The sequence below is a fragment of the Mycoplasma pogonae genome (assembly GCF_054170725.1).
In genome coordinates this window covers 1-48944 of sequence record NZ_JBSWZS010000012.1, presented here as the reverse complement: position 1 = coordinate 48944, position 48944 = coordinate 1, and the positions used below count along the sequence as shown (strand labels likewise).

The 48944-nt window shown below is 27.9% G+C and carries 46 protein-coding genes; 8 read left to right on the top strand and 38 right to left on the bottom strand.

Annotated elements, in window-relative coordinates; genetic code table 4:
• From ACW95P_RS04250 to ACW95P_RS04145, 22 genes are all read right to left on the bottom strand, one after another.
• Nucleotides 1–336, bottom strand: a 336-nt coding sequence (locus tag ACW95P_RS04250) for a hypothetical protein (protein ID WP_457962008.1), incomplete at its 3' end; no start/stop codon positions are given.
• Between the two features lie 51 nt (nucleotides 337–387).
• Complete coding sequence (locus ACW95P_RS04245; RefSeq protein WP_457962007.1) at nucleotides 388–726, bottom strand: hypothetical protein; 339 nt, start codon at nucleotides 724–726, stop codon at nucleotides 388–390.
• A gap of 8 nt (nucleotides 727–734) precedes the next feature.
• On the bottom strand, nucleotides 735–1178 hold the full coding sequence (locus tag ACW95P_RS04240) for a hypothetical protein (protein ID WP_457962005.1): 444 nt from the start codon (nucleotides 1176–1178) through the stop codon (nucleotides 735–737).
• Nucleotides 1165–1764 (bottom strand): hypothetical protein, encoded by a 600-nt coding sequence (locus ACW95P_RS04235; protein WP_457962004.1) that lies wholly within the window; start codon nucleotides 1762–1764, stop codon nucleotides 1165–1167. Before ACW95P_RS04235 ends, ACW95P_RS04240 begins: the two co-directional genes overlap by 14 nt.
• Nucleotides 1765–1796: 32 nt before the next feature.
• Nucleotides 1797–2099: a hypothetical protein gene (locus ACW95P_RS04230; RefSeq protein WP_457962003.1), complete on the bottom strand. Its 303-nt coding sequence runs from the start codon at nucleotides 2097–2099 to the stop codon at nucleotides 1797–1799.
• A 12-nt stretch (nucleotides 2100–2111) separates the two neighbouring features.
• Nucleotides 2112–2810, bottom strand: a complete 699-nt coding sequence (locus ACW95P_RS04225) for a DNA adenine methylase (protein WP_457962002.1) — start codon at nucleotides 2808–2810, stop codon at nucleotides 2112–2114.
• Complete coding sequence (locus tag ACW95P_RS04220) at nucleotides 2804–3178, bottom strand: hypothetical protein (RefSeq protein ID WP_457962001.1); 375 nt, start codon at nucleotides 3176–3178, stop codon at nucleotides 2804–2806. Before ACW95P_RS04220 ends, ACW95P_RS04225 begins: the two co-directional genes overlap by 7 nt.
• Before the next feature lie 33 nt (nucleotides 3179–3211).
• Nucleotides 3212–3724: a hypothetical protein gene (locus ACW95P_RS04215; RefSeq protein ID WP_457962000.1), complete on the bottom strand. Its 513-nt coding sequence runs from the start codon at nucleotides 3722–3724 to the stop codon at nucleotides 3212–3214.
• Nucleotides 3725–4561 (bottom strand): hypothetical protein, encoded by an 837-nt coding sequence (locus ACW95P_RS04210; protein WP_457961999.1) that lies wholly within the window; start codon nucleotides 4559–4561, stop codon nucleotides 3725–3727.
• Between the two features lie 52 nt (nucleotides 4562–4613).
• Nucleotides 4614–5714 (bottom strand): DNA cytosine methyltransferase, encoded by a 1101-nt coding sequence (locus ACW95P_RS04205; RefSeq protein WP_457961998.1) that lies wholly within the window; start codon nucleotides 5712–5714, stop codon nucleotides 4614–4616.
• Nucleotides 5715–5719: 5 nt separating this feature from the next.
• The gene (locus tag ACW95P_RS04200; RefSeq protein ID WP_457961996.1) at nucleotides 5720–6247 is read right to left on the bottom strand and encodes a hypothetical protein; all 528 of its coding nucleotides are present in this window, start codon (nucleotides 6245–6247) and stop codon (nucleotides 5720–5722) included.
• A gap of 1110 nt (nucleotides 6248–7357) precedes the next feature.
• Nucleotides 7358–8179, bottom strand: coding sequence for a class II fructose-bisphosphate aldolase (locus tag ACW95P_RS04195; protein ID WP_457961995.1), 822 nt, complete (start codon nucleotides 8177–8179; stop codon nucleotides 7358–7360).
• Entirely contained in the window at nucleotides 8180–9217 is a 1038-nt protein-coding gene (locus tag ACW95P_RS04190) for a Gfo/Idh/MocA family oxidoreductase (protein WP_457961994.1), read from the bottom strand.
• A gap of 33 nt (nucleotides 9218–9250) precedes the next feature.
• On the bottom strand, nucleotides 9251–10516 hold the full coding sequence (locus ACW95P_RS04185) for a substrate-binding domain-containing protein (RefSeq protein ID WP_457961993.1): 1266 nt from the start codon (nucleotides 10514–10516) through the stop codon (nucleotides 9251–9253).
• 15 nt (nucleotides 10517–10531) lie between these two features.
• Nucleotides 10532–12367 carry an ABC transporter permease gene (locus ACW95P_RS04180; RefSeq protein ID WP_457961992.1) on the bottom strand — a complete coding sequence of 612 codons (1836 nt, stop codon included), beginning with the start codon at nucleotides 12365–12367 and terminating at the stop codon, nucleotides 10532–10534.
• The gene (locus ACW95P_RS04175) at nucleotides 12357–13919 is read right to left on the bottom strand and encodes a sugar ABC transporter ATP-binding protein (RefSeq protein WP_457961991.1); all 1563 of its coding nucleotides are present in this window, start codon (nucleotides 13917–13919) and stop codon (nucleotides 12357–12359) included. The genes ACW95P_RS04180 and ACW95P_RS04175 overlap by 11 nt, the downstream gene beginning before the upstream one ends.
• Before the next feature lie 3 nt (nucleotides 13920–13922).
• Entirely contained in the window at nucleotides 13923–14828 is a 906-nt protein-coding gene (gene iolE, locus ACW95P_RS04170) for a myo-inosose-2 dehydratase (protein ID WP_457961990.1), read from the bottom strand.
• Nucleotides 14829–14836: 8 nt separating this feature from the next.
• Nucleotides 14837–16804, bottom strand: coding sequence for a 3D-(3,5/4)-trihydroxycyclohexane-1,2-dione acylhydrolase (decyclizing) (iolD, locus tag ACW95P_RS04165; RefSeq protein WP_457961989.1), 1968 nt, complete (start codon nucleotides 16802–16804; stop codon nucleotides 14837–14839).
• A gap of 3 nt (nucleotides 16805–16807) precedes the next feature.
• Nucleotides 16808–17821, bottom strand: a complete 1014-nt coding sequence (gene iolG, locus ACW95P_RS04160; protein ID WP_457961988.1) for an inositol 2-dehydrogenase — start codon at nucleotides 17819–17821, stop codon at nucleotides 16808–16810.
• Complete coding sequence (locus ACW95P_RS04155) at nucleotides 17811–18611, bottom strand: 5-deoxy-glucuronate isomerase (protein ID WP_457961987.1); 801 nt, start codon at nucleotides 18609–18611, stop codon at nucleotides 17811–17813. Before ACW95P_RS04155 ends, iolG begins: the two co-directional genes overlap by 11 nt.
• Before the next feature lies 1 nt (nucleotide 18612).
• Complete coding sequence (iolC, locus tag ACW95P_RS04150; protein ID WP_457961986.1) at nucleotides 18613–19614, bottom strand: 5-dehydro-2-deoxygluconokinase; 1002 nt, start codon at nucleotides 19612–19614, stop codon at nucleotides 18613–18615.
• A gap of 13 nt (nucleotides 19615–19627) precedes the next feature.
• Nucleotides 19628–21097, bottom strand: a complete 1470-nt coding sequence (locus ACW95P_RS04145) for an aldehyde dehydrogenase family protein (protein ID WP_457961985.1) — start codon at nucleotides 21095–21097, stop codon at nucleotides 19628–19630.
• 479 nt (nucleotides 21098–21576) lie between these two features.
• Between ACW95P_RS04145 and ACW95P_RS04140 the strand changes: the two genes are divergently transcribed.
• The 4 genes from ACW95P_RS04140 (at nucleotide 21577) to ACW95P_RS04125 (ending at nucleotide 24881) form a co-directional block, all read left to right on the top strand.
• The gene (locus ACW95P_RS04140; protein WP_457961984.1) at nucleotides 21577–21858 is read left to right on the top strand and encodes a hypothetical protein; all 282 of its coding nucleotides are present in this window, start codon (nucleotides 21577–21579) and stop codon (nucleotides 21856–21858) included.
• A 253-nt stretch (nucleotides 21859–22111) separates the two neighbouring features.
• Nucleotides 22112–23005: a 30S ribosomal protein S2 gene (rpsB, locus tag ACW95P_RS04135; RefSeq protein WP_457961982.1), complete on the top strand. Its 894-nt coding sequence runs from the start codon at nucleotides 22112–22114 to the stop codon at nucleotides 23003–23005.
• Nucleotides 23006–23056: 51 nt separating this feature from the next.
• On the top strand, nucleotides 23057–23950 hold the full coding sequence (tsf, locus tag ACW95P_RS04130; protein WP_457961981.1) for a translation elongation factor Ts: 894 nt from the start codon (nucleotides 23057–23059) through the stop codon (nucleotides 23948–23950).
• Between the two features lie 100 nt (nucleotides 23951–24050).
• Nucleotides 24051–24881: a MurR/RpiR family transcriptional regulator gene (locus tag ACW95P_RS04125; RefSeq protein WP_457961980.1), complete on the top strand. Its 831-nt coding sequence runs from the start codon at nucleotides 24051–24053 to the stop codon at nucleotides 24879–24881.
• A gap of 227 nt (nucleotides 24882–25108) precedes the next feature.
• On the opposite strand, the gene ACW95P_RS04120 is transcribed toward ACW95P_RS04125, so the two are convergent.
• The 14 genes from ACW95P_RS04120 to rpsT form a co-directional block, all read right to left on the bottom strand.
• The gene (locus ACW95P_RS04120) at nucleotides 25109–25264 is read right to left on the bottom strand and encodes a hypothetical protein (RefSeq protein ID WP_457961979.1); all 156 of its coding nucleotides are present in this window, start codon (nucleotides 25262–25264) and stop codon (nucleotides 25109–25111) included.
• A gap of 243 nt (nucleotides 25265–25507) precedes the next feature.
• Complete coding sequence (locus ACW95P_RS04115; RefSeq protein ID WP_457961978.1) at nucleotides 25508–26092, bottom strand: SNF2-related protein; 585 nt, start codon at nucleotides 26090–26092, stop codon at nucleotides 25508–25510.
• A gap of 29 nt (nucleotides 26093–26121) precedes the next feature.
• Nucleotides 26122–26433 (bottom strand): hypothetical protein, encoded by a 312-nt coding sequence (locus ACW95P_RS04110; protein ID WP_457961977.1) that lies wholly within the window; start codon nucleotides 26431–26433, stop codon nucleotides 26122–26124.
• A 135-nt stretch (nucleotides 26434–26568) separates the two neighbouring features.
• The gene (locus tag ACW95P_RS04105; RefSeq protein ID WP_457961976.1) at nucleotides 26569–27321 is read right to left on the bottom strand and encodes an MBL fold metallo-hydrolase; all 753 of its coding nucleotides are present in this window, start codon (nucleotides 27319–27321) and stop codon (nucleotides 26569–26571) included.
• Nucleotides 27270–27596 carry a hypothetical protein gene (locus ACW95P_RS04100; RefSeq protein WP_457961975.1) on the bottom strand — a complete coding sequence of 109 codons (327 nt, stop codon included), beginning with the start codon at nucleotides 27594–27596 and terminating at the stop codon, nucleotides 27270–27272. Before ACW95P_RS04100 ends, ACW95P_RS04105 begins: the two co-directional genes overlap by 52 nt.
• 182 nt (nucleotides 27597–27778) lie before the next feature.
• Nucleotides 27779–27925, bottom strand: coding sequence for a hypothetical protein (locus ACW95P_RS04095; RefSeq protein ID WP_457961974.1), 147 nt, complete (start codon nucleotides 27923–27925; stop codon nucleotides 27779–27781).
• 461 nt (nucleotides 27926–28386) lie between these two features.
• Nucleotides 28387–28632: a hypothetical protein gene (locus ACW95P_RS04090; RefSeq protein ID WP_457961973.1), complete on the bottom strand. Its 246-nt coding sequence runs from the start codon at nucleotides 28630–28632 to the stop codon at nucleotides 28387–28389.
• Nucleotides 28633–28816: 184 nt separating this feature from the next.
• Nucleotides 28817–36616, bottom strand: a complete 7800-nt coding sequence (locus ACW95P_RS04085; RefSeq protein WP_457961972.1) for a hypothetical protein — start codon at nucleotides 36614–36616, stop codon at nucleotides 28817–28819.
• Nucleotides 36617–37076: 460 nt separating this feature from the next.
• Complete coding sequence (locus tag ACW95P_RS04080; RefSeq protein ID WP_457961971.1) at nucleotides 37077–37973, bottom strand: nucleotidyltransferase; 897 nt, start codon at nucleotides 37971–37973, stop codon at nucleotides 37077–37079.
• 4 nt (nucleotides 37974–37977) lie between these two features.
• Nucleotides 37978–38784 carry a glycerol-3-phosphate 1-O-acyltransferase PlsY gene (gene plsY / locus ACW95P_RS04075; RefSeq protein WP_457961970.1) on the bottom strand — a complete coding sequence of 269 codons (807 nt, stop codon included), beginning with the start codon at nucleotides 38782–38784 and terminating at the stop codon, nucleotides 37978–37980.
• A 73-nt stretch (nucleotides 38785–38857) separates the two neighbouring features.
• Nucleotides 38858–39796, bottom strand: a complete 939-nt coding sequence (locus ACW95P_RS04070; RefSeq protein WP_457961969.1) for a ZIP family metal transporter — start codon at nucleotides 39794–39796, stop codon at nucleotides 38858–38860.
• Between the two features lie 259 nt (nucleotides 39797–40055).
• Entirely contained in the window at nucleotides 40056–41852 is a 1797-nt protein-coding gene (gene dnaK / locus ACW95P_RS04065; protein ID WP_457961968.1) for a molecular chaperone DnaK, read from the bottom strand.
• Between the two features lie 396 nt (nucleotides 41853–42248).
• Nucleotides 42249–44000 (bottom strand): hypothetical protein, encoded by a 1752-nt coding sequence (locus ACW95P_RS04060; protein WP_457961967.1) that lies wholly within the window; start codon nucleotides 43998–44000, stop codon nucleotides 42249–42251.
• Between the two features lie 80 nt (nucleotides 44001–44080).
• Complete coding sequence (gene rpsT / locus ACW95P_RS04055; protein ID WP_457961966.1) at nucleotides 44081–44362, bottom strand: 30S ribosomal protein S20; 282 nt, start codon at nucleotides 44360–44362, stop codon at nucleotides 44081–44083.
• Nucleotides 44363–44706: 344 nt separating this feature from the next.
• Here rpsT and ACW95P_RS04050 point away from each other — a divergent pair, with 344 nt between their 5' ends.
• Genes ACW95P_RS04050 through metG form a run of 4 tightly spaced genes read left to right on the top strand, consistent with a single transcriptional unit; the run spans nucleotide 44707 to nucleotide 48322 of the window.
• Entirely contained in the window at nucleotides 44707–45240 is a 534-nt protein-coding gene (locus ACW95P_RS04050; RefSeq protein ID WP_457961965.1) for a hypothetical protein, read from the top strand.
• Complete coding sequence (locus ACW95P_RS04045) at nucleotides 45212–45970, top strand: YgjP-like metallopeptidase domain-containing protein (RefSeq protein ID WP_457961964.1); 759 nt, start codon at nucleotides 45212–45214, stop codon at nucleotides 45968–45970. The genes ACW95P_RS04050 and ACW95P_RS04045 overlap by 29 nt, the downstream gene beginning before the upstream one ends.
• A gap of 20 nt (nucleotides 45971–45990) precedes the next feature.
• Complete coding sequence (locus ACW95P_RS04040; RefSeq protein ID WP_457961963.1) at nucleotides 45991–46785, top strand: tRNA1(Val) (adenine(37)-N6)-methyltransferase; 795 nt, start codon at nucleotides 45991–45993, stop codon at nucleotides 46783–46785.
• Nucleotides 46775–48322 (top strand): methionine--tRNA ligase, encoded by a 1548-nt coding sequence (gene metG / locus ACW95P_RS04035; RefSeq protein WP_457961962.1) that lies wholly within the window; start codon nucleotides 46775–46777, stop codon nucleotides 48320–48322. Before ACW95P_RS04040 ends, metG begins: the two co-directional genes overlap by 11 nt.
• A 53-nt stretch (nucleotides 48323–48375) precedes the next feature.
• On the opposite strand, the gene ACW95P_RS04030 is transcribed toward metG, so the two are convergent.
• On the bottom strand, nucleotides 48376–48603 hold the full coding sequence (locus ACW95P_RS04030) for an IS3 family transposase (RefSeq protein ID WP_457962009.1): 228 nt from the start codon (nucleotides 48601–48603) through the stop codon (nucleotides 48376–48378).
• 24 nt (nucleotides 48604–48627) lie between these two features.
• Nucleotides 48628–48944 (bottom strand): transposase (locus ACW95P_RS04025; protein WP_457961961.1); only part of this gene is annotated, 317 nt, incomplete at its 5' end.

The following is a 48944-nucleotide window of genomic DNA, read 5'->3' as shown; positions in this document are numbered from 1 at the left end:
TTTGAACTTAGCAGTTGCTGCATCTAAAGCAGCTTTGTTATCATATTTAGCAATATCATCTAAATCAGTTGTGATATTAATTTTTGTGGTTTCTGATAAGTTGGTTAAATCTTTAATTATTGATTTATGACTAGCTTCTATTAATGTAGGTTCATTAACAAAAAAAATATCATCATTTATTTCAACATCATTTTTAGAATCATTCATTTTTCATGGTTGAATAAATAATAAACCTGTAGAAACGGTAAATAACCCTAATGCTCCACCAGTTAATAATCAGGCAGCTAGTGCTTTCTTGTTTTTTTTATTTTTATTATTTTCTTTTTTATTATTCAATTTACTTATAATGTCTCCTTTAATTTATTTTATAAATTTGTTATTAATACTTTAGGCTCTTAGACTATAAATAGTTAGTTTCTTAATAATTGGAAATTCAAAAGATTTATTATTTAATTTTTGAATCATTGCTTGTTCAATGTAATTTCTAAATGCTATTGCACTAAGTCTAATATCATTAAATTTAAAATAAACAGATGGATATAAATTTCAATGCGGGATATATCTTCGAAAAATTTTCATTGATATTTCAAAAGCTTTATCTAAATCTACATTTTCATGCTCTTCTAAAAAGTTTTCTTGATATAGCTCTGATGCTTTTTGACTACATGCAACTAATGCTATTGAAGTTATAGGAATAGACAAAATTGCTAAATGTTTTAGTTTCATTTTTATTATTAACCTATTTTGATTTTAGGTTTTACACTATTATTTAACTTATTAACAAATTCAATTTCTACTTCTTCTAGTTCTGAAAAAATTATTGTACTTCTACCTAATACTCTTACTTTTTTAAAAGTATCATCAAAAGGTTGATTCAATATTTTTGCTTGCTTTTGCATTGCTAAATTATCAGCAATAAAAGCATTAAATTGTTCCCAAGTTAAAATTATTCCATCTACTTGGAAAATCATGTTTTGAGGTTCAATTGCAGTGTCAAAATTTTCTTGGTTATATGTTAAATAAATTAATTGACTAACTTTTAAATTTTCATAATCACCTAAAACATAATATTTATAATTTTGATTACTGTTTGTACTATTACAACTTATAACGGTTGCAATTCCTAAAAAAGGCATTGCTGTTATTAAAGCTATTTTTAATTTATTATTTTTTATCATTATTTAACCCTTCCAAAAATTTTTTAACATCCTTATCAATTTTTACAGGTACAAAATAATTGTCAGGAATATCATCAACCTTTAAGTTAGCTCCTGTTAAATTTTTTGCATCTTTTATGGTGCTTTTTACATAAACAAAAACTTCTTTAAATGCAGCATTAAAATTTTTTAATACAAAACTTTTAGAAATATAATGATTAAATTGTCATCAATTCAAAAGCAATCCATCAATACTAAAAACAAAATCTTTTTTAGTTCATTTATCAGTTGTTAAATTATTTGTTAGTAATGCCAATTGTTGTAAATTTAAATTGGTGTGTTTTGATTTAATAAAAAGATACCTAATAGAATCGATTTTTCTTTGTAATTCTTTTTCTTGTTTTTCTTTTTCTTCCATAATGCGTCTAATAACATCAGTATTTTTTCTAATTTTATAAAGGTTATAACTTTTACTTGTACCTCAAAAATCAGTATGATATCCTCAATCATAGTTGTCTAGACCGACAAAACTAATGACATTTGTTGAAATTATTAAAGGGATTGATGTAATTACTGCACTCCATTTTAAAAATTTTCTTTTAGTCATATAAACTACCTTACTTTTTTGTTTTTTATAATTTAAATTTGTATTTTTTGAAAAAGCAATTTAATAGGAAATTGATTTTTCTTTTTCTTAGTAAAAAATCACTTTAATAATCACAAATTAGAAAAAATGAAAAGAGGTATTAATACATAAGCAATTCCTGAGAAAACAAAAGTGTTTATAAGCATTTCTTTTAAACTTGAAACATTTAAAATCTCATTAAATACTTTTGCTGCCACAACAATTGCATATATTAATGTTGCAAATGCTAATAAAAACATAAATATTCCAATTCATATCAAAAGCTTTGTATCTACTAATTTTTTATTTTTTTTCATTAAATTCCTTAGTTAATAATTACTAATTAACAATTCTTTAGTTTTTTTAATGTTGTGATTTGATGTTAATGTATATGTAAAAGCTAATTCTTGAATTTTTCAATTACGAAATGTCTCTCTTACATAAGGAACATCATTAATAGAAATAACTAAATAATTGTTTTTTGCTAATTGTTTTAGCATTTTAAATAATTCATTGTGATCAACTTTGTTAGGATATAACTTTTCATATTTATCACCATAATAAGGTGGATCAATATAAATATAAAAATCTTGAAGTTGATTATTTTTTAATAAATCTTTATAGTCTTCTTGTTTTATTTTTAATATTTGATTATCAATTTTGGTTTTAAATAAAATGTTTCATTCAGACAATATTTCAAAATAACCATTTTGAATACGTTTTTCAAACTGTGCAATCGCAGCTTTTGTTGGATTACCAAAACCAGAATATGATTGCTGTGTTTTTATGATTTTTTCTTGATTAAATTGGTGTTTTTTAGTGTTTCAAAACCCATCATAGTCATTAATAATGACATCAACGGCGTTGTTAAAATTATGTAGGACATTTACACCTACAATTAATGAACCGCCAAATAAATCCAAAAACTTGAATTTTTGATCTTTAGGTAAATTTAATTTTTCTAATATTATTTTTAGTTTCTTAAATTTACTTCCAGGAATTCTAATTATTGGTTTTAAAGTTATCAATAAAAACTCTTTTCTTTTTTTAAAAATATATTTAAAATATCCATATAGTTTTCATCTAAATTTCAAACTTTAATTCTTTTAAATAAAATTTTAGTTTTTTGTTGCTCATAATCCAATTTATTTTCGCTATCATAATATTTTTTTATAATTTTTTCTACATCATCAAGTTTTTCAACAAAAGAGCTTTCTGTTTTATCATTTTTTTCAAAAACAAAAATAATGTTTTTTCTCGAACTTTCATAAATGTATTCTTTGTCTATTTTTGCATAAAATGCTGCAAAATCTAATAAAGATAAATTTTCTTCAAAATCTACACCTTTTATACCTTTATACCTATTATTTTTTTCTTTTTTAAAAAATTTACACATCTTAACTCTCCATACTATTTATTATTATTTAAATTAACTTAACTTATCATTGCTTTTTATCTTATTTTGGTATTTTAAAAATAAGTTTTTCATTCTATTAATGTATTCCAATTTTTGTTCTAATTTTTGAATTAATAAATCTTTAAAATTTTTAAGTGCAGCTTCAAAAATTAATATTTCAGCAAAAACTAAATTTTCTTCTATGTCTATTTTTTTAATAGAAGCTTTTAGATCCATGGATTTATACCACGATCTTAAATATTTAATTTTTTCAATTTTGAATTCATATAAATTCATTAAATTATTTTTGTTCTGACTTATGCCTTCTTTGCCAATTATTTTTTCATCTATTTGATTTTTTAATTTTTTTAAATCAATGTTTTCTTCAAACTCAAAATTCCAAAATATAAGTGCTGTTCTTTTTGCTAATTTAAGGTTTTTTTGTATATTTTTACTAAAATTAGGGAATATATTTTGGTGCTTTTTTGAATCTAAATAAAACACTTCTTTAACAGTTTCCTTATAAATTTTGTGTGATACATTCATTTACATAACCTGACCTAGTTCTTCTTCTTGGATTTGTTTTTCTTTTTTCGAATTAGGAAATTCTTGTTTAAATTTTTCATTTAATTCTTGTAAATAATGTTCACTAATAGCTTTTCATTTAGGAGAACCTATTTCATGAATTTCTTGTCAATGTGGTTGTTCTATTTTAATTAAATCAATTGCTCATTTATTTTCAGGTTGTGAATAATGTTCATAAATTTTTTCTGTATAAAACACTTGATTTTCATGATCTCAATTTAAAAATAAATCTACTTTATCTTCTTTGTTCATAAATTTAATTTCATATGGTATACATTTATTAAACTCAGGAGAATATCTATACCACATATTTCTTTCGGAAATTGGAATTGAATTATCATGAGGTATTTCATTAAATTTTTTATAATTTTCTTTAAATACACTATTGGGTGAATAAAACATTTTTTCATACAATTCATTATTTTTTTGATAGTTATGCATACTAAGTTTAGGAATTGCATAATGAATATCGTATAAAAACTCTTCTTTGTGATTTTTATTATTTACATCTTCAATATAAATGGAAGAAATTTTATTTTCCAAATTTACAAATTCATAGTTAACTTTTACTTTAAAAGCATGTTTTTGAGTATCTAAATCAGAAATAAAAAATGTTTGTCCATCAACAATATCTCTTTCATTTTCATCATGATTTTGGATTCCTACAATAACTAAATTATTTCTAGTAAGCAAAGTATTTTTTTTATATTTATCATCGATATCTGGATATTGTGTATATTGATTAACATCAATACTACTTATAAGATATGGACTCAGTAAATCTAACAATTTTTTCATTTATTTTCCTTGTGTAGCAATATTTTATTATTTATGTTTAATTTATGTTTATTTATTTTGTTTTGAATAATTCCTTAAAAATTGCTTCTAATACTTGGACAACAATTGAATTACCAGCTAGTTTATATAAGGTACCTTTAGATAGGTGTTTTACTTTTTCATAATCAGCATTAGTAAAGCCCATTAATCTTCAAGCTTCTTTTTGTGTAATGATTCTTAAGTTATAGAAATCATCATCAATTTTAAAAATTACTGGTTCTTGTTTTGATGTTGCATTTGTATTTTCGGCTTTTACTACTATTTTTTGTCTTGAGTTTGCTCCAGTAGCAGTAATAGTTCTTATATAACTGTTGTTATTTTTAGGATTAGTTACATAATTTTCAGCATTGTAACTACTTAGCGGCATTTTGATAACACCAGAATTATTTCATCTTTCTTGTTTTGTTGTGATTGTATAAACAAAACCATTTTCATTATCATCAATAACTTTAATTTTTTGATCTTCAATTGCTTTGACCATTGATGGTGAACTATATTTAATAAAATAGCTTTGATCAATATTTTTAAAATTTTCTAAAAATTTAATTAATGGTTGCATTTTTTTAGTTTCTAAGTTATCAAAACTAAAATTTTGATTCAAATCTTTTCTAATACTTACAACAAAAACTCTTTCTCTATTTTGGGGGATTCCATAATTTAAAGAATTTAAAACTTTCCAATAATTTATGTAGCCTAGTTCAGACATCTTATTTAAATAATCATTAAAGTATTTAATGTTATTTTTAAAAGTTAATGCCTTAACATTTTCCCAAACTACATATTTAGGTCTAGGATTTAATTCTTTTTCAATAATTTCTAAAGTTCTTGTATATAAATTACTTCTTCCGGTAGATAAATCATTTTTCCCAGCAATTGAAAAATCTTGACAAGGTGAGCCATGCACCAATAAATCAATTTCTTTTCGGTCTTTATTTTTTCATTTTAAAACATCTTGTGGTTGATAGTTTTCTGCATACAATAGATTGTAAGCATTGCATGCTTGAGGTAATACTTCAACATAATCACTACTATTAATTTTAAAGTTTAAATTTTCTAATGCTTTTCTTGGAGCACCTATACCACCAAAAAGCTCTAATAAATTAATTGATTTCATTTAAATTATTTAAGCTCTATTGATCATTCATCTTCTGATTCTTTTTGTTTTGTTTCTTGTGCTTCTTGTCTTTCGGCATTTTCTTTTGCATTAATTGGATTAGCAAAAAGTAGTTCTTTTGCATATTGCAAATTGTTTGATACTTTTTCAAGTGTTTTTAATTCTTTTACGTGTCATTCAATTTTAGGAATGATTTCACCAGTTTTTTCATTTGTTCATGTTTTATCAACCGGCATTACTTTCATTTTTACTTTTGAGCCTTTGTCTAAATATTTAATTTCATTCATCACTTTTAAGTCGTATGTAATAAATGCTTGTCCTTGTTTTTGTCCATCAGGCACTAGTCCAAATTCTCTAAAGATAACTTCTTTACCTTTTTTATTTTTAAATGTTTTCGCTAAATTTAAAAATGTAATTTTCCCTTTTACGGTGATTGTGTCAGGTTTTTGAAATAATTTTTGTTTTGTTTCTGTTTTATCATTTTCTAATTTTTGTGTTTCTTCTACATTATTTAATTGTGTGTTTTTTTCCATGGTATTTTCCTTTTTTTTATTTATTTAATTGTCTTTATTTAGACTTTTTATTTTTGTTTTAAAAACATTTATATAAATGTAAAAACCATTTTTTTATATAAATATGGTTTTTAACTTGTTTAGGAAAATTAATTAATTTATGGCTAAGTCAATAACAATGAAGCTATCATCATAATAAGAGCAATCAATATGAAAGGATAAGTTATTGATTGTTTAGTTAATATAAAAGTAAAATAGGAGCTATTTAAAATTTAAATCCATTAAAAAAGGAGCGAACATTAAAATCAAAGCATTAGTCAAAATAACAAAACAAAATAATATTTGTGTGCAACTTTGCTTCGTCGCTATTTAAATAACCACCAATTGAATTAATTTTCCAATTGTTGATAAAAGAACAAAAGAAATAAAAAACTACTTCTCTTTCGAAAAGTAGTTATATAAATATATATCTTTTAAATACCCTTATTTATTGACCATCAAAAATGTAAGTGTACCAAATAAGTTAAATGTAGATTTCTAAAAAAAAAAAAAAAAATCTTACAAAATGATTTTGAATAAAAACCGAATTTTTAAAAAAGCGAAATATTTATAGAGCTATTCAAAAAAAAAAAAAAAACGTAATTGGGTGAAAACGCCCTAAATAAATTTTGGTTAAAATTTTAAGATCGTACTTAGAAAGTTGCAAAACTCAAACAATTGAAGATGCTAAAAATATAGCTAGTACTACTTAAAATTTTTATGATTTGGTATTAAACTAAATGTTAAATTTTACTTCAATTTTCAAGTCCACTTACTTTTAAACCACATGTTGAGCGCTCATTTCATATTGTGTAAAAGCTTTTTCCTTTATTGTTACCCTGCTTTGTTTTGTAATTCTTAAAGCTTTTGTGAATTAAATAGATAAAGCGTTGATTTTTACAACACAAAATATCAATAGTGAAAAAGAAAATCTTATTTTAGGTAAAATTTCATTAGTTTAGCTAACTGTAACACAATTTTAAAATCAGATTTTTTTAATTTGGTAATTATTGAAAAAATACAACCTTGGAGTGTTGTATTTTTTCATTATTTAAGCTTTATTTTGTGAATTTAATTGTAAAATTTTTGCTTCTATTGCTGCTTTTGCGTTATTAATCGCCATTTGACTCATTTTTTAATGTCATAATTTCTGTGAGCAAATAAATCATTTTGATTTAAATAAGTTTTTATTCCTTTAGCATAAGCTAATAAAATTTCGGTATTAATATTAATTTTACTCACCCCCATAGCAATAGCTTTTTGTAATTGTTCATCAGGAATTCCTGATCCGCCATGCATAACTAGGGGTATAGTCAAATTAGCTCGTAATTCAGCAATTAAATCAAAATTTAATGATTTTCAATTAGCAGGATATTGACCATGGATATTACCCATTCCAGCAGCTAAAAAACTAATTCCTAATTGATTAAATGCTTTTGCTTCATTGATTGAAGCAATTTCACCTTGTGAAATAACACCATCTTCTTCACCACCAATAGCTCCTATTTCTGCTTCAACAGAAACATTATATAAATTAGCTTTTGCAACTAATTTTTTTGTGTTTTGATAATTTATTTCAAAACTTTCCTTGTGGCCATCATACATTACAGATGTAAAACCAACATCAATTGCTTCCAAAGCCGTTTGGAGTTTACCATGATCTAAGTGCAAAGCAACGGGAATAGTAATATTTAGTTGCTGAATTAAGCCTGTTACCATTCCATAAACAGTTTTTAGACCACCCAAATAATCAAGCGAAGCATCAGTCACGGCAATAATAATTGGAGAATGTAATTTTTGAGCAGTTTCTAAAATTGCTTTAGCCATTTCTAAATTATTAATATTAATATGCGGGATTGCATAGCCATTTTTATAAGCTGCAAAAACCATTTCTTTTGCATTAACTAATGGCATTTATTTAATCTCAATCTCAGTTGGATAAACAACTTCTAGTAACTCATTTTTTACAAAAGCTTCTTGAGCAGTTTTGGAAGCAATAATATTAACAAGCGCTTCATCAAGCTGCGATTTATCATAATCATGATTTAAAATTTTATTAACAAAAGCATTAATTTCAGCAACATAAGCATTTTGAAAACGGGAATTAAAATTGCGGTGATAACTATAAATTGCTCCATGCTGATTCATTTCTACAACATTGTGATTCATATCAATCATTCCCACATGCAAATGACCATTAGTTCCCATAATATCAGCTTGAGCTTGATAACCTTGCGGCCCAATGCGTGAGGCGACTAACATTCCAATTGTGCCATTATGGAATTCAATCATTCCTCCGACAACATCACCATCATTTCAGCTAGCAAATTCGGGATACTTATAAGCTTTTCCCAATCCCCAAACTTTTTTTGGATAAGAATTTAAATACCACACCATTAAATCAAGATCATGAGCGCTAACATCAACAAATTGTCCTCCTGATGTTGGCCCAAATTTAAACATATTAGCAACATCTAATTCTGGGTCTTCACTAAAAGCACGCACCATAATTGGTTGTCCAATGCGATTTTCATCAATTCGTTTTTTTGCTTCTGCATATTCAGCATCATAACGTCGCATAAACCCTAGTTGTACAACTTGGTTAGGATAATTTTTAGCCTGCTGAATCAAATCAATACATTGCTGCAAATCAACCCCTAAAGGCTTTTCGCAAAAAACATGTTTTTGAGCTGCCAGAGCTTGCAAAATATGTTTGGGATGTAAATTTGTAGAAGTTACAATTACTACTGCATCAATCTCGGGGTTTTTTAGCATTACTTCATAATCATCATAAGCATATTTAATATTTCATTCTTTTTGTAATTCAAATGCCTTGCCATCATGTGAACACAAAGCAATTAATTCACCATCAGGAACTAAATTTTTAATATTTTGAGCATGTGTAAATCCCATTCTCCCTAAACCAACAACTCCGATTTTAATTTTTGCCATTTTGACTCCTATGTTTAATAATAAATTGATTCACTATTGTGTTCTAACTAATTTTCCATTTGCATCAGCAGTTAGTTTTTCACCTTTACCATCTTCACCAGCTCAGAAAATTTTGGTTGCAACTTGGAAATAAAAACCTTTAGTCATTGTTTGATTATCTGAGGTTGGGACATTGGTAATTTGTGGAAATACTTCTTTGTACTGTTGCAGTGTACTATTATCAAATTGATTTTCAAGCACTTTTTTAGCAATTAAAGTAGCAATAGCTCCTAAGGCATTTGTTTCTTGTTCAACTGTTGCAGTCATTGTTTTTTGGTTAACAATTGCATCAATTGCATCTTTAGTATAATCAATTCCAGTTACTCAAACTTTATTTTTTGTTGCTTCACTGTAAATTTGATTTCCAGCTAAAATTCCCTTACCATCTACATCTTTAATATTTTGTTTTAAAATAGCACTAATTGCTCCAATTGCAGCTTCATCATTAGTTCCAAAAATTAAGTTTGGACGTTTGTCAACTGTATTAGCTGAAAAGAATTGTCCAATACGAGCATTAGTTTTATCATGAGCTAAACTACGGTTATCATCAGCTTGGTCAGAGTAATATTTTTTACCGTATTTTTCAGCTTCTCCAATTAAAGTGTAACCATAAACATTGTAATTTATATCATTGCCATCTAAATCTTTAACTGGGATATTAAATCCTTTTGTGCGTGACATTCCTGATTCTGTACCCGGAATTCCATATAAAATATAAGTTAAAATATCCTGTGGCAATTTAATTTTTTGTGCTAAGAATTGAGCAATAATTTTTCCAGCTTGAACATTGTCAGAAGCGATGTTGGCCACAACTTCAATTCCAGCTTCTTTTACTTTTGGACCAAATAAAATGTGGTCAAGTGCAATTACAGGAATTTTTGCGCGGTTAAACTTTCTTACTGCAGCAATCCCTGAATCTTCATTAACATCATTAAAAATGACAATTGGGTGTTTTTTGGCAATGATTCTTGCTACATTATCATCTTCTGTAGATACTTTGTTAATTGAGTCATAAGTTTCCACTGATAAATTTAGTTCTTTAGCTTTTTCACGCACCCCTTCTTCAACAGCAGCAAAAAATGGGTTATTTTTTGTTGATAATAACAAGGCGATATCAGCAGCACCTTTATTAGTAGTTTTACCTTGATCTAATTTAGAATTATAGTGTGAAGAGATTCCGAACACAATTGCCAAAGTACCACCTAATCCTAATAAAGCACTAAAGGCAATAATTAATTTTCTTAAAAATAATTTCGACATATTTTTTCCTTATTCCTATATTTTTTTAGCAATTGTTTTGTAGTAAAGTTTTTGAGCTTTTGAGTAGAAATTGTATTTTCCATCAAAGATAATTGCTAAAACAATAATAATTCCTTTAGCAACAAGTTGTACATTGGCATCTAAGTTTAAAAATGAGAATGAATTAATTAACATTGAAATTGCAAATCAGCCAATAATTGTTTTTCCAATTCCTCCCCGTCCTCCTGCTAAAGAAGTACCTCCTAAAGCAACGGCGGTAATGGCATCCAACTCAAAACCAGTTCCTGAGTTGGGATCAACACTAGCTGTTTTAGAAGCTAGCGTAATTGCTCCCAATGCCGCAAAGAAACCTGATAAGGTATAAACTGAAATTAAAATTTTATCAACTTTAATCCCAGAAAATTTTGCAGCATTTTTATTATCACCAGTGGCATAAACATAACGCGAAAAACGTGAAAATTTCATAAATAGTAATAACAATGCCACAATAATTATGAATAGTAAAATTGCATTTGTAAAAGCACTTCCTTCACTAACTCCAGCATTTAATCATGTAAAAACTGGATCATTGTAATTAGAAATTGGTACTCCGTTTAACACTAATTTAATTACTCCGGAAAGTGTTAATAAACCTGCAAGGGTAATAATAAATGGCGGAATTTTTAGTTTAGCGACAAAAAAGCCATTCATTAATCCAATTAAAATCAAAACTAAAATTGTAACAATTAATGCCGGAACAAAATTTCAGCCTGCTGTCATAGTTAGTGATAAATAAACTACACCACCAAACCCCGCTAAACTTCCAACTGATAAATCAATCCCTCCAGTTAAAATTACAAATGTTTCGCCAATTGCGATATAAGCAATAAATAAATTTTGTTGAATAATTGCACTTAATCAGTTTCTAGAATCAAAAAAGTTTGTGTTTAAGGCTCCGGTTATAATAGCAATAAAAATAAAGATAACTAATAGTTTTGAATTATTAATCGCCGCTTTAACGCGATCAGCATAATTAATTAGTCGATCTTCTTCTCTAAAACCTCACAATTTATTAATTCAACGTTGTTTTTTAATTTCCGGTAGCGTTTTAGCAGCTTCTTTTTGCAAACTTTTTAATTTTTGACTATATTCTTTCATTAAATTGATTTTGCTAGTTTCTAAATTATCAACCCCAAGTTTTCCATTGGCAAAATCAGTTTCTAATTTTTGAATACTTGTTGTAGTTTGATTATTTAAATCATCAAGTTGTTTTTGCAAAGTAATTTGTCTACTCTTAAAAAAATCTTGATTATTCTTTGCAATTTCTTGATACTTGGCTTTAATTTCTTTATAACGCTTTTCAGAATCTTTAACAATTGCTTGATAAAAATCTTGATATGTTTGCTCTACTTTTTTAACATGTTTTTTAGCTGCTTGCTCTTTTTTGGCAAATCAAGCATCTACTTCAGCTAATTTTGCTACTTTAGCAGCATTTATTTTTTCAACATTATTTGCAATTTCTTGCTGTAAATTTTGTTGTTGTCTTTGATAACTAATTTGATCAATTATTAAATTTAAATGTTGCTTTTCTAATAATTTTAATTTTTGATATTCTTTTTCAATTTGTTTCGCAAAAAAATTTTCGATATTTTGTTTTTTTTCATTAATAGCAATTGCTAAATTAAAAAAATCATCTTGTCAATTTTCAATCTCTTTATCCATTTTTTCACGAGCTGCATGAATACGATTTTGATAATATTTGTCTATTTTATTCAATTCATGGTTTTGATCATAGAAATTTAACTGTAAATTTCGATAGTGATCAAAATTAGAACTTCATTCTTTTTTCTTTGGTAAAAAATTAATTCGCATCAGAACCTTCTCCTAAATTTAAAGCATTTTTTAAAATGTTTTCTTCATTAATACTCTGACCTTTTAATTCAGCTGTAATTTTGCCTTTATACATCACAATTACCCGGTCAGCGATTCCTACCATTTCTTTAATATCAGAAGAAATGAACATGATTGTTTTTGCTTGCTTTTTTAGTTCGTGAATTAAGTTATAAATTTCTCTCCGCGCTCCAACATCAACTCCACGAGTTGGTTCGTCTAAAATAATAAATTCTGGTTGAGTAGCTAAACCTTTGGCAATAGCAACTTTTTGTTGATTACCTCCAGATAAATCACCAACATTTTTATAAATATTTTCTGTTGCAATATTTAAGATTTCAGCATATTTTTCAGCTTTTTTCTCAATCTTCTTTTTCATAACAAGTGGGAGATTAGGATTTAAAAAGCAACTTTGTAATGAAGCTAATGAAATATTAAAATCAATTGCTTTGTTAAGATTTAAACCTAATTCTTTGCGATCTTCTGACAAATAATAAATTTTTTCATCTAGTGAATGTTTAATATTTTTTGGAAAATATTTTTTATCATTAAAACTAAAACTTCCACTTGAATAAGGTAATGCTCCAATGATTGTTTGTGCTAATTCAGTTCTCCCCGCTCCAACTAGAGCATAAAAACCAACAATTTCGCCTTTACGAAGTTGAAAGGAAACATCTTTTAAAATTTCACTATTTAAATGTTTAACTTCAAATGATACCGAAGCATTGTTATCGACTAGCTCTTTTTGGGGATAACGCTCCTTGATGTCGGCTCCAATCATTAAACTAATGATGTGATTTTCATCTTTAAAATTAGCAATAGGTCCATCAGCTACATAGTAACCATTTTTGATGATAGTGATATACTCACATGTTTTAATAATTTCTTCCATCCGGTGAGTAATTCAAACAATGCTTGTACCTTGTTGTTTTAATTTATTAACAATTTCATAAAGTTTGACAGTATCTTTTTTAGTTAAAACACTAGTCGGCTCATCAAAAATCATAATTTTAGGTTTTAATGATAGAGCTTTAGCAATTTCAATAAATTGTTTTTGTGATAATGATAAATTTTCAACTAAGTCAGTTGCTTTAAAATCAACATTTAATTGATCCAAAAGTTTCTGAGCTGCAGCATTCTGTTGTTTGTGATTCACAAAACCATATTTTCCTGGTTCATTACCTATGAAAATATTATCTGCAACAGTTAAATTATTTAACAATTGTTGTTCCTGATGAATAATTGCAATTCCTTGACTTTGTGAATCTTTAATTGAATTAAAATTTAATTGGTGATTGCATATATTTTTTTCACAAAGCGACATTGTTCCATTATTTGGTTGGTAAATTCCGCTTAAAATTTTCATTAAAGTTGATTTACCGGCACCATTTTCTCCAACTAATGCAACTCCCTTACCTTTATAAAGTTTTAAATTAATATTTTTTAAAACTTTAAAATCCCCAAAACTAATATTGATATTCGATAATTGAAAAATTAATTCATCCAAATGTTTATTTTGGTTAGTTGAACTCATTATTTATCCTTTTCATTCAATTTTATTTTTAATAAATTGCATTGCTTTTAATGCATATTCAAACGGATTAGCTTTGGATGGATCTTGTTCAGCTTCAACTAATAACCAACCACTATAATTATTTTTAGCTAAAACTTCAAAGAAAGTATCATAAAAAACATCACCATCACCAGGCACGGTGAAAGTTCCTAAACGTACCCCTTCTAAAAAACTTTTTTGTTCTGATTTAACTTGGTCAACAACTTTTTGGCGAATATCTTTTAAATGCACATGCTTAATACGATCTACACACAAAGGAACAATTTCAGAAATATTTTCACCCGAATAACTAAAATGACCTGTATCAAAAATTAGATTAACATATTTTGGATCAGTTAAATCTAACAATTTTTTAGTTTCTTCCCAAGTTTGGATTCCGGTACCCATATGATGGTGATAACACAACTCAACTCCAACTGAGTGTGATCATTTACCCATTTCATTTAAACCATGGGCTAATTTTGCGAATTCGGCATCATCAAAATGTGGTTTATCTTGAAAAACAGCTTTAGATTGATTTCCTTGAATTGATTTTGATTGTTCTGAAACAACAACAACTTTAGCTCCCAATTCTTTCAACTTTAAAACATGTTTTTTAAATTCTGTCATTGTCGCATCAAGCCCCTTATCAATCACAAAACTACTAAACCAAGCTGAAGCGATTTGTAAATTACGCATTTGTAAATGCTTTTGCAATATTTTTAAATCTTTTGGAAATTGTGAACCAATTTCAGTCCCTTCAAAACCTGCTAGAGCCATTTCAGAAATAGCTTGCTGAAATGTATTTTCTTTACCTAAATCTGGTAAATCATCATTAGTTCAACCGATAGGCGCAATTCCGACATAAGTATTATTAAATTTTGGCTTCATAGTATCTCCTAGTTAAAATCATTTTTAGTTGCATATAATTTTTTATTTTTTTGAGCTTGTTTAACAATAGATTTTTCTTTCGAAACTTCAGCTAAACCTACTTGTCAATGAGCGCCGTAATCATGAGTCATTGTTTTTGGGAAAACTTTTATTTCAATTAGCATTGGTACTTTTGTAGTTGTTGATTTTTTTAGTGCAGCAATTAAATCGGATTCGTTTTTTACTAAAACAGAATCTCACCCATAACCTTTTGATACCATTGCAAAATCAGTAATTTGTAAACTACCATTTTGATTTGATCCGGGTGCTACACGGCAATAAAACTCTGTATCTAATGATTTGCTAGTGTTTCCAACTTGCAAGTTATTAATACATCCAAAGGAGCTATTATCAAATAATAAAACTACAACAGGAACTTTTTCTTGAACTGCAGTAACCATTTCGCTATTTAGCATTAAAAATGACCCATCACCCACCATTGCATAAGAAGGTTTATAACCTAAAGCAATTGAAGATCCAATTGCCGCTTGAATTTCATGTCCCATACATGAATAACCATATTCAACATTGTATGAACCGAAAGCATCAGTTTCTCATATTCTTTGCAAATCGCCAGGTAGTGATCCAGCAGCAGCAGTTATAACAGCGTCTTTTGGTAAGTATTTCCGAATTAAATATAAGGCTCTAGTTTGTGGAAAAATTTCTACCTTAGTTTGATAAAACTGATTTACAGCAGCTAAAAATATTTTTGTTGCTTTGTGATTTTTATCATAAACTTCAGGGTATTTTAATGCTTCTTTTTCAGTTAAATGATTTAAGACATTCAAAACTTCATTTCAAGACTGTTTTGATTCCTTAAAATCATGATTATTGTTAGTAAAAAACTTAGTAAATCCAGTTTTTTTAATTTGTTTTTCTAGTAAAGGTAGAGTTTTTTTAATGTCAGCTATTAAACTCACTCCCCGCATTTTAGCTGCATCAAAGGGCTGTAAATTAACATTAACAAATTTAGTATTTTCACTAAATAAAGTTTTAGAGCCGGTGGTAAAATCAGTATAACGTGTTCCTAGTCCAATTACTAAATCTGCAGTTTTAGCATAAGTATTAGCTGCTAAATTACCAGTAACTCCAATTCCTCCTAAAGCAAGTTTTTCAGAACTTGGTAAAGCTGATTTACCCGCTTGGGTAAAAACATATGGGATATTAAATTTTTTACAAAAATTTAATACCACTTTATTTGCTAATGAATAGCGAACTCCTCCACCGATAATTATTAATGGTTTTTTAGCTTTAGTAATTAATTGTGTTGCTGCTAATAATTGCGATTCATTAGGAGTGATTCGGTTGTAGTGATAAACTTTTTTTTCAAAAAATCAGGTTGGATAATCATATGCTTCAGCTTGTACATCTTGTGGCAGAGCAATTGTTACAGCGCCGGTATTAGCTGGGTCTGTTAAAACATTAAAAGCCCATAGTAAAGAATTAATTAATTGCTCAGGACGATTAATTCTATCGAAATATTTCGATACCGCTTTAAAAGCATCATTAGTTGAAATTGATAAATCATGCATTTGCTCAATTTGTTGCAAAACAGGGTCGGGGCGACGGGATGCAAAAGTATCACCTGGTAATAATAAAAGTGGAATCCGATTTGCTGTTGCAGTCGCTGCGGCTGTAACCATATTGGCTGCTCCAGGTCCTACAGAAGAAGTGCAAGCAATAATTTTCAAACGATGATTTTGTTTGCTATAACCAAGAGCAATATGAGCCATACCTTGTTCATTTTTGCCTTGAATTAGTTTTAAGTTATGATCTAAATTTGTTAATGCTTCACCCATTCCTAAAACATTGCCATGGCCAAAAATTGTTGCTATACCATAAACAAATTTATGTTCTTGACCATCTATTTCTAAATAAACATTATCAATAAATTTAACTAAAGCTTGAGCCGTTGTTAAGCGAATTGTTGCACTCATACTTTACTCAACTTCTGCTAGGGTAACTGGGCGTTTTTCTTTCAATGACAACTGTGCAGCCTTAGCTAATAAAACAGCTTGATATCCGTCTTCGATAGAAACCTGTGGCTTTTGGTGGTTTAAAACTGCTTCGATAAATAATTTATCTTCCAGTACATAAGCATCTCAATATCTTTCTAAGAAAAAGTGCAAAGGTTTTTCATGAACAATCCCCACTTCACTGGAAACGATTAATGTTGAAGCGGTATCATTTTGAATTTGTAAAGCCCCTTTCAAACCGTGAACTTCAACACGCTGATCATAACCATAATTAGCTAAGCGACAATTGTCAATCACCGCCATTGCGCCACTTTCAAAAGTTAAAACAACAATTGCAGTGTCAATATCACCGACTTGTTTAATCTCTGAATTTATAAGAGCATCACCGATAGCATAAACTGATTTGATTTTTTCTGGCACTAAAAATCGCACCATATCAAAATCATGAATCATCATATCTAAGAACAACCCACCTGATTTTTTAATATATTCTAAAGGAGGCAATCCCGGATCTCTTGAAGTAATTTTTAATTGTACTAATTGACCAATTTTATCAGTCGCTAAACTATTTTTAATAGCTAAAAAATTGTGATCAAACCGGCGATTGTGACCGACAGTAAAAATTTTTCCAGTTTTAGCAATAACTTTAGCAACATCTTTAATTTCGTTTAAATTAAATGAAACTGGTTTTTCACAAAATACATGTTTACCAGCTTTTAAAGCAGCGATTGAATATTGATAATGGCTATCTGTTGGTGAACAAATATAAACGGCATCTATTTCTGAATTAGTTAAAAGATCTTGATAGTCATCATAAAATTTTTTCACACCTAGTTTTTCAAAATTAGCTTTGCTTTCAGCATTTAAAAAACCATCAGCTAGAGCAATAACTTCACCATTTTCAACATTTTGTTGAATTGCTTTGGTGTGGACATAACCAATTCTTCCTCCGCCAATAACTCCGATTTTAACTTTCATTTTTTTCCTTTCAGTAATTAGGATGTTCTTCTTTTAGTCATAAATGTTTTTCTTCTTCAATTCGATCAATTCAGGGATCATTTGGAAGATGTTTAATAATTCAACAATAATATAATGGATATCCTGGAGCAGCACTAACTGGATGTGTTAAACCACCCGGCACAGCATTAACATCATTATTTTCTACAATATAAGCTTCTTCACCATTTACAGAAAGGGCAAAGCCCGAATCTTTTTCTTGCTTAAAAAAATATAATTCAGGTTGTGGATGGTGATGGGGTAAATATGATGATCATCTACCTTGATAAGTTATGACTTCACCAACAACAAGATTTGAATCCGGTCTTGTGCTAAAATCAAAAAAGGTTCTTACTTTTCTACGAGCAACATTTTCCCAAATATCTTTGCCAAAAAATGTTTCATGCGAAGTTAAGCTTAAATAATTTTGTTTTAATTTAGTATTATTAGTTGTAATAATTAAAAATTCTGTTTTTAATGTTGTATGAATTACAACTTTTTCTCCAGATTTTAGATGTAAAAGTTGCCCTTTTTCACTAAATAAGTTACCACGTTTAAATTCAACTGTATCTTCGCTATATTCCAATGTTGCTTGCCCGGTTAAAATTAAAAATACTTTTTCAGTCCCTTCATCAACTTTAAAATTTTTATTTTCGTTTGGAGCTGCAATCCACAAATCTAAATCAAGTTTCATAAAATCTGCTTTTTGCGGATTTTTGTGATCAACTAAATTGTGATATCCAATTGATAAATTTCTATTTTTTAAATGCATTTTATTTAACTTTCTTTACTAAATTAGGATTCTTTCTTAAAGCCTTGGTAACAAATTCTTCAATTGTGCTAAAACTTGGTAAATCAAAGGAAGAGTGGGATTGCACCATAATTGAAGCAGCTGATGTTGCAAATTGTAATGCTTTTAATGTGTTGTTAGGGTCTAAATAATAAAGGTGCAAAAATAATGAAGCATAAGCATCGCCACCACCATAACCTTTTAACATTTCTACCGGTACAATCTCAGCAACTAAGTGCTCATGTTTTGTAAATAATTTTGAACCTTGCTTACCATTTTTGATAATTACTAATTTAGCTGTTTTTAATCAATAATCAGCTAAATCTTGATCAGAAACATCATTAAAATTATTATTAAAAATAAATCTTGATGTCAACTCCATTTCTTCTCTAGAGCCAATAATTAAATCCGCTTGTTTTGCAACAAGTTGATAATAGAGTCCCACTTCTTCAATTGATGTTCAACTATATTCCCGATAATCAACATCAAAAATTACATCAACATGATTTTGTTTTGCTAGCAAAACAGCTTTTAGCACAGCTTCACGTGAAGGTGATTTACTTAATGCGGTTCCTGAAACAATTAAAGCTTTAGCACTTGCAATGTATTGTTCTGAAATTTCTAACATTGAAATTTCTAAATCAGCCACTTGATTCCGATACATTAAAATTGAACTTTTATCTTTGGAAAGCATTTCTGTAAAAGTCAATCCGAGTTTATAACTAGGGTGGCGATAAAGATGAGAAATATCAACTTTTTCTGCTGCTAAAACATCAGCTACAAAATTACCAAATTGATCATTTGAAACCTTGCCAATAAAACCAACTTTATTACCTAACCTTGATAAACCAACTGCTGTGTTTCCGGTTGACCCTCCTAAATATTTTTTAAAAGTAGTTGACTTTTCCAAAGTATTGTAATAGTCTGTTGGATTAAAATCAATAGTGACTCTTCCCAACAATAAAAAATCCATCTTTTTTTGCATTTTTATTTCTTTCTTATGACATTCAGTCAGTTTTATCTTCTGGATTTCATTTTGTAGTAACTTTTACTAAGTTAGTGAAAAAGTTAATACTTGACTTACCAGTAATATCCCCATAGCCAAATTTTGATTGCAATAATCCACCAAAACTAAATGGTTCTCTTGGTACCGGAACGCCAATATTCACTCCTAACATACCCGGTTTCATTTCTTTAATAATTTCTTCAGCCGCTCTTCCTGATTGAGTGAATACAGAAGCAGCATTTCCTAGCGGTGATTTATGTTGGAACTTAATTGCATCAGAAATATTTTTCATTTGCACAATTTCTAAAACCGGGCCAAAAACTTCATCTGAGCTCATTTTATCTTCTAAGCCAGTTCAATCAATTAAAGTTGGTCCATATCAATAACCATTTTCAGCTCCGGTAGGAGGTGTGAATTCTTTTGCTCCATCAACTAAAATCTTCGCTCCTAATTGACGAGCGTTTTCAACATATTTTTTCATTTTATCGATATTAACTTTTGAAACAATTGGTGGAAAATTTTGTCCTAATTTAAACTCACGCGCTTTTGTAACTAAAGCATCTAACAAAGGTTGGTTTTCGCCAACAATTAAAGCCACACTAACAGCCATACATCTTTGGCCTGCCATTCCTACCGCTGAAGCTAAAATTTCTTTTGCTGCAATTTCGATTTGAGCATCTTTTAATGCAAATAAGTGATTTTTAGCTCCCCCAAGCGCAATTACTCTTTTATTTTTTAATGCAGCTGTTTCATAAACGATTTTGGCAACTGGTGTTGAACCAACAAAGGTTACACCACTAATTTCGTCATGCTCTATTAAAGCTTTAGAAATATCTGAACCACCATTTACTAAATTAAAAATTCCGCTTGGTAGTCCCGCTTCTTTTCACAAATCTGCCATATAACTTGTTGCTAATGGTGTGATTTCAGATGGTTTTAAAACAACGGCATTTCCTAACGCAATTGCGTTAGGGATTGATCAATTAGGAACCATTAAAGGAAAATTAAATGGTGTAATCACAGCGAAAACCCCAACTGGACGTCTTTCTTCGCGTGCGATAATCCCCCGACTTACTCATTGTGTTTCCCCACTTACTAATTGTGGAATTGAACAAGCAAAATCTGTGAGTTCAATAACTTTTTCAACTTCTGCTAGAGCTTCACCCATTGTTTTCCCATTATCTAAATGGATTAGATGTGCCAATTCTTGTTTGTGTTTTAAAACTAGTTCGCGATATCTATAAAGTACTTCACTTCTCTTTTTGAATGTTAAGCTCGCTCAGTCTTTTTGAGCCTTTACGGCAGACTCAATTACTTGGTTTAATGTTGCTAAACTTGTTTTTTCAATCTCTGCTATTTCTTTTCCATCATAAGGTGAAAAAACTTTCATTAATTCAGCATTTTTTTCGCTAACAAATTCATTGTTGTAAAATGTTTTAATTGTTTTTCTTGAAAAATCCATATTTATCTTTACCTCTCTCTATTATTGAACTATTGAAACAATATACAAATATTTATTAATTTATTTAAAGATATCTAAATTGTGTTTTATTAAAAAAACAAAATTTATTTATATACTGCTATTAAAGTTCAACTAATTTAATTATAGTGAAAAATTACTAACATTAAAAAATATTTTGAACAATTTATGCAATTTTATGAATTAAATTGTTATAAAAATTTAAATTTATTGTAAATTATTTTTTTATTTTGAATAAATTTAAATAAGTTAGGAAAAATGAAAGTTTAAAAAATTTGTTTTTTGAACTTTTTATTTAACAATTGAATAAAAATGTGTTTTTTTGAAAAAAAGCTAAAAGTAAAAATTTTTTTGACAAAATTAATGATTTCTAGCTATATATAATATGGAGAAAGAAAAAATAGTTTTTCTAACTCCAAATTACTAAACAAATTATTTAATAATTAAGAAAGGAAGTTAAAATGGATTTTTCTGATTTTAAGCCTGTTAAACCTCAACAAAAACAAGAAATTTATGGCGGAGCTTTACCGGGATTATTTGTTGGCATAGTTGCATCTCTACCAGCTATTGTTAGTGCAGTCGCTTCTTTAGCAGCCTCTTTTAAAACATTATTCAGCGATTCTGGAGAAATTAAAACTAAAGAAGGACTAACCCAAAAATGGGATACTAAATCAGGTAAAGAACTTAAAAACCCTTTAAAACCAAATGCTCATGCCACAATGCCGATTTACTTTATTTACTAACAAATAAAAATATGTTTGACACTTGTTTTTAAATCACAAAATCACCCTTAATTTTAAAAGGGTGATTTTCATTTTTTAACTATGAAAAAAGTTAAATTTTGATACAATTTAAAGTAATTTTTAATTTAATTATTAAAAATGATTAGCACTAGAATGGATTCATCAGCTTGTGTTCTTTTTGAAGAATGTTGATGTTAGAAATTTTAGGAAGTTTTAACAAATTACTAACTTAAATCTATTTATGGAGAAATTAATGACAGAAGAAATTAAAAAAGCAGAAAAAAAACCTGCTCGTGAAATTGTTTCTAAAGCAAAACTATTAGAAGCAGGAACTTACTTTGGACACCGTGTGGCACAGTGAAACCCGAAAATGAAACCTTATATTCATACTAAAAAATCAGGAATTCATATTATTGATATTGTTAAAACTCAAAACGCCATTGAGTTTGCATACAAATTAGTTAACAAATTTGCTCAAAAAGGGGCATCATTCATTTTTGTTGGAACTAAAAAACAAGCTAAAAAAGCAATTAAAGAACAAGCCTTGAGAACTAACTCATCATATGTATCTGAAAGATGATTAGGTGGAACTTTAACAAATAATAAAACAATTTTTACTTCAGTACGTAAAATGCGTGATTTAGAAAAACAAGCTGAGAATAATTTTGAAGGTTACACCAAAAAAGAAGGTGTTTTAAAATCAAAAGAGTTAGCAAAATTACAAAAAAACTTAAATGGAATTAGAGATATGCGTCAAATTCCTCAAGTAATGATTATTGCTGATCCTCAAGATGACATCATCGCAGTTAAAGAAGCGAGAAAAAAAGGTGTAAAAGTTATTGGTATTTTAGATAGTAATGCTGACCCATCATTAGTTGATTTAGGAATTCCAGCTAACGATGATTCATCAAAATCAATTGCTTTAATTGTCACAATTTTAGCTGATGCTATTGTTGCTGCTAAAAATGGTAAAGAATTATTTGCTTACAAAACAGATGAAGAGGTTGTTTTACCAGAAGATCCAAATCGTGAACAAAAAAGACAAAACAACGAAGCATACCAAAATCGTAGAAATAATAATTACAACAGACCAGCAAGAGAAACAACAACTTCTGAAACTAACAAAACAACAGAATTAAAAGCTTAGGCTTATAAATTTTGTTAATTAAAGTTTCAATTAGAAAGAGGAGAAAAATAAATGTCAAATACAAATAACATGACGTTAATTAAAGAATTACGTGAAAGAACAAACGCAGCAATGATTGATTGTAAAAAAGCTTTAGAATCATCAAACTGAGATATTGAGGCTGCAATTGTTTGATTACAAGAAAACGGAAAAGCTAAGGCTGCTAAAAAAGCTGGAAGAATTGCTGCTGAAGGTGTTGTTGCTGCAATGGCAAACGACAATGCTGCTGTAATTTATGAAATTAACTCAGAAACAGACTTTGTAGCTCAAAATAAACAATTTTTAGAATTGGTAAATACAGTTGGCGAAACATTATTAAGCAATGAATTCACAACAGCTGAAGAAGCATTACAATTAAAAGCCCCTAATGGTAAAACTATTGAAGAATTAACAGTTGATGCAACTTCAACAATTGGAGAAAAAATTTCATTTAGAAGAGCTGAAAAAGTTGTTTTAACACCAAATCAATCAGCAGCAGCATATCGTCACTCAAACAACCAAATTGCTTCATTAGTAGTGGTTGAAGGTAAGGCAAAAGAAGCTGCTCAAGGTGTGGCAATGCACGTAGCTGCAATGAATCCTGAATTTACACTTGTAACTGACGTTCCCGCTGAAAGAGTTGCTAAACTTCGTGCAGAATTATTAGAAGATCCTGCTTTGGCAAACAAACCAGAAAACATCAAAAATTCAATTGTTGATGGAAAATTAAACAAAACACTTGCAGAAACTGTTTTAGAATTACAAGATTATGTAGTAGATAATAGTTTCAAAGTTAATAAATTCCTAGACAGTAATAATGCAAAACTTGTGAAAGTTTATCGTTTTGAAGTTGGAGAAGGAATTGAAAAAGCAACTTCTGATTTTGCTGCTGAAGTAGCCGCTCAAGTATCAGAAGCTTTAAAGTAATTTTATAATCATTTCCCAGACTAACACATAGTATATCTACTATGTGTTTTTATTTTAATTTTAAATTTTTATATTTTGAAAAAAAATATAAAATTAAGGCATGTTTAAATTATTTATTGATAAGCAGTTAAACCAATTAACAGCAACTGAACGTAAAATTATTGAATTTATTGAGGCTAGCCCTGAAGCTTTTTATAATAATTCTATCAAGCAAATTGCTCATTTAAATTCTGTATCAATTTCACTTGTTTCGGGTTTAGCAGCAAAAATGGGTTTTAGTTCTTTAAAAGATTTGCAATTATATGTTTATCACAAACATTTAGATACTCACAAAGCATTAAATAATGATGAAAATAATTTACACACAAATTTACTTAATTATTTATATCACTCATACAGCCACAGCATTAGCGAAACAATGCGAATTTTGGATTCTGAGCAATTAGAAAAAATTGCTAGTGAACTATATTATGCTAACCGGATTTTATTATATGGTGTTGGCTCTTCACATTTAGCATCACGGGAACTTGCAATTAATTTTCAAAAAATGGGTAAAAATGCAATTGCTTTTGCTGATTTTCATGGCTTTCTATTATCGCTTGCTTCAGTTGAAGATCAGAGTACAAAAATAATTTTACTTTCTAAAAGTTGTGCCACTAAAGAAATTCAATTTGCAATTGATTTAATGGAAAAAAATGGCATTGAATTTATATTAATTACTGCTAATAAAACTAAAAAACAACAACACGACAAGGTAATTTTGTACGAAACTTTAGAGCAAAAAAGTCGCTTTGTCTCAATTTCATCAAAAATTGCTCAACAGTTTACATGTGATTACCTGTTTAAATTAATTCAAACTTTAGATGAAAAATTAGATAACAAATTTAAGAAAAATTTAGCTTTTCTAGAACAATGAAACCGACAAAAATAAGCTCAAAGCATAATAGTAATAAGCTTATTTTAATAGCTAGTAAAATATGCAATATAAATAACTTTTATAAAAATAATGATTTATTTACAACAAACCAATAATTGCAAGTTTGCTTTTTAAAAGTAATAATTTAATAAATAATTAGGAGTTTATTAAATTAAAAAGTTGTCATCAAAAAAACACTTTAGCTATAAAAAACTAAAGTGTGAAAAATATATAAATTTTAACTATAAATAAATTTGATTAAATGCTATGTTTTGTAAACCATCAATTCCCCTTGCTCCTGAAAAATACTGGATTAAAATAACTTGTCTACCGTTGTATTTTAGGGCTAGTTCTAAATCATTATTAGCACCATTAATTTCAAAGAATTTAATTTTCATTTTTTTGTTAGTAATTGTTTAATGAAAAATAGCTCACATTGATAGTTATAAAAGAGGGTGAAATTAAAGTTGGATTGTTCTAATAACATTTTTAAAGTTTCGATTTTTTCACTTGATGGCATTTTACAAATTGCCTTTTCATTTTCTTCTACTTTAATTATCCCTGAACTTAACATTCTTAGGTTGTGAAAATAAGTCATAAAATCATTACCGGAAATAACAAACTCGGATGTAATCACTGCTTTATTTTTTTAAAAGTTTCATAAAAGGCATTGTTGCTAATGTCATATTTAAATAGTTTTTTTTAGGTAAATCAATTGCATCTTGGGTTTTCAATGTATAGGCTTTTTCATGGAGCGAAGATGTTAAATCTTCTTCATTTTTATAGCCTGAAATAATTTTAATTTTATGTTCGGGGTGAACTCAAAATCTAGTGTAAGTTTCTAAAAAAATATTTCAGCTAAATCCATCCGGGAAAAGTTTTAAAAGTTTCATTTGCACATAGAGATTTTCATAACCATTAGAAATTGGGTCTCCACTTAAAAGCAGTAAATTTTCATATAAGCTAGTATATTCGAGGGCTAATTTACTAATTTTAGTAGTAGGAGATTTTAGCACTTGGCTTTCATCAATAATTAAATTAATGGATCGATACAAAATCATCTTTTCACCATTTTTTAAGTTATTAACAAATCTTTGATAACTGATAACAAAAATCTGATTTTTTAGTTCATTAATTTTTTGGAATTTTTCTACTTCCTTTTTAGTTTCAACCTTGTTTATGTTGGTAAAATTAAGCTCTTCAAGCTCTTTTATTCAATCAGCCACCTTTTTACTATCTACTAAAATAATGGTGCTTAAATCGTTTGTTTTTTAATTGCTTCTAATCACTTTAAACCTGTAAAAGCTTTTCCTAACCCCATATCAAGTGCTAACAAAAACCGTTTATGCTGTAATGCCTTACTTAAAGAGGTTTCTTGGTATTTATATAACTTTTTTTCATAATATTGTTTTAAAAATTCCAAACTTGTTTGCTGTAATGTGTTGGGTAATAAAATTAAAATTTTGGGCGTAACAAATAGAGTGATTAAATTATCATAGTATTGTAAAGCAGTTGCTACTTGTAATGCGCTAAGTTTATTTTTCTTTAAATCCCTTTTTAATTCCAAGGCATAAACATAATTTTTTATGAAACACTAGCAAATCAGCAATACCACTTTTTTGATATAGTGAACCATAAACTTTTAAATAATCTATCTTGTGCTGTTTTAAAAACTTTTTAAGTTTATTTTCCAACTCTTTTTCTAGCATCTTATTTTGAAATAGTTTTCAGGTAGCCTTGTAAAATTTAAATTTAGTTTTTGATAAACTACATTATTAATTTCTGGGTTAGGGTAATTAGTTTTAGAAGTATGGATAAAAAGTCATTTAGCATTGTCGCTAGGTTTTACATAGTCAATAAATTCTAATGATTGTTGCCTACTAAAATGCCCTTTGTTTGAATATTGCCCAATTTGTTTATAGTCTAAAAATAATTCATCATTTTCTAGGTGGTTGCTTTCAATCATGAAAATGTCTGTATTAGCAAATAATTCTGGTGGGTAAAGGTCATAATTGAAACTGCCGCAATCTGTAAAGAAAACTAGTTTCTTGCCATTAGTTAAATTGATAATATAGCCATTATTAGCTGTTGAGTTGTGATTAATTTTAATTGCTTTAACATCGAGTTGATTTTCTAGGGTAATTTCTTGGTTGTAATCCAGGAAAATAAATCTGTCTTTTAATTTAAAAAAATCAGAACGTTTTTTAATTAAAAACTCATAAGATTTGGGGTTTATTACAACTTTACCTTGTGGAATTTCACCCAAAAACTTTTTTAAATACCTTGTATGGTCTACATGCTCGTGGCTAATAAATAAATATTTAGCTTTATTCCATAATGAAAAGTTTTCTGGTTGGATAGCGTTTACTCCAATATCAATTCCGATGTTGAAATCTTTATCTTCTAATAAATAGCAATTCCCAGCACTAGAACTACCAAATGAATGTATTGTCATTTTTTTACCTTCGTTGTAATAAATTGCACGTTTGGATACTGTTCTATTAATAATTTAGAGTTAGTTTCATCAAGGCTTTCAGTGTTATCTAAAATAATGGGGAGCGACACACGTAATTGCTTTTGAAATAATAGAGCTATTTCAATTAATGCCTTAACTTGGCTACCATGATTTAATTGGCTAAAAGGCACATTACTTCATTTCATATTAAAAGTATCTTTTGCAAAATTATTTTTGTCATACTTAATGAAATCAATTTTAACAGATAAATTCAACTTTTTAATTTGTTCTTTAATTACTTTTAAAATTTCAAGTCATAGACGATTTAAGAAAGTAATTTATGGTTTAAATTAGCAATTTTAGCTGCTACTTCATCATTAAAGATAATTAAATTAGATTTAAATTCCATAGCATCAATAGCCCTAATTTTGTTCGTTTCTTCACATACATTAATAATTTATTGGAGATTTTGCTTATCCTGATCTATATATTCATTATAAGGTGTTAAGTTGGAATTAATTTTTGATTCCAGCGCCTTGATTTCATCTTTATAAGTTTTGATAAAGTCAGAGATTGAAAATTTATTACTTCATAGTTGTTCCACTAAATCTTTATATTTTTCATATTCAGGCCATTATTGTTTCGTTGTATCTAAGACTTGATTTGCTATGTGCAGTGAGTTCAATAAAAACTTTTCAAAAAATATTTTTCTTTGTTCTACTTTAGACAATATAGCAAACATAGATGTAACAGCTAGTAGTTGAAAATCATCAGGTAAAAAGTTTAAATTTTTTTATAAGACTTTTTTATATTTTGAAATAGTTGCTTTAATACCATTAATAAAAAAGTCTTTGTCTTTAAGTGATATTTCCCAGTTGTCAGTAGTTTTTACTTCTCCATTATTTCAAACTGTGTAATCAATTACTAATCTAGCTTGTGGTAAATTTTCTTTGTTATTAGCTTCTAAATTCTTAAAATTAAAGGTTTTGTTGTTTAAATTTTTTTAATAATTGATAGATGGATAGAGCCATTCATGTAAAATTTTCTTTGGATTTTTTTATCTCCTTAGTTTTGTTTTCCTTTTGATCTTGATAAGAATTTTGTGCCATCAATTAAGTAGGTTATTTTTTGGCCTTCCTCAGTGTCTAAATTAAAATAAACTTTTTTAATTAGTTTTTTGTACTTGTCATAGTGTTTAATGTAACCTATTGAAATCAGTTTGTTGTTTTTATCTTTTCCTTGGTATAGATAATGTTTTTCACTTCCGCTTTCATGGCTTTTTTCATATGTTGTAATGTATTTTAGTTTCATGTTGTTAGCAGCTTTAAATATTTGAATTAAATTTTTTATTTTTTTTATGTTTGCTTTTCTTATTATTTTTTAGGTCATGTTAATAAAAAAACATTCATCAACATGTCCTTTATTTAGATACATTAATGAATGTTTATATGTTGTTTTGGAGTTGCTAAAGTTTAATAAATTAAGTTATTTTTGGTTATTTTTTACTTTTTGCAATTATGAATCAGAAAAGTGCAGTTATAGGTAGGATAAGTAATGATAAGAATCATAAGAATTTATTTGGATTTGATTCACCATTAGCTCTAGGTATAGGATTATTTTCAGCAACAGGAATAGTTAAATCACCATCAAGTGCTTCTTTTGATTTTACACTAGCATCTACATCACCTTTTTCTTCTGCTTTTTCAACTTCTTTATCAAGTTTATCTAAACGATCAAGTGCTTTGTTAGCTGCGATATAAACATCATTTAATTTTTGTTTTCAATTAGTTTGATTACTACTAATTGCATCAATCATTGTTTGCAAACTTTGTTTAGTAAGATGTGATAAGCGTTTGTATTTATCACCGTTTCAAATTTCATCACTGACTTTAACTTTAGCTGCTTCCACAACTTGATTTCCATCTAGTTCACCAATTGCGGCCTTAATTGTTTTTAATGCTGCATCAATATCAGTTGTAGTTACACCATGTTTGAAAGTGTTTAAATCATTAACATCAAGTGCAGAATTTACTGTGGCTGAAAGAGTGCTGTTAATTGCATCCAACACTCTTTTATTAACATTATCTTTATTAGTTGCATCAATATAAGTTGGTGTTAATTGTAATGAGATATATTCATCTAGGTCGAATTTAAAACCAATAAATTTATCATTTAATGTTTTAGCTTTTTCAGTTACATCATCAGTATGCTTAGTGTTTTTATCTTTTGTTTTTGTAACATCAATATCAGCAGCTTCATCTTTAAATTTGTCTTTTGTAGGTTTATCAAGATTTGGCAATTTATCAATTGTATCTTTATTTTTACCAATTGTTTTATCAATCTCATCTAAATCTTTTACCCGTTCTCTTAGATCGGGGAGTGAAGAAGTTGGTAAATTATCTTTAGCTTTAGTTCTTTCTTTTTCAGGAATATTTGTAAAGCTGTCAACTTCTTTTTTAGCTGTATCTAAGTTTTCATCACCATCTAATTCATTAATAGCTTTTTCCGCTTTTGTTTTATCTTCAACTAATTTTGTTTTTGTGGTGTCTTCTAATAAATTACTATCTTTTAAATCTGTTAATGATTTTAAAACATCATCAACAGCCTTGCGTTTATCATCATTAGCTAATTTATAGTCAGTTGTTTTTTTAGCATCTTCAAGCTTTTTGATAGTCTCATCAATTTCTTTTAATGTGTCTAAACTATCTTTTGCTTTTTTGTCAATTTCTTTAACTTTATCAGCAAATTTAGCTTTATCTATTGCATCATTAATTGCTGTTTTAGTTGCATCACTAAATGAACTATATTCACCATCAGCTTCAGTTTTATTTCTAACTGCTGTTTTAGCTTTGGCTAAATTTTCATTTCCATCTAAAGCTGCTAATGATTGTTCAATTTTTGTTTTAGCATTTTGAATATCTGATGCAGTAACACCAACTTTGATTTTCCCATCTAGATCTTGTGTTAGTGATGGAGTAGTTGTCTCATCTAAAACCTCTGATGTTGCAGCAGCAACTTTTTGATCTTGTTCAGTTTTAACCGAATCTGTTGCATCAACATAATCCGCAGTAGCCATCACCTCTTTATAATCATCATAAGCTTTTTTAAACGCTGGATATTCTGTATTAATTGCAGTAGCTGTTGCTTCGGTTGTTGAAATATGATTTAAAATATCAGTTTTATTATTATTGAAATCAAATGTTTTTGCTTTGGTAACAAAATCTTCTTTAGCAGCATCTGAAAGATGATCTAAATTATCAATATTTGTTTTTACTTCACCTAACTTAGTATTAATTTCTTGGAACTTTGTAACTGCATTTTGAAGTGCATCATGATCACTATATTTATCAATATTATCTAAGTCAGTTTTAATATTAGTTACCATTGTTGGTAGTAAATTAGTTAATTTATCAATTTCTAATTTAGTTGTTGCTAGATTTTCATTTCCATCTAAAGCATTTTTAACATTTGTAACTTTTGCAAGTTCAGTTTCGGCAGCAGCACGAGTTGTGTCATCATATAAATTTGTTTTAGATGCCTCTTTTAATTTTTCAAGCAAATCATCAAAAGCAGCTTTTGTTGTTTCGCTTGATAATTTGTAATCTTTATCTACTTTATAATCTGTTAAATCTTTAATTTTAGCTAATAATTCATTATAAACATCTAAAGCTTTAGTTGCTTTAGCATCTATATCATTAACTTCAGTTTTTGTATCAGTGTCTGATTTATCTATATCTTTTATAATAGCATTTTTAGTATCATCATTTAATTTATTGTAAGTTCCGCCAGTATCATTAACTTTTTGCTTAATTTTATTTTTTTCCTCACTTAATTTAGTTAAACCATTTAATGTATTAAGTGCATCAGAAATTTTAGCAATTGCATTGTTTATATCTCCTAAAGTTGTCCCTGATTTAAATGTTTCGTGAGTTAATTCAGCTAACTCAGTTTTAATATTTGTATATGTTTTATCTTTTAAAACAGATTCTAAGGCAGTTTTAACTTTATTGTTTTGAGAAGTTTTATTTTCTTCAGTTGCTTCAGTATATTTAGGTTTGGTAAATATATCTTTATATTTAGCAACTTCAGCTTTTAAATCATTAAATTTATCATTAATTGCTTTAGCTTTTTCAAATTCTTCATCAATTTTAGCTAAGATTGTAGTTTTATTAGAATTAATATCGATGTTAGCAACTTTTGTTTTTCACTCTTCTTTTAACTCAGTTGAAAAATGATTAAAGTTTTTGATTTCATCATTTTTAATACCAATGTTAGTGTTAATTTCACTGAAATCTCTTACTAAATCATCTAATTTATTTTTGGTGTCAATTTCATTATTAATTTTAGAAACAAGCAAACTTCTTTGTGTTGTTTCGGGAATATTTGTTAGAGCTTTAATTGCTTCAATTGCTTTTTGTTTATTTTCATCACCTTTAAGTGCTGAAGATGCAGTTTTAGCAGGCTCTATCATTTTATCAATGTCGCTTGCTGTTTTGTCATAAAGATCAGCTGTTGAATTTAACTGAGTTTCTAAATCTGTTAACTTAGTATTAAAGTCATTTTGCTTAGCTAATTCATCTAATTTATAATTTGCTGTTTTAACAACTTCTTTTAATTCATCAATTGCTGTTTGAATTTTTCTAGCATTAGTTACTGTTTGATCGACTTTTGATACAGCTCCTTGGAGTGCAGCATATGATGTAGTAGCATTTGCAGCATTTCTAATAGCCTCTTTAGTTGCTTCATTTAAAGTATTTCATGGGGCTTCAGATAATTTATCTGTTACTTTTTTAATCTCCTTATCACCATTTAATTTTGCAAGAGCTTCTTGAATGTTTCTAGTTGCATTTTGAATTGCAACAACATCATTTGATGATAATTTTTTATCATCAATATTAAATCCATTAGTTAGTGTTGTGTCAGTAAGACCGGCAACGACTTTTTTTAGCTCGGTTAATACTTTTTGATCGATGTTTACAACATTTTCCGTTACATCGTGTTTTTGTTTACCGATTTCATCGGTGTAAGTTTTTATTGCTGCTTTTAGTTTATTTAATCCATCACCTAAAGAAGTGTTTAAAGCTGTTGCTTCATCAACAATTTCTTTAATTTTATCTGCAGCTGCAGCTTCATTAAGACCTGTAATATCAATTTCACCTAGTTTTGTAACAAAATCATTTATTGAACTGCTTGTTAAATGTGGTAGAGCACCAATCGTATTTTTTGCCGCCTTAATTTTTTGATCAAATTTTGCAAACAATTCATCAGCTTCATCTAATTTAGCTTTAGAATCTGTTTTTGCTAAACTTTGTATTTTAGCTTTTGCTTGTTCTTTTTGCTTCTCACTTAAATTAGATAAAATCTCTATTTTATCTACAACTGCTTTTAAATTAGTTGTTCCATTTAAAAGTTTATCTACAGTTGTATCATCTGCACTATTTAAATCTGTTTGTGCTAATTCTTTTTTAGTATTATCAAATAAATTTTGTTTTAAATGATTTTCTAATTTTGTAATTACAGCATTAAAATTTGATTTATTAGGTGTTAGATCAGATAATAAATAATTTTGATCATTTTTCTGCTTTTCTTTAAGTTCAGCAATTCTTTCTCTAATTGGACTAATCACATCTCTTGCAGCATTGATTCTAGCTTCAATACCACTAAGTTCAGATAAAGAAGTGGCATCGTTAATTTCTTTTAAAATTTTTTGCTTTACATCTTCAGATAATTCCTCAAATTCTGGAGTAGTATTAACTTTATTAATTAATTCTTGTTTTTTCTTAGTTATTTTGTCAGCTAAAACTATTTCACCATTTAAATCTTCTTTAGCTTTTTTGATTTTCTTAGCAACTTCAGTTGCTTTATTAGATAATTGATCTATTATTGTTTCAATATCAGCTGTGCTAGTACCTAACCCAATTTTTAATGTATTAATTGAATAAGTGTTTGTTAATGTACCCGGTTTTGTTAAAGTTGGAGCTACTATCTCATTTATTGCATTAAACACATTAGTGTTTTGGTCATCTTTATTAGTGGCTTCATCATATTTTGTTTTACCAATTTCACCAACATATTTATTAAATTCAGTCGCAATTTCATTAGTGAATTTAGCATCTAATGCTTTTACTTTATTTACAAAATTATCAACTTTTAATTTAAATGCAACTTCAGTTTCTGAAGTATCAGTTTTATTAAAACTACTTAATTTTTCTTTAATTTTTTGAACTAAAGCAGGAGCTAGATGAGTTAATCCATCAATGTCTTTTATACCTTTATTATATCAAGCCGTTTTTTTAGCTTCTCATTCAATTTTGTCAAATGCATTTTTAGCTTGAATTTCATCAAGGTTGGTAATGTCAACCGCTTCTAATTTAGTTTTAAATGTTTCTTTTTCTGAATCAATTAAACCATCTATTCCGCCGATTGTTGTTTTTGATTTACCGATTTCAGCATTAATTTTAGTAAAAGTTGAAACTGCATCATTTAGACCTTTGGCTGAGATAACTTTTGTTATGTCACTTATTTTATTATCAGCATTATTTCTTTGTTGAATACCTAAATTAGATAAACCGCCGATTGTTGTTTTTGCAGTTGTTAAATTGTTATCTCCATCTAGTTTTTCTGCAACTGTTGTTGCTTCATCAACTAAATTATTAAAAGCAGTGTCAAGTGTATCTAAAATATTTTCATCTTTTGCAACTTCAGCTTCTAATGCGTCATAACTAGTTTTCATCAAATCATGTTTATCTTGACTAGCTAATTTGTAATTTGGCGAGGCTATAATTGGCTTTAAATCTTCTATTTTAGTTTTTAAAGCTTTAAAAGCAGTAGCTATTTTAGTCGCTTTTTTGTCAAGAGCATCTAATGTAGTAATATCTGTAGCGCTATTGATTTGACGATTAATTTCTGCAATAGTTTTTGCATTTAATGCAGTTAAAGGGTCTTTATTTAATTTTTCTCTTGATTCTTCTTTTCGTTTATTTAACAATCCATCTAACTTAGATTTTTCTGTTTCTACATTCAAAAATTCATTTTCAATTGATGCTGGAGTTTGGCTAGAAATATCTTGATTTTCAATTTTATTTTTTAATGCATTTACAATTGTATCAAAAGCAGCTTTTAATGTTGCTGAAGCTAATGTGTAGCTTTCATTTGTTGTTTTAAATGTTTCTAAATCACTAAATTTTGTTTTTCAAGCATCCATTTGATCAGCTAATGCTTTGGCAGCATCTTTAATTGGTGTTAAAGCAGTAATTGAAGTTACAGTATCAATTTTTGTTTTAAATGCTTCAATTGTTGGATTATTTAATTTATTAAATGGAACTTTAGTTAACTTTGTTTTTAAATCAGCTTTAGCTTTATTTAATTCATTTAAATTAGTTGCTTTTATTTTAATTGGAGTAAGTTGGTTTTTTTCAAAAGAATCAAGCAATTCTGAAGCATTATTAATGTCAAGGACATCCAACTCATCTTTGAATGTTTTTTTCTCTGATGCCGATAAATAACCAAGTTCATCTATAGCTGTTTTAGCAGTTTCGATGGCTGCTTGTTTTTTATTTTTTAAAATTTCTAGTCCATCAAGTTTTGAAATTGCGTCAGTAATGATTGCAATAGCAGCATCAACTGCAGCTCCATTTTTAGCAGTAATTTTATTGGTATCAATTCTTGTTGAATTAGAAAGACTAACAAGTTTTGGAGCTCCTACAATCACATTTAAAGCATCAACCACATTTTTATCTAAAGTTGTTACTGTGGTCGCTAAATCATGTTGTGGATTGCCGATTGCGTCAGTATATTTTTTTAATTCATTTTTTAAATCATTGTATTTATCATTAGCTGCTTTAAGATTGGTAAAGTGGTTTTGTAGACTTTCATAATCTGGTGTCGATGTTTTATTGTCTAATGAATTTTCAACTTCTGTTTTTGTAATGCTATCTATATATGGTAAATCATTAGTAATTTTAGTAATTATTGCTTCTTTATTTTCTCTACCTTTTAGTTCATCTTTTGCAGCTTCAGCAGCTGAAAGTGAATTAGCAAAATCAGCTTTTGAAGTATCATTTCAAAATTCTGCCCCACCAGTTTTGTCTTTTGCATTGTCTAGTTTGGTTTTTAGTGCTTCTACTTTTTTATCAAAATTAGTTTTTTTCTCATTTTTAGCTAATCTATAATCAACCTCATTAGCAGGATCGTTTTTATAATTTTCTAAACTATTGATCTCATTTTTTGCGTTTGTATATTCAACGCCTAATTTATCAAGTTTAGATTCAATACCCGGTAACTGTAATTCAGTTGCTCCATCAATTTCGTTAGTTATTACAGTGATTATTGCATCATTTCATTCACTAAAAGGTGCTGTTTTTAATTTTGCTTTCAATTCATCTTTTTTATCAGTACCATCAAGATTTTTATAAGTTTCAATAATTTTATCTGTTAATTTTTGTACTTCAGTAGGATCAATTTCTGTATAAGTTTCTGGAATTATTGTACCACTTCTTAACGCTGTATCAAAAGCATTTTTGGTTGTTGATGTTGAAGTTAAATATTTGCTTCCTAATTTTTTAGTATTATATTCAGCAACTACATCTTTTAAATTTTTCATCGCCGCATCAAGATCCTCATTTTGTTTTTTGAACTCATTAACTTTATCCAAAAATGCAGAGTTAAAATTGTTCTGATCGTCAGAATCATTTCTCCTCTTCTTTCTCAACTCGTTTGCTACAACTGTAGACAAAGCTAATTTTTGAGAATTTGTTAAATTTGTTTTAGCATAAATAAGTTTTTTAATATTTACTGTAAAACCATCAAGTTTATTTAGTTTTTCAAGATAATCACTTCGTAAATTTTGAATTGTTACAAGATCAATTACAGAGTAATCTTTGAAAACTACTTCTGCAAGTTTAAAATGAGCAAGTATAAAATCATCAACATATTTTGAGTTAGAAGCGTCACTTATAGCAGTTACATAAGATCCTGTTTTATCTATAAAATTTGTTGTACCAAAAGCCACTTGGATACGAACTTCTTGCATAAGAAGATTTAAAGCTTTTACTTCTCTTGTATTAAGGTGTCTTTTTAAAATTGGAGCATATGTATTTTTTTGCCCTTGAGTTAAATAATGAAAAACTCTAGTTAATCAATCAACATAATTTTCACCATCTCTAGGAAGATTAGTGCCATCTTCAAATGTAGCTCCAGTAATTGAATAAGCAAAAATAGCAATAGGTGAGCTTGCTAAAGTAAACATTGCAGTTTTTCTAAATAATTTAAAAGCTTGTTTTTTTGAATCTTTCATAAAAACCTCTTTAAACAATTGGATATATTAGTTTTAGTATTTTGAAAACTAATATGTAATTTATTAAATACAAATATTGATAATTAATATAATAGAAATTAAAAAATGAAATATCGCAATGATAAATTAGTTATTAAAACTAATACAATGAAGCAACAATGCAACTATTAGTATTAGTGCTTACATTTTACTATATATATATATATATATATAGCGATACCCTTATAAAGCAAAAAAAAGTCAATATTTTACTAAAAAATTTAGTAAAATAAGCACTTTTGTGTTTTTTTAAAAAATTGTAATAAAAAAATATTTCTAGCGTGTTAAGTAACGTTTGTAGAAATATTTTTGTTAATTGTAGTTAGTACTTATATTATTTTCATTAAAAAAGTAACTTAAATACTGCGTTATTTAAGACTAATTATTAGCTAAAATTTTAAGCTAAATAGTTATCATATGTTTATTTTTTTATATCTAATAAAATATGTAGCATAATTCGTTTAATGCGGCTTGAAGTATAGCGGCGGGAATTACATTGTGCTACAAAATCATTATAAGTTGGAGCAGTAATATGTTTTTTAAATAAATTTTCAATTCCTTCATCAACTAACTTAATTGTTCGAAGTTGTTCTGAAGTTTTGTTAATTACAATTGTTTGAAATTGTGAATAATAATCTTCAATTCGCTCGGGAATTTGTTCAAAACGCATCGGACTATAATCAGAAATATCTTGACCTTGATAAATCATTTGCCGTAATAATGTTGCTGAAGCAAATTGTTGGTTGCTTTCTAATGAATGAAAACCAACTGTACGTTTTAAACAATACGGTTTAATCGGATAATGATTATATACGATAGCTTTGACATATTCTAAGCCTAAAATGTCATTAGGTAATGTCATTGCTTTACCACTTAATTTTTCAAGCGCTAGAGCCGCAGCTTTTGGGAATGAAAGCCCAGTTTTTAAATACTGTTTTAAAACTTGATTATAAGAAGCTTCATTTTGATAAATTAAAGTAGCTATATTTATAAAAAGATCGACATCATCAGTTTCACTACCAAATAATAATTTGTCAATCTTGTGTTTAGCAACTAATTCTACAGCTGTTTGAGCAAAAATATGTGCAGCTTGAATGCATGCTTGTCACGGAATTTCATACACCTCATCAACTCCAGCAGCTAAAGCTGCAGCTTTGCGTTGAGCAAATGAAGCAATCGCTAATTCTCCACGTTGCACATATTTTCCACTCATGAAAACTACAATTTTTTCGCCCGGAAATTGTTGCTTAGCATAATTGATTTGATAAATATGACCATTATGAAAAGGGTTATATTCTGCAATAATTGCTACAGCCATAAAATTATTTACGATCTTTTCGCTTTGCTTTTAATTTACTTAAATTTAAAGCATTTTCAGTTTTGTTAACTAGTCTTTGAATATTGCTGTGGTGAGCAAAAATGATGGTTAATTGGGTTAAAATTAGGAAAATTGGCGGCAATCAAAATAATTGTGTCCATCATCATAAATTACCTGTAAAATTTAATGTTCCAAGTGGCGCTTGCGTCATGAATGGTATAAAAGCTAAAAATGCTGCAATCATTGGCGCTGCCATCGAGGCAACTGAAACGTATTTAGTAAAAATCACAATAATGATAAATAATAAAACGGCAATTAAAAATAATAAAACATTAGTTGCTAGTAATAAACCAAAAAATGAAGAAACACCTTTTCCGCCGCGGAATTTAAAAAACACTGGAAACATGTGTCCAAAAATTGCTCCCACGCCGGCAAGAGTTGGAAAAATATTTGCATAGTGAATATTCAATGTTGTTAAAAACATTTGCGAAGCAAAAATTCAAACAAATAGTACGGCAAAAAATGATTTTAAAGCATCTAGTGCAAAAACTGCTAAAGCAACCTTTTTACCATAAACACGCAATGTGTTTGTGGCTCCGGCATTTTTAGAACCTTTGTCACGAATGTCCTCTTTTTTTCATAGCTTTGAAAAAATTAGTGAAAAATTTAATGAACCCATTAAATATCCAAAAAGTAATACAAGAATATTGATTCAGATTATGTGTCCCGAAAATTCTGGGAAATATGATTCCGCAGTTTCGGAGAAAATTGGAGTAATGTTTGTTGAAGTTAAGTTAAAAAAATTTGTCATGTCCAAAAAATTATATTTAAAAACTTAAATTTTCAATGCTTTTTTATAAATAATTTATGAAAAAAATTCCTGTTTAAACAGGGATTGTCGCATCAAAAATGCTACCATTGTTTCAATTTACATGTTCAGCATGACTATGGAAAGATAACAATACCAAAGCAAAAATAATCCCCAAAGCAAAAGCTGCTAAGGTAATATATCAGTGCCGTTTTGATCCTTTACGAAGGTGAATAAATTCCGGTACCAATTCAATGACAGCTACAAAAGTTAATACCGCCCCACCACCGGCATTAATGATTGGTAGTAATAACCCAACTGATTCAATGTACTGATGCAAAAAAGCTCCGACTAACATAATAGGTAACAATAAAAATGTTGTTAGTAAATTATAAATTACAGCTTTTTTAATTGTTTGGCCATACTGGATTTGACGGTAATAAATAATTAAAATTTCAATTACAATATGTAAGTTAAATGTCACAATCAAACCAACATTCAATGATTCACCACGGGCTAATTTTGAAATTGTTGACCCCAAAACAAACCCATCAATTGTACGATGTGAAAGTAATAATAAAATTGCTAATCAAGCTGATTTGGGATTATCAACATCAGTCATATTAATCATTTGATCGTGGTGATCATGCTCATGATGATCACTATGTGTTTCGCCAAAAAACCGCACAAAAAAGTAACGGACAATGAATATCACACTTAAACCAATTAATGCTCCGCCACCTACAACTCCAGCTGCAATTAATTGTCCACCTCAATTGGGGTTTTGGTGTACAAAACTATCTAAGCCAGTACTGGGATTGTGCACGAAACTTTCAACTTTTTGATAAGCTTCGCCCATAAAACCAACAGTTCCAATTAAAATTAACATTCCTGCTGAAAAAGCATATAAATAAATGTTACTACTTTTTTTAATCCGTGGTTTCAAAAAAGAAATAAGGGTAATTAAAATAATTGGTCCAACTAACAAAATAACAGCATAAACTAGGAAATTCACAAAAATGGCAAGGTTTAAATTATCATTAAAATCTTTTAGGGTAAAAGGAAACAAATTTTGTTCTCATTTCTACTTGAGTTAATCTCAAAATAATATTAAAAAATTATATCATATTTTAAAATTAGGAATTTGTCATTTATTTGGACAAAAAACATCACTACAGAAAGGAGGGTAGTGATGTTTTTGTAAATATTATATTGCGTTGTATTAATAAGTTAGTTTTAAAATAAGATTTCTATTTTTACAATTTTGTGTAATATTATTTTTTATCTTTTTCTTCTACATCAGCTGTAAAAGTATCTTTATTTTCTTCTTTATTAGCTGATTGATTCGCTGCAGATTGTGCAAAGCTTTGTGCAATTTGCTCAATTTGATCTAAACGATTTTTTAGCTCTTCTATTTTTTCTTCTTTTAATAAATCTTTTAATTCTTGAATTTGTTTTTCTGCTGCTTCTTTTTGTTTTGCATCAACTTGTTCACCATTTTCTTTAATTGATTTTTCAAGTTGTGAAATTAAAGTTTCTGTCCTTACAGTTACTTCTACTTTTTCTTTTTTCTTAGCGTCAGCTTCACGATTTTCTTCCGCTTCTTTAATCATTCTTTGGATTTCTTCTTCAGTTAAACTACCTGAATTTTCAATAGTAATTGTTTGTTCCTTATTTGTTTTTTTATCTTTGGCAGTAACCTTAGTAATTCCATTAACATCAATTGAGAAAGAAACTTCAATTTGCGGAACACCACGTGGTGCTGGTTCAATTCCTGATAAATTAAATCTTCCCAACATTTTGTTGTCAGCAGCCATTTGTCTTTCACCTTGAACAACTGAAATTGTTACTTCGGTTTGGTTATCTACTGCTGTTGAGAAAACTTGACTCTTGGTTACCGGAATTGTAGTATTTCTTGGAATGATAACTGTATTAATATCACCTTCAGTAACAATCCCTAATGAAAGAGGAGTAACATCTAGTAATAATACATCATCAATTTCTCCAGCTAAAACAGCACCTTGAATTGCAGCACCAATTGCTACAACTTCATCTGGGTTAATACTACGATTTGGTTTTTTACCTAGTGTATGTTCTACCATAGTTTGAATTGCAGGAATTCGTGTTGAACCACCAACTAGTAAAACTTCATCTAAATCTTTAGCTTCAATTTTTGCTTCTTTTAAAGCATCCATAATTGGTTTTCTAGTACGATCAACTAAGTGAGCTGTTAATTCATCAAATTCTGAACGTTTAATTTCTAAATCAACGTTAATTGGTCCATTATCTGTAATTGCTAAAAAGGGTAATGAAATATTAGCAACTGCTTGATTTGATAATGTAATTTTAGCTTTTTCAGCTTCTTCTTTTAAACGAGCCATTGCCATTTTGTCATTTGAAGGATCAAAATTGTATTCTGCTTTGATTTTTTCAATCATTCATTTTACAATTTCATTATCTCAATCATCTCCACCAAGGTGGTTGTCACCGCTAGTTGATAAAACTTCGAATGTTCCATTTTCTAGTTCTAAAACTGAAACGTCAAATGTTCCACCACCTAAGTCATAAACAAGGATTTTTTGTTCTTTATCTTTTTTATCAGCTCCAAAAGCTAAAGCTGCTGCGGTTGGTTCGTTAATAATTCTTAACACATCTAAACCAGCAATTTTCCCTGCTGTTTTGGTTGCTTCACGTTGTGCGTTATCAAAATATGCTGGCACAGTAATAACTGCTTTTGTTACTTTGTGACCAATTTTCTTTTCAGCATATTCTTTTAAATGTTGTAAAATCATTGCCGAAATTTCTTCAGGTTTATATTCTTTGCCATTTGCCTTAACGGTTTGAGTTGTTCCCATTAAACGCTTAATTGATGCGATTGCATCTGGATTTGTTTCCAATTGACGTTTTGCAACTTCACCAACAATTACTTCACCATTTTTAAAAGCCACAACAGAAGGTGTTGTACGCTTACCATTTAAATTTTCTAAAACTTTTTGTTGTTTATCTTCAATAATAGCAACAACTGAGTTAGTTGTTCCTAAGTCAATACCTAAAATTATTTCTTTAGCCATTTTCCACCTCTCTATAATATCATTTATTAGAAATACGAAATACATTATAACATAAAAATTAGCACTCTCCAAACAAAAGTGCTAATTTTTTTATATTCATAAATTAAGGGAATGTTAATCATTGTTTTTTTAATTATGTTTTAAAAACTAATTGCGGTTTTCAATTACTATAATTTTAGTTAATTCTAGCAAATTCTTTTGTATTTTGTAATACCTAATAAATTAATTAGTGAAATAATTTATTAAATTTTTGAATACTTGAAATAATTTTTAGAAATATATTTTTTTATTTCAATATTTTTTGAATTTATATATTACAAAATTTGTTAATTTTTTGGACATAAAAACTCCCTAAATAAAATGGGAGTCAAAATGATTTATATTAGCGGGTTTTGATTATTTAAATTTTGCTATTTCCATATTAAGCGCATGCATTTGGGTCAAATTATCAAGCCCCATTTCTTGAGCTAGCTTTAATTGATTTTCCAAAAATTGTTTTAAATGTTGCAAAATGAATATAACACTTTGTTCTGATGTCATTGATGTTTTAAATTTAATAAAACTTTGTACAAGTGGGTTTGGATTGTTTAAATTTAGCTGTACATTATTTAAATCAGCAATTAATTCATTTCAAACTGCAGGATTCATATCATCGATTTTTTTAATAAAATTTTTATAATTATCAAGGAATTCTTCTCAGATATTCTCAACCTGTGTTTTATTTTGGTTTACAACTTTTGTAATATTTTCAATCTGATTTGCATAAACTTCTTTAAAATATTTAAAATTTTCTAAATTTTTCAAATTTGCATAATTACTTAAGTATTGATTTAGCAAAAACAACACTTTTGATTTAAAAATGCTTTCTGGAGTTTTTGAAGTTTCTAAAAATTTAGTAAAAATACTGTCAAGATATGCACTAATTGCTTGAATTTTTAAAGTATTTTTAGTATTAAAATCACGAATTTTTATAATATCTGCATCTGTTGAATTTTGTGCTTTATTTAATTCTTCAATAATTTCTTTATTATAAAAATCTTTTGTTAAATAAAGGTATGAGTCTGTATTTCAATATCAACCTTTTTTAACATTAAATAATTCATCATTATAAAAATTAATATCATAAGTTAACCAAAAAAATGGTTGAAAAATTTCGAAAGTTAATAAAAATTCATTAAATTTTTTACTAAATTCATTTTGAGTGTTAAATTCTTTTTCCGGTAATTTAGAATTTAAAACTTCATTTAACTTTACTTCATTTTTTAAAATTTCGGTAAATTTTTGTAAATCATTTTTCATTTGGGTTAATGAATAAAAATTACTATTTGTTTGATTTTTATTGAAATAATTTGGAATATTTGGTTTTTCCAAAAAATCCTTCTTTAGCTCTAAGAATTTTTGGCTAATTATATTTTCACTACTTCCAGCTGCTGGAATTTTATTTAAATCTTCTAAAAAACTATTAAATTTAGTGATTGTTACTTCATCCAAAATCTCCATTAATTCCTTAACAAAATTTACAGTACTTTGAATTTTAGTTTGAATAGAATTATGTAATTTCGTTAATTTGTCTTGTGCTTGAGAGTTTGTTGCTAATTCAGGGTTATTTTTTAATAATAGATAATTTACAACTTCGTTAACTAAATCGACATTTAGTGTTTGTAATTGACTTAGTTTATCGGGATTACTTCCGCTTATTTTTTCACTTAATTGCACATATTTGCTATCAAACAATTTTGCATTTTCTATGTTTTTGTTCATGAATGTTTCAATCGCTTGAAACAATGGTGTCTCGTTTTTTGAACTTGGTTGTGTTTTGTATTCTTTTAGTAAATCTGTAATTTTTAGAAAACGGTCACCAAAAATTATATTATTAAAATATTTAGGATTAAACTGCGCATTTTGAGCATCATAAATTGAAGTATTAGTTAAATATTTACCATAAATTGCTAAGTCCCTATTAGAATTAGATAATTCAATAACTTTTTCAAAAGTTTCATCAAATTTTTTTTCACTCATTTGTGATCCAAATATTTTTTGGGTAGCATCATTTAAAGTTTGCGCACCACAAGCCACTAAAATCGCTGGAGTTGTAGCTAACGCTATAGTTGCAAAGTGAATTGGTTTAATTGATTTAAAAATTTTCATAAATAATGTCCTTTTATTAATAATTAAAAAACTTAAAATTAAAAAATTATCTATAGAAATAGATAATTTTAAATTATTTCTTAAACTGTTGGGTTGGTACTATTTTTTTCAACGAATTGTGCTAAACGAGAAGTTTTTCTAGAAGCGTTATTTTTATGTAAAACACCTTTTGAACAAGCTGTGTTAATTTCTTTGTGAGCTTTTGAAGTTAATTCTTTAATTTCTTCAGGAGTCGCAGATTTGGTAACTGCTAGTTTTACTTTTTTAATTGCTGTTCTCACTCTTGATTTAATTGCAGCATTACGAACTCTTGATTTTTCATTAGTTTTAATTCGTTTAATTTTTGATTTTATATTAGCCATTAAATTTCTCCTATATTATTATGATTATAAAATTAAATTTTAAATTGATTTAAGAATATAAAATATTGAAAATTATAATAAAAAAATCTACACATGTAATTTGTCTTAACATTATACTAAAAAAACAAAATTTAAAAAATAAATGATAACATTTTTTATATAAATAGAAATTATTTTTTTAATCTAAAATTGGAAGTTGAAATCTTATGCCACAACAACAAATTTGAATAATCTTTTTTATCACCTTAGGTTTTGTTTTTTTTATTGCAATGATAAGTTTTGTAAGTTTTTTTTGATATATCAAAAAGCAGCAAAATAATAAACAAGAAGCATTGGAAACTCAAATGCATAAAACCTATGAAGCAATTAAAAAAATTGCCATAAATAACAAATCATTATGAATACCTACAAATTTATACCAAATTGATGGTAAAAACTATTTTGTTGACGGGATTATCGTTAATCGGAAAGCTGTTGTGGTAGTAGATATTTTTCCAACTAAAGATTATGTATTGGGAGATTTAGAGCAAAAAGATTGGGTAGAAATTCATAAAAAGCAGGTTACTATTTTTGAAAAGTTAAATTTACACAAGGCAGCTTTAATAAAAGAAATTGAAAATATCGTGAATTATGAAGTTGCTGTACTGCATTTATACATTTATGGAGATCAAACAGTTAATTTCGGTGTTAAAACTAGCAGCGGCAATGTTTTTAAAATTCCTGAAAGTAATTTTTCAAAATTTTTAATGCAAGAGGTTATGGCCAAACGGGAAGCTAAATTAAATGATGTTAAAGTAGAAATTATTAAAGATCAAATTGAAAAACATATTACTACAAAAGTAAAAGACTATGGAAAATTCTTCATTAAAAAATTTTAAAATTGATTGAGATAATGATTTAATTACTTTTACATGGGCAGAAGATGGTCAGAATTATAGAATCAAAATAGTTTATACTAATTATAAAAATATTAATAAGGCACTTCAAATTAGATTAAAAATTGATAAAAGAAATTTAGAGATAGTTGCTATGTTTTCGCATTATTTCAAAAATAGTGATGCCGTTATTGATTTATTAATTAAAGCTGAAATACCCAAAATTTTAAAAGTAAAAAAAATTTATACTAAAAAAATGTTTGACCTTGAAAGTGGATGATTTTATTTATTTGGAATCAAAAAAACCTTTTATATTCAACAAAATAAAGAACAACAATATCTAATTTATTTAGATAAAGATATTTATCTAATTCCTAACATAGAAAAATCTACATTAGAAAAAGCAATTTTGGATTATATTGATGGAAGATTTTTGGAGTTATTAAAAGAACGACAAACACAATGAGCTAAAAAAATGGGAATTGAAAAAGCACTAACAATTGAAATAAATAATTTAAAAACTAGTTGAGCTTTTAATCGCAGTTGCAGATTAATTAGTTATTCATCAACACTAGCTTTTTTCAAAGTTGATGTAATTGATTCTGTGATTGTTCATGAATTAGCGCATTGTTTTGAAATGAATCACAGTACAAGGTTTAAAAAAATTTTAACTCTATATTACCCTGATTGAAAAAAAGCTAATGAAAAATTAAAAACACGGGAAGTTGATTAAAATTGGTAAAATATAGCAATATGAAATCATCTTTAATTAAAAATTCTTTAGGATATGATTCAAATTTGTATGTTTACCAGGATAAAGATATGTTTAATTATTCTGTTGATACAATTTTATTAGGTAATTTTGTTTCAATTAATCGCAGTGTTAAAAAAATGTTAGAAATTGGTACAAATAATGGTGCCTTAGCGATTTTTATGGCTGAACGAAGTGAAAAATTGCAAATTGATGCTCTTGAAATTCAAGCTCGGGCTGCTGAAATTGCTAAACTTAATTTAGAGCTAAATCACAAAGAGCAACAAATTAACATTATTAATGGTGATTTTAATGTTTTTTATAAACAACATAACAAGCAACAAGCTTTGAAATACGATGCCATCGTCTGCAATCCTCCATTTTATAAAGTTAACAATAATTTGCCTAAAAAAGTTTCTAGTAATGAAAAATTAATTGCAACACATGAAATTAAATTAAACCTCGAGCAAATTATTCAAGGTTCTGCAAAAATTATTAAACAAAAAGGGTATCTAGCAATGGTTATGCCGATCGAACGAATGGTGGATTGTTTGGAATTAATGCGGAAATATAAATTTGAGCCAAAAAGAATTCAATTAGTTTTTCCGCGAATTTATGAAAAAGCAAAATTTTTTTTAGTTGAAGCGCGTTTTCAATCTGGTTGAGGAACTAAATTTGAAACTAATATTTACTTACATCCCGAAGATAGTTCAAAACACGAATATTTACCAGCTGTGGTAAAACTTTATAAACCCCAAAAAATTAAACAGAATAAGGATTATAAAAATGAACAATAAAAACAAAACGTTTTATGTTACAACCCCAATTTATTACCCATCAGGTGATTTGCATATTGGGCATTTGTATTCAACAACAATTGCTTGAGTTTTGCGGAATTATAAAAAAATGCAAGGTTATGATACTTATTTTTCAACCGGTTCTGATGATCATGGCCAAAAAATTGCTCAAAAAGCTGCAGCTAACAACATGACTAACCAAGACTATGTTGATCAACAAGTTGCTAAATTTTATAATTTATGACAAAAATCAGCTATTGATTATGATGTTTTTATTCGCACTACTGATGAAAAACATAAAAAAGTTATTCAAAATGTTTTTCAAAAAATGTTAGATTTGGGATTGATTTATAAAGGTCTATATCGTGGACTTTATTCTGTAAGTGATGAGGAATTTCTAACCCCAACTCAAGCAAATTTTGTAGAAGGAAAATATTATCACCCCGTTAGTGGCCATGAATTAATTGAAATTTCTGAAGAATCATATTTTTTAAAAATGTCACAATTTTCAAAGTGATGACAAAAAACGCTAGCTGAAGATAAAAAAATTAATATTCCTCAAAAAATCATTAATGACTTGAAAAACAATTTTATTGATAAAGGATTAGAAGACTTATCAATTACCAGAATTTCTTTTGATTGGGGAATTAAGGTGCCTAACGATCCCAAACATGTTGTTTATGTTTGGATTGATGCATTATTCAACTATTTATCATTATTAGGTTTTTCTTTACCTGGTGATAATTTGTATCAAAAATACTGAAAACATGGTGATGAAATTGTGCATGTTGTAGGAAAAGAAATTACTAGATTCCACTGCATTTATTGACCAATTATGTTAGAAGCAATTGGAGAACGTTTACCTTCAACAATTTTGTCTCACGGTTGAATTATTACTCCCCAAGGTAAAATGTCAAAATCTAAAGGCAATACAATTGACCCATTGCAATTACTAGCTAAATATGATTCAGAAATTTTAAAATATTTTTTCGTTAGCAAAATCGGGATTTTTGATGACGGGATTTTTGATGAAGCTTTATTAGTAACTGCAACAAATACTGATTTAGCTAATAACTTTGGAAACTTACTATCACGTACTACAGCAATGATAGAACAAAATTTTCTGACTCAACCAGTACAGTATTTGCCCAAAAAATTTACTGAATTAGAAAATGATGTTTATTCAGCTATTGCTACTAAATTTAATAATTACCAAAAAGAATTTGATAATTTTCAAATTCATAATGCTTTTAAGGAAGTTATGAATTTAGGTAATGATTTAAATGGCTACATTGACAAAACTAAGCCTTGAACTTTAAAAAATGATTTAGAACGATTAGAAGTTGTATTAAATACACTATTAAATGGAATTTATGCTATGGCAGCAATGCTAAAACCAGTTTTAATTCATAATATGGCAAAAGTTGCTAAGCAACTAAATGTTCAAGATTTAGAATTTAATCAAATTAATGATTATCATAAATTTGATCACACCATTATTAAAAAAGGTGAAATTATTTTTCATAGAATTAAATAATAATTTTTAAAAAAACTGCTTGCTATGCGCCCCAAAAGTTGGACTTATAAATTTTAAGTATTTGAATGATCCCTGAATTCTGTGGGGGTCATTTTATTTAATCTAATTGATATCCTTTGGTTATTATAATATTCAATGTAGTTTTCTATTGCTTTAATTAAATCTTCAATATCCTCAAATTCATGTTTATGTCCATACAGCATTTCTCTTTTTAGGATTCCAAAAAAGTTTTCCATAATTGAATTATCTAAACAATTCCCTTTTCTTGACATTGATTGAATAATCCCTTTTTCTTCTAAAGCATTTTAATATTTTTTCATTTGATATTTTCATCCTTGATCTGAATGAAAAATTAATCCTTTTAAATTATTAAATTTATTAAAAGCTTGTTGTAGAATTTTTTTAATTTGCTTAAAGTCGGGAGATTTAGAAATATCATAAGCAATAATTTCACAAGTATGTAAATCCATAATCGGAGAAAGAAATATCTTTTGTTCCTTAAATGAAAATTGTGTTACATCAGTCACTCATTTTTGGTTGGTTTTTGTAGTTGAAAAGTCTCTCGTTTTTTGGCTTTTATTTTTATCATCATTTGCTTGAGCAACAAGTAAATGATTCGGAA